This window comes from Streptomyces sp. NPDC127098 (genome assembly GCF_042722465.1).
GTDB lineage: Bacteria > Actinomycetota > Actinomycetes > Streptomycetales > Streptomycetaceae > Streptomyces > Streptomyces millisiae.
Window position 1 is genome coordinate 55683 of the sequence record NZ_JBHXFJ010000022.1, and the last position, 54265, is coordinate 109947.

58 protein-coding genes and 1 tRNA gene (1 of these 59 running past the window's edge) are annotated in these 54265 nt (G+C 74.1%); 35 read left to right on the plus strand and 24 right to left on the minus strand.

Going from position 1 to position 54265, the window contains the following annotated elements:
• Positions 1 to 634: the beginning of a catalase gene (locus ACFWI8_RS16465; RefSeq protein WP_387091455.1), read on the minus strand. 821 nt of this gene lie to the left of the window's left edge; 634 of the gene's 1455 nt are visible here — the first part of the coding sequence; its start codon is at positions 632 to 634; its stop codon lies off the left edge, out of view.
• Positions 635 to 818: 184 nt separating this feature from the next.
• Between ACFWI8_RS16465 and ACFWI8_RS16470 the strand changes: the two genes are divergently transcribed.
• From ACFWI8_RS16470 to ACFWI8_RS16510, 9 genes are all read left to right on the plus strand, one after another.
• Complete coding sequence (locus ACFWI8_RS16470; RefSeq protein WP_311596930.1) at positions 819 to 1262, plus strand: Fur family transcriptional regulator; 444 nt, start codon at positions 819 to 821, stop codon at positions 1260 to 1262.
• Between the two features lie 14 nt (positions 1263 to 1276).
• Positions 1277 to 1350 (plus strand) — tRNA-Met (locus tag ACFWI8_RS16475).
• Between the two features lie 76 nt (positions 1351 to 1426).
• Entirely contained in the window at positions 1427 to 2320 is an 894-nt protein-coding gene (locus ACFWI8_RS16480) for an acyl-CoA thioesterase (RefSeq protein WP_387091282.1), read from the plus strand.
• Between the two features lie 205 nt (positions 2321 to 2525).
• Positions 2526 to 3554, plus strand: a complete 1029-nt coding sequence (locus tag ACFWI8_RS16485; protein WP_387091458.1) for a LacI family DNA-binding transcriptional regulator — start codon at positions 2526 to 2528, stop codon at positions 3552 to 3554.
• A gap of 44 nt (positions 3555 to 3598) precedes the next feature.
• Complete coding sequence (locus ACFWI8_RS16490; RefSeq protein WP_387091285.1) at positions 3599 to 5227, plus strand: FAD-dependent oxidoreductase; 1629 nt, start codon at positions 3599 to 3601, stop codon at positions 5225 to 5227.
• Between the two features lie 118 nt (positions 5228 to 5345).
• Positions 5346 to 7487, plus strand: coding sequence for a hydantoinase/oxoprolinase family protein (locus ACFWI8_RS16495; protein ID WP_387091288.1), 2142 nt, complete (start codon positions 5346 to 5348; stop codon positions 7485 to 7487).
• Between the two features lie 47 nt (positions 7488 to 7534).
• Complete coding sequence (locus tag ACFWI8_RS16500; protein WP_387091461.1) at positions 7535 to 8149, plus strand: hypothetical protein; 615 nt, start codon at positions 7535 to 7537, stop codon at positions 8147 to 8149.
• Positions 8150 to 8155: 6 nt separating this feature from the next.
• Positions 8156 to 9445: a transporter gene (locus tag ACFWI8_RS16505; protein WP_387091291.1), complete on the plus strand. Its 1290-nt coding sequence runs from the start codon at positions 8156 to 8158 to the stop codon at positions 9443 to 9445.
• Positions 9446 to 9493: 48 nt separating this feature from the next.
• Positions 9494 to 10480 (plus strand): twin-arginine translocation signal domain-containing protein, encoded by a 987-nt coding sequence (locus tag ACFWI8_RS16510; RefSeq protein WP_387091294.1) that lies wholly within the window; start codon positions 9494 to 9496, stop codon positions 10478 to 10480.
• A gap of 22 nt (positions 10481 to 10502) precedes the next feature.
• Here ACFWI8_RS16510 and ACFWI8_RS16515 read toward each other — a convergent pair whose 3' ends face one another.
• On the minus strand, positions 10503 to 11339 hold the full coding sequence (locus ACFWI8_RS16515) for a helix-turn-helix transcriptional regulator (RefSeq protein ID WP_387091297.1): 837 nt from the start codon (positions 11337 to 11339) through the stop codon (positions 10503 to 10505).
• Positions 11340 to 11503: 164 nt separating this feature from the next.
• Here ACFWI8_RS16515 and ACFWI8_RS16520 point away from each other — a divergent pair, with 164 nt between their 5' ends.
• Positions 11504 to 12253, plus strand: a complete 750-nt coding sequence (locus ACFWI8_RS16520; RefSeq protein ID WP_387091300.1) for an SDR family oxidoreductase — start codon at positions 11504 to 11506, stop codon at positions 12251 to 12253.
• The gene (locus ACFWI8_RS16525) at positions 12250 to 12726 is read left to right on the plus strand and encodes a nuclear transport factor 2 family protein (RefSeq protein ID WP_387091303.1); all 477 of its coding nucleotides are present in this window, start codon (positions 12250 to 12252) and stop codon (positions 12724 to 12726) included. The genes ACFWI8_RS16520 and ACFWI8_RS16525 overlap by 4 nt, the downstream gene beginning before the upstream one ends.
• Before the next feature lies 1 nt (position 12727).
• On the opposite strand, the gene ACFWI8_RS16530 is transcribed toward ACFWI8_RS16525, so the two are convergent.
• Complete coding sequence (locus tag ACFWI8_RS16530) at positions 12728 to 13402, minus strand: histidine phosphatase family protein (RefSeq protein ID WP_387091306.1); 675 nt, start codon at positions 13400 to 13402, stop codon at positions 12728 to 12730.
• Between the two features lie 146 nt (positions 13403 to 13548).
• Here ACFWI8_RS16530 and ACFWI8_RS16535 point away from each other — a divergent pair, with 146 nt between their 5' ends.
• Positions 13549 to 14379 (plus strand): VanZ family protein, encoded by an 831-nt coding sequence (locus ACFWI8_RS16535; RefSeq protein ID WP_387091309.1) that lies wholly within the window; start codon positions 13549 to 13551, stop codon positions 14377 to 14379.
• Positions 14380 to 14529: 150 nt separating this feature from the next.
• Positions 14530 to 14670 (plus strand): hypothetical protein, encoded by a 141-nt coding sequence (locus ACFWI8_RS16540; protein ID WP_387091312.1) that lies wholly within the window; start codon positions 14530 to 14532, stop codon positions 14668 to 14670.
• Positions 14671 to 14853: 183 nt separating this feature from the next.
• Here the strand turns inward: ACFWI8_RS16540 and ACFWI8_RS16545 are convergent, their stop codons facing one another.
• Positions 14854 to 15648: a phosphatase gene (locus ACFWI8_RS16545; RefSeq protein ID WP_387091315.1), complete on the minus strand. Its 795-nt coding sequence runs from the start codon at positions 15646 to 15648 to the stop codon at positions 14854 to 14856.
• Between the two features lie 190 nt (positions 15649 to 15838).
• Here ACFWI8_RS16545 and ACFWI8_RS16550 point away from each other — a divergent pair, with 190 nt between their 5' ends.
• Positions 15839 to 16036: a hypothetical protein gene (locus tag ACFWI8_RS16550; RefSeq protein ID WP_387091318.1), complete on the plus strand. Its 198-nt coding sequence runs from the start codon at positions 15839 to 15841 to the stop codon at positions 16034 to 16036.
• On the opposite strand, the gene ACFWI8_RS16555 is transcribed toward ACFWI8_RS16550, so the two are convergent.
• Entirely contained in the window at positions 16028 to 17179 is a 1152-nt protein-coding gene (locus ACFWI8_RS16555; protein ID WP_387091321.1) for a low temperature requirement protein A, read from the minus strand. The genes ACFWI8_RS16550 and ACFWI8_RS16555 overlap by 9 nt on opposite strands.
• 14 nt (positions 17180 to 17193) lie before the next feature.
• Positions 17194 to 18087, minus strand: a complete 894-nt coding sequence (locus tag ACFWI8_RS16560) for a LysR family transcriptional regulator (protein WP_387091324.1) — start codon at positions 18085 to 18087, stop codon at positions 17194 to 17196.
• 84 nt (positions 18088 to 18171) lie between these two features.
• Here ACFWI8_RS16560 and ACFWI8_RS16565 point away from each other — a divergent pair, with 84 nt between their 5' ends.
• From ACFWI8_RS16565 to ACFWI8_RS16575, 3 genes are all read left to right on the plus strand, one after another.
• A complete protein-coding gene (locus tag ACFWI8_RS16565) occupies positions 18172 to 19467 on the plus strand; it encodes a nuclear transport factor 2 family protein (protein ID WP_387091327.1) in 1296 nt (431 codons plus the stop codon).
• 235 nt (positions 19468 to 19702) lie between these two features.
• Positions 19703 to 22393, plus strand: coding sequence for a LuxR C-terminal-related transcriptional regulator (locus ACFWI8_RS16570; RefSeq protein ID WP_387091330.1), 2691 nt, complete (start codon positions 19703 to 19705; stop codon positions 22391 to 22393).
• A complete protein-coding gene (locus ACFWI8_RS16575) occupies positions 22386 to 23267 on the plus strand; it encodes an alpha/beta fold hydrolase (protein ID WP_387091333.1) in 882 nt (293 codons plus the stop codon). The genes ACFWI8_RS16570 and ACFWI8_RS16575 overlap by 8 nt, the downstream gene beginning before the upstream one ends.
• Before the next feature lie 3 nt (positions 23268 to 23270).
• Here ACFWI8_RS16575 and map read toward each other — a convergent pair whose 3' ends face one another.
• The gene (gene map / locus ACFWI8_RS16580) at positions 23271 to 24038 is read right to left on the minus strand and encodes a type I methionyl aminopeptidase (RefSeq protein WP_387091336.1); all 768 of its coding nucleotides are present in this window, start codon (positions 24036 to 24038) and stop codon (positions 23271 to 23273) included.
• A 51-nt stretch (positions 24039 to 24089) separates the two neighbouring features.
• On the opposite strand from map, the gene ACFWI8_RS16585 reads away from it, so the two are divergent.
• From ACFWI8_RS16585 to ACFWI8_RS16595, 3 genes are all read left to right on the plus strand, one after another.
• Entirely contained in the window at positions 24090 to 24362 is a 273-nt protein-coding gene (locus ACFWI8_RS16585) for a helix-turn-helix domain-containing protein (protein ID WP_387091339.1), read from the plus strand.
• A gap of 56 nt (positions 24363 to 24418) precedes the next feature.
• On the plus strand, positions 24419 to 24646 hold the full coding sequence (locus tag ACFWI8_RS16590) for a type II toxin-antitoxin system VapB family antitoxin (protein WP_387091342.1): 228 nt from the start codon (positions 24419 to 24421) through the stop codon (positions 24644 to 24646).
• A 175-nt stretch (positions 24647 to 24821) separates the two neighbouring features.
• Complete coding sequence (locus tag ACFWI8_RS16595; protein ID WP_387091345.1) at positions 24822 to 24977, plus strand: hypothetical protein; 156 nt, start codon at positions 24822 to 24824, stop codon at positions 24975 to 24977.
• Positions 24978 to 24991: 14 nt separating this feature from the next.
• Here the strand turns inward: ACFWI8_RS16595 and ACFWI8_RS16600 are convergent, their stop codons facing one another.
• The 4 genes from ACFWI8_RS16600 to ACFWI8_RS16615 all read right to left on the minus strand — a co-directional run bounded on the left by ACFWI8_RS16600 (position 24992) and on the right by ACFWI8_RS16615 (position 26956).
• Complete coding sequence (locus tag ACFWI8_RS16600) at positions 24992 to 25636, minus strand: dihydrofolate reductase family protein (RefSeq protein WP_387091347.1); 645 nt, start codon at positions 25634 to 25636, stop codon at positions 24992 to 24994.
• A 71-nt stretch (positions 25637 to 25707) separates the two neighbouring features.
• Positions 25708 to 25905 (minus strand): DUF397 domain-containing protein, encoded by a 198-nt coding sequence (locus ACFWI8_RS16605; RefSeq protein ID WP_387091350.1) that lies wholly within the window; start codon positions 25903 to 25905, stop codon positions 25708 to 25710.
• Positions 25906 to 25922: 17 nt separating this feature from the next.
• Positions 25923 to 26120 carry a DUF397 domain-containing protein gene (locus ACFWI8_RS16610; protein ID WP_387091353.1) on the minus strand — a complete coding sequence of 66 codons (198 nt, stop codon included), beginning with the start codon at positions 26118 to 26120 and terminating at the stop codon, positions 25923 to 25925.
• Positions 26117 to 26956, minus strand: a complete 840-nt coding sequence (locus ACFWI8_RS16615; protein ID WP_387091356.1) for a helix-turn-helix transcriptional regulator — start codon at positions 26954 to 26956, stop codon at positions 26117 to 26119. The genes ACFWI8_RS16610 and ACFWI8_RS16615 overlap by 4 nt, the downstream gene beginning before the upstream one ends.
• A 114-nt stretch (positions 26957 to 27070) precedes the next feature.
• Between ACFWI8_RS16615 and ACFWI8_RS16620 the strand changes: the two genes are divergently transcribed.
• Together ACFWI8_RS16620 and ACFWI8_RS16625 are read left to right on the plus strand one after the other, a co-directional pair.
• Positions 27071 to 27301 (plus strand): hypothetical protein, encoded by a 231-nt coding sequence (locus ACFWI8_RS16620; RefSeq protein ID WP_387091359.1) that lies wholly within the window; start codon positions 27071 to 27073, stop codon positions 27299 to 27301.
• Positions 27294 to 27695 (plus strand): hypothetical protein, encoded by a 402-nt coding sequence (locus ACFWI8_RS16625; protein WP_387091361.1) that lies wholly within the window; start codon positions 27294 to 27296, stop codon positions 27693 to 27695. Before ACFWI8_RS16620 ends, ACFWI8_RS16625 begins: the two co-directional genes overlap by 8 nt.
• Here ACFWI8_RS16625 and erm read toward each other — a convergent pair.
• Positions 27649 to 28419 (minus strand): ErmE/ErmH/ErmO/ErmR family 23S rRNA (adenine(2058)-N(6))-methyltransferase, encoded by a 771-nt coding sequence (erm, locus tag ACFWI8_RS16630; RefSeq protein ID WP_387091364.1) that lies wholly within the window; start codon positions 28417 to 28419, stop codon positions 27649 to 27651. The two genes, ACFWI8_RS16625 and erm, sit on opposite strands and share 47 nt — an antisense overlap.
• 399 nt (positions 28420 to 28818) lie before the next feature.
• Here erm and ACFWI8_RS16635 point away from each other — a divergent pair, with 399 nt between their 5' ends.
• On the plus strand, positions 28819 to 32538 hold the full coding sequence (locus ACFWI8_RS16635) for an ABC transporter ATP-binding protein (RefSeq protein ID WP_387091367.1): 3720 nt from the start codon (positions 28819 to 28821) through the stop codon (positions 32536 to 32538).
• Positions 32539 to 32597: 59 nt separating this feature from the next.
• Here ACFWI8_RS16635 and ACFWI8_RS16640 read toward each other — a convergent pair whose 3' ends face one another.
• Positions 32598 to 33407 (minus strand): alpha/beta hydrolase, encoded by an 810-nt coding sequence (locus ACFWI8_RS16640; protein ID WP_387091370.1) that lies wholly within the window; start codon positions 33405 to 33407, stop codon positions 32598 to 32600.
• Between the two features lie 433 nt (positions 33408 to 33840).
• Between ACFWI8_RS16640 and ACFWI8_RS16645 the strand changes: the two genes are divergently transcribed.
• From ACFWI8_RS16645 to ACFWI8_RS16660, 4 genes are read left to right on the plus strand one after another with little or no spacing between them, the layout of a single operon-like run.
• On the plus strand, positions 33841 to 34698 hold the full coding sequence (locus ACFWI8_RS16645; protein WP_387091373.1) for an SDR family NAD(P)-dependent oxidoreductase: 858 nt from the start codon (positions 33841 to 33843) through the stop codon (positions 34696 to 34698).
• 2 nt (positions 34699 to 34700) lie between these two features.
• Positions 34701 to 35993, plus strand: coding sequence for an aminotransferase class I/II-fold pyridoxal phosphate-dependent enzyme (locus tag ACFWI8_RS16650; RefSeq protein ID WP_387091376.1), 1293 nt, complete (start codon positions 34701 to 34703; stop codon positions 35991 to 35993).
• A 16-nt stretch (positions 35994 to 36009) separates the two neighbouring features.
• Positions 36010 to 36981: a diiron oxygenase gene (locus tag ACFWI8_RS16655; protein ID WP_387091379.1), complete on the plus strand. Its 972-nt coding sequence runs from the start codon at positions 36010 to 36012 to the stop codon at positions 36979 to 36981.
• A gap of 2 nt (positions 36982 to 36983) precedes the next feature.
• Positions 36984 to 37835, plus strand: coding sequence for a tryptophan 2,3-dioxygenase family protein (locus ACFWI8_RS16660; RefSeq protein ID WP_387091464.1), 852 nt, complete (start codon positions 36984 to 36986; stop codon positions 37833 to 37835).
• Positions 37836 to 37847: 12 nt separating this feature from the next.
• Here the strand turns inward: ACFWI8_RS16660 and ACFWI8_RS16665 are convergent, their stop codons facing one another.
• The 4 genes from ACFWI8_RS16665 to ACFWI8_RS16680 all read right to left on the minus strand — a co-directional run bounded on the left by ACFWI8_RS16665 (position 37848) and on the right by ACFWI8_RS16680 (position 42451).
• The gene (locus ACFWI8_RS16665) at positions 37848 to 38072 is read right to left on the minus strand and encodes a hypothetical protein (RefSeq protein WP_387091382.1); all 225 of its coding nucleotides are present in this window, start codon (positions 38070 to 38072) and stop codon (positions 37848 to 37850) included.
• Between the two features lie 9 nt (positions 38073 to 38081).
• On the minus strand, positions 38082 to 38594 hold the full coding sequence (locus ACFWI8_RS16670) for an NUDIX domain-containing protein (RefSeq protein WP_387091385.1): 513 nt from the start codon (positions 38592 to 38594) through the stop codon (positions 38082 to 38084).
• A 60-nt stretch (positions 38595 to 38654) separates the two neighbouring features.
• Positions 38655 to 40712: a SpoIIE family protein phosphatase gene (locus ACFWI8_RS16675; protein ID WP_387091388.1), complete on the minus strand. Its 2058-nt coding sequence runs from the start codon at positions 40710 to 40712 to the stop codon at positions 38655 to 38657.
• A gap of 677 nt (positions 40713 to 41389) precedes the next feature.
• A complete protein-coding gene (locus tag ACFWI8_RS16680; RefSeq protein WP_387091391.1) occupies positions 41390 to 42451 on the minus strand; it encodes a LacI family DNA-binding transcriptional regulator in 1062 nt (353 codons plus the stop codon).
• 122 nt (positions 42452 to 42573) lie between these two features.
• Here ACFWI8_RS16680 and ACFWI8_RS16685 point away from each other — a divergent pair, with 122 nt between their 5' ends.
• From ACFWI8_RS16685 to ACFWI8_RS16705, 5 genes are all read left to right on the plus strand, one after another.
• On the plus strand, positions 42574 to 43734 hold the full coding sequence (locus tag ACFWI8_RS16685; RefSeq protein ID WP_387091394.1) for a Gfo/Idh/MocA family protein: 1161 nt from the start codon (positions 42574 to 42576) through the stop codon (positions 43732 to 43734).
• Between the two features lie 14 nt (positions 43735 to 43748).
• Positions 43749 to 44918: a dihydrodipicolinate synthase family protein gene (locus ACFWI8_RS16690; protein ID WP_387091397.1), complete on the plus strand. Its 1170-nt coding sequence runs from the start codon at positions 43749 to 43751 to the stop codon at positions 44916 to 44918.
• Entirely contained in the window at positions 44918 to 45757 is an 840-nt protein-coding gene (locus ACFWI8_RS16695; RefSeq protein ID WP_387091400.1) for a sugar phosphate isomerase/epimerase family protein, read from the plus strand. The genes ACFWI8_RS16690 and ACFWI8_RS16695 overlap by 1 nt, the downstream gene beginning before the upstream one ends.
• Before the next feature lie 161 nt (positions 45758 to 45918).
• Entirely contained in the window at positions 45919 to 46269 is a 351-nt protein-coding gene (locus tag ACFWI8_RS16700) for a type II toxin-antitoxin system Phd/YefM family antitoxin (RefSeq protein ID WP_311596863.1), read from the plus strand.
• 65 nt (positions 46270 to 46334) lie between these two features.
• The gene (locus ACFWI8_RS16705) at positions 46335 to 46841 is read left to right on the plus strand and encodes a Fic/DOC family protein (RefSeq protein WP_387091404.1); all 507 of its coding nucleotides are present in this window, start codon (positions 46335 to 46337) and stop codon (positions 46839 to 46841) included.
• 24 nt (positions 46842 to 46865) lie between these two features.
• Here ACFWI8_RS16705 and ACFWI8_RS16710 read toward each other — a convergent pair whose 3' ends face one another.
• Positions 46866 to 47564: a Crp/Fnr family transcriptional regulator gene (locus tag ACFWI8_RS16710; RefSeq protein ID WP_387091407.1), complete on the minus strand. Its 699-nt coding sequence runs from the start codon at positions 47562 to 47564 to the stop codon at positions 46866 to 46868.
• 24 nt (positions 47565 to 47588) lie between these two features.
• Here ACFWI8_RS16710 and ACFWI8_RS16715 point away from each other — a divergent pair, with 24 nt between their 5' ends.
• Positions 47589 to 47855, plus strand: coding sequence for a YciI family protein (locus ACFWI8_RS16715; RefSeq protein WP_387091410.1), 267 nt, complete (start codon positions 47589 to 47591; stop codon positions 47853 to 47855).
• A gap of 27 nt (positions 47856 to 47882) precedes the next feature.
• Here ACFWI8_RS16715 and ACFWI8_RS16720 read toward each other — a convergent pair whose 3' ends face one another.
• From ACFWI8_RS16720 to ACFWI8_RS16730, 3 genes are read right to left on the minus strand one after another with little or no spacing between them, the layout of a single operon-like run.
• Positions 47883 to 48818, minus strand: coding sequence for an LD-carboxypeptidase (locus ACFWI8_RS16720; RefSeq protein ID WP_387091413.1), 936 nt, complete (start codon positions 48816 to 48818; stop codon positions 47883 to 47885).
• 38 nt (positions 48819 to 48856) lie between these two features.
• The gene (locus ACFWI8_RS16725) at positions 48857 to 49645 is read right to left on the minus strand and encodes an ABC transporter permease (protein WP_387091416.1); all 789 of its coding nucleotides are present in this window, start codon (positions 49643 to 49645) and stop codon (positions 48857 to 48859) included.
• Entirely contained in the window at positions 49642 to 50553 is a 912-nt protein-coding gene (locus ACFWI8_RS16730; protein WP_387091419.1) for an ABC transporter ATP-binding protein, read from the minus strand. Before ACFWI8_RS16730 ends, ACFWI8_RS16725 begins: the two co-directional genes overlap by 4 nt.
• A 133-nt stretch (positions 50554 to 50686) precedes the next feature.
• Here ACFWI8_RS16730 and ACFWI8_RS16735 point away from each other — a divergent pair, with 133 nt between their 5' ends.
• Positions 50687 to 51856 carry a sensor histidine kinase gene (locus tag ACFWI8_RS16735; RefSeq protein WP_387091422.1) on the plus strand — a complete coding sequence of 390 codons (1170 nt, stop codon included), beginning with the start codon at positions 50687 to 50689 and terminating at the stop codon, positions 51854 to 51856.
• Here the strand turns inward: ACFWI8_RS16735 and ACFWI8_RS16740 are convergent.
• Complete coding sequence (locus ACFWI8_RS16740) at positions 51828 to 52313, minus strand: hypothetical protein (protein ID WP_387091425.1); 486 nt, start codon at positions 52311 to 52313, stop codon at positions 51828 to 51830. The two genes, ACFWI8_RS16735 and ACFWI8_RS16740, sit on opposite strands and share 29 nt — an antisense overlap.
• 98 nt (positions 52314 to 52411) lie before the next feature.
• On the opposite strand from ACFWI8_RS16740, the gene ACFWI8_RS16745 reads away from it, so the two are divergent.
• Positions 52412 to 53065, plus strand: coding sequence for a response regulator (locus tag ACFWI8_RS16745; protein WP_387091428.1), 654 nt, complete (start codon positions 52412 to 52414; stop codon positions 53063 to 53065).
• On the opposite strand, the gene ACFWI8_RS16750 is transcribed toward ACFWI8_RS16745, so the two are convergent.
• Positions 53055 to 53228 carry a DUF397 domain-containing protein gene (locus ACFWI8_RS16750; RefSeq protein WP_387091431.1) on the minus strand — a complete coding sequence of 58 codons (174 nt, stop codon included), beginning with the start codon at positions 53226 to 53228 and terminating at the stop codon, positions 53055 to 53057. The two genes, ACFWI8_RS16745 and ACFWI8_RS16750, sit on opposite strands and share 11 nt — an antisense overlap.
• Positions 53229 to 53233: 5 nt before the next feature.
• Positions 53234 to 54094 (minus strand): helix-turn-helix domain-containing protein, encoded by an 861-nt coding sequence (locus ACFWI8_RS16755; RefSeq protein WP_387091434.1) that lies wholly within the window; start codon positions 54092 to 54094, stop codon positions 53234 to 53236.
• Between the last annotated feature and the right edge of the window lie 171 nt (positions 54095 to 54265).

Sequence of the window (54265 nt, forward strand, 5' to 3'; positions counted from 1 at the left end):
TCACCCAGAAGACCTCGCCCGCCTCGTTGCTCCACTGGAAGGTGTGGGAGCCGAAGCCGTCCATGTGGCGGTAGCTGGCGGGGATGCCGCGGTCGCCGAAGAGCCAGGTCACCTGGTGGGTGGACTCGGGGCTCAGCCCCCAGAAGTCCCAGACGTTGTCCGCCTCCTGGGAGCCGGTGTAGGGGTCCCGCTTCTGGGTGTGGATGAAGTCGGGGAACTTGATGGCGTCCCTGATGAAGAAGACCGGGGTGTTGTTGCCGACGAGGTCGTAGTTGCCCTCCTCGGTGTAGAACTTCAGGGCGAAGCCGCGCGGGTCGCGCACGGCGTCGGCCGAGCCCAGGCTGCCCGCGACGGTGGAGAAGCGCAGGAAGACCTCGGTCCGCTTGCCGATCTCGGAGAGGAACCGGGCCCTGGTGTACGGCGTCACGTCGGCGGTGACCGTGAAGGTGCCGTAGGCGCCGGCGCCGCGGGCGTGCACGACGCGCTCCGGGATCCGCTCGCGGTTGAAGTGCGCGAGCTTCTCGATCAGGAGCTGGTCCTGGATGAGACCAGGGCCGCCGGGACCGGCGGACTGGCTGTTCTGGTTGTCCGCCACCGGGGCACCGGCCTCGGTGGTCAGCGGTCCGGCTGCGATCTGGTCGGTCATCTGCCTGTCACGCCCTTCGGGTGCTTGTCGGGTACTGCCGGGATGTCGTTCTGCCGTGCGGCCCCCCTTGGCCGTTGACAGAACCGATCCTATATTGGACTTTGTCCAAGTCAAGATGACGACCTACATCACATCCCGTCCGAGGTGGCGGGTCGCCAGCTAGGGTGGTGCCATGAGTGATCTCCTGCGGAGACTCCGCGAGCGCGGGTGGCGGCTCACGGCCCAGCGCCGGGTCATCGCCGAGGTGCTGGACGGTGAGCACGTGCACTTCACCGCCGACGAGGTGCACGCCAGGGCCGTCGCGCGCCTGCCGGAGATCTCGCGCGCCTCCGTCTACAACACGCTCGGCGAGCTGGTCGCGCTCGGCGAGGTGATCGAGGTCACCACGGACGGGCGCGCCAAGCGGTACGACCCCAACGCGCACCAGCCGCACCAGCACCTGGTCTGCTCCGGCTGCGGCGCGATGCGGGACGTGCGGCTCGCCGGCGACCCGCTGCGGGCGCTGCCGGAGGACGAGCGGTTCGGCTTCGTCGTCTCGGACGTCACGGTCACCTACTACGGGCGCTGCCCCGAGTGCGGGGCCGGCGATTTGCGGGAAGCCTCCGGCGCCGACTAAGGTGGAGAACACGACGCGGGGTGGAGCAGCTCGGTAGCTCGCTGGGCTCATAACCCAGAGGTCGCAGGTTCAAATCCTGTCCCCGCTACTGAACACGGAGGCCCGGATCCATCGGATCCGGGCCTCCGTGCTGCGCGTTCCGGGCCGCGGGGGAGAATCGGCGCATGGACGCTACTCTCCAGTACCTTCTGGGACTGCTCGATCTGGAGCCGATCGAACAGGACATATTCCGGGGCGCCAGCCACGACTGGGTGATCCCCCGGGTCTTCGGCGGCCAGGTTGCCGCGCAGGCCCTGGTCGCCGCCTGCCGGACCGTGCCGGAGGAGCGGCTGCCGCACTCGCTGCACTCCTACTTCCTGCGCCCGGGCGACCCAGGTGCGCCCATCGTCTACACGGTCGACCGGATCAGGGACGGCCGTTCCTTCACCACCCGCCGGGTGGTCGCCGTCCAGCACGGCCAGCCGATCTTCCACCTCTCGGCCTCCTTCCAGCCCGCCGAGGAGGGCCTGGAACACCAGGAGCCGATGCCGTCGGCCCCCGACCCCGAGACGCTGCCCACCGCCGACGAGCTGCTGCCGCGCCACGCCCACCGGTTCCTCGACCCCGCCGTGGCCGACCTGCTGCTCGAGGCCCGGCGCGCCATCGACCTGCGGTACGTCGACGAGCCGCCGTTCGCCACCGCCGGGCGGCCGCGCGAGCCGCGCTCGCAGGTGTGGTTCCGGGTCAACGGCAAGCTCGACGGCGACCGGGACACGCCCGTCTCGCACCTGTGCCTCGGCACCTACGTCTCCGACATGACGCTGCTCGACTCGGTGCTGCTCGCCCACGGCAGGGGCGGCTGGACGGTGGGCGACATCGTGGGCGCCAGCCTGGACCACGCCATGTGGTTCCACCGGCCGTTCCGCGCCGACGAGTGGCTGCTGTACGACACGGACTCGCCGTCCTCCCAGGGCGGCCGCGGGCTGGCCCACGGCCGGATCTTCACCAGGGAAGGACGCCTGGCGGTCACGGTGATGCAGGAGGGCCTGATGAGGGTCCCCCGGACCGGGCGCGCCTGACGGGCGGCGGTATCCGGACGGGGGGATCCGCCGTGCACGGGTCTTGACGGTGGCCGGGTGGGGGCGGCACAGTTTCCGCTAATCCGCATTAGTCATGGGTGTGGTCGCTCACTCCCGCCAGCTAATGCGCATTAGTCGGAAGGTGGGAGAAGTGACCGAAAGGAAGCCCCGCGTGGCGCGGCGCGGGCGGCCTCGGCAGGCCGAGGTGGCGCGGCTCGCGGGCGTCTCGCAGACGACCGTGTCGCTGGTCCTGGGCGGCAACAAGCAGGGCATCGTCATCCAGGAGGCCACCCGCGAGCGGGTGCTCGAGGCGGCCAGGACCCTCGGCTACGTCCCGGACCCCGCGGCGCGGCGGCTGGCGGCGGCGCGGAACAACCTGCTGGGCGTGTTCAGCTTCACCGCCACCTTCCCCACCGCGGTCGAGCACTCCTACTACCGCTTCCTGGTCGGCATCGAGCAGGAGGCCGCCGCCCGGGGCTACGACCTGGTGCTGTTCACCGGGTCGAGCAGCGGCGGCGCCGGGGCCGGCGCGCCGGGGGCGCTCGACCGGGTGCGGCTCGCCGACGGCTGCCTGCTCCTGGGGCGGCAGGTGCCGGCCGAGCCGCTGCGGCGGCTGGTGGCGGACGGCTTCCCGCTGGTCCACCTCGGCCGCCGGGACGAGCCCGAGGGCCTGGCCTGGGTCGGGGCGGACTACGCGACCGCCAGCGCCGAGGTCGTCGGACGGCTGGCCGGTCTCGGGCACCGGCGGATGCTGCTGGTCCGCGAGGACGACGACGCGCCCGCCTCGGCCGACCGGGAGCGGGGCTTCCTCGCCGGTCTTGCCGCCGCCGGGCTGCCCGCCGCCCGGGGCACGGTGGTGCGCACCGCGCGGCCCGCCGCGGAGCTCGACGCCGCGTGGTTGCGGGCCAGGTACGCCGAGGGGGTCACCGCGTTCGTCGCCGAGGAGACCGACACCGGCGAGGCCTGGCGGGCGCTGACCACGGCCGTGGCCCGGGCCGGGCTGCGGGTGCCGGACGAGGTGTCGCTGGCGCTGCTCGGCTCCCCGCCCGCCGACCTGGCGGGGGAGCCGGAACCCACCGGCTTCGACATCCCCAGGGCGGATCTCGGGGCCGCCGCCGTCCGCCTGCTCACCGACCTGCTCGCCGGCGGGGAACGGACGTCGGCGGCCCTGGTGACCTGCCGCTTCCGCCCCGGCGCGACCGTGGCGCCGCCCGCGTGCCCGGCGTCCCCCTGACCGCCGCACCGCACACACCGAGCACCGAACGAGGAGAAGCTTCCATGCCGGAACCGACCAGCCCACCCGCCGAGACCGACGTCCTCATCGTGGGCGGCGGGCTGGGCGGGGTCGCCGCGGCGCTCGCCGTCTGCCGGGCCGGGCGGCGCGCCGTCCTGACCGAGGAGACCGACTGGGTCGGCGGCCAGCTGACGGCGCAGGCCGTGCCGCCCGACGAGCACCCGTGGATCGAGCAGTTCGGCGCCACCGCGAGCTACCGGGCGCTGCGCGGCCACATCCGGGACTACTACCGCCGCTGGTACCCGCTGCGTTCCGAGGCCCTGGCGGTCACCGAGCTGAACCCGGGCGCCGGGCGGGTCAGCAAGCTCTGCCACGAGCCGCGGGTGGCGCTGGCCGTGCTGGAGGCGATGCTCGCCCCGCACCGCGCGGCCGGGCGGCTGACGGTGCTGACCGAGCACCGGCCGGTCGCCGCCGAGACCGAGGGCGACGCGGTGCGCGCGGTGACGCTGCTCGACACCCGCCGCGGCGTCCGCCGCACCGTGACCGCGCCCTATGTGCTGGACGCCACGGAGACCGGGGAGCTGCTGGAACTGGCCGGGGTCGAGCACGCGCTCGGCGCCGAGGCGCGGGCCGAGTTCGACGAGCCGCACGCGCCCGACGAGGCCCAGCCGCTCAACCAGCAGGGCATCACCGTCTGCTTCGCCGTCTCCCACCACGCGGGCGAGGACCACGTGGGGGACCGCCCAGCCGACTACGCGTTCTGGCGCTCCTACCGCCCGGAGTTCTGGCCCGGGCCGCTGCTGGGCTTCACCGCCCCCGACCCGCGCACGCTGGAGCCGGTGGAGCGCTCGTTCCGGCCCAACCCGGAGTCCGATCCGCTGGTCGTCGCCGCCGACCAGAGCGCGGACGCGGGGGACAAGGAGCTGTGGGGCTTCCGGCGTATCCTGGCGCGCGGGCTGCACCGCCCCGGCGCGTTCGACTCGGACATCACACTGGTCAACTGGCCGCTCAACGACTACTGGTTGAAGCCGCTGGTCGGCGCGGGCGAGGCGGTGGCGGCGGAGGCGCTGGCGGGGGCGCGCGAGCTGTCCCGCTCGGTGCTGTACTGGCTCCAGACCGAGGCGCCAAGGCCCGACGGCGGCACCGGCTTCCCCGGGCTGCGGATCCGCCCCGACGTGACGGGCACCCCGGACGGCCTGGCCAAGTCGGCCTATGTGCGGGAGTCCCGCCGGATCAAGGCGGTCACCACCGTCACCGAGCACGACGTGGCGATCGACCTGGTCGGCCCCTACGGCGGCACCCGGCACCGCGACTCGGTGGGCGTCGGCGGCTACCGCATCGACCTGCACCCCTCGACCGGCGGCGACGACTACATCGACATCGGCTCCGTGCCGTTCGAGATCCCGCTCGGCGCGCTGCTGCCGCGCCGGGTCGGCAACCTGCTGCCGGCCGGCAAGAACATCGGCACCACCCACATCACCAACGGCTGCTACCGGCTCCACCCCGTGGAGTGGAACGTCGGCGAGGTGGCCGGCGCGCTGGCCGCCCACTGCCTGGACGCCAAGGTGACGCCGCACCAGGTGCGAGAGGAGGAACAGCGGTTCGCCGACTTCGCCCGGGTCCTCGACCGCGCCGGCGTCGAACGCCACTGGCCCGACGTGCGCGGCTACTGAACGCCCCGGGCCCCGGCGGCCCGCCCCCGTGGCCGGTGAACCCGGGCGGGACAGCTCCACCTGTCCCGCCCGGCACCGCCCACTTCCGACATGGCACACAAGGAGGTGTCCCTCGAACATGACCGCTCAACGGACCACTCACCGCCTGCGCGTCGGCATCGACGTGGGCGGAACCTTCACGGACGCGGTGGCGGTCGACGCCACCTCGCTGGAGCTGATCGGCCAGGTGAAGGTCCCGACCAGCCACCACCATCGCGACGGCGTCGCGCATGGCATCGTGGAGGCGCTCGACCGGCTGCTCACCGAGATCGGCCGCGCCCCCGAGGACGTGACGTTCCTGGCACACGGCACGACTCAGGCTACCAACGCCCTGCTCGAGGGGGACGTCGCCCCCGTGGGGCTGGTCGGCATCGGCAAGGGGCCCGCCGGGTTCCTGACCCGCCGCCTCGCCGCGCTCGGCAGGCTGGAGTTGGCGCCAGGACGCAGGCTGCCGCTGCGCTACGCCCACCTCGCCGACCCGGGCGACCCGGCCGCCGTGCGGGACGCGGTGGCGCGGGTCACCGAGGCCGGCGCCGAAGTCGTCGTCGCCACCGAGCCGTTCAGCGTGGACGCGCCGGAGGGCGAGGAGGCGGTGGCCGCCGAGGCGCGGGCCGCGGGACTGCCGGTGACCACGGCGCACGAGATCACCTCCCTCTACGGCCTCGGCAAGCGCACCCGCACGGCCGTCGTCAACGCCGCGATCCTGCCCCGGATGCTGGCCACCGCCGACCTGGTGGACACCTCCGTGGTGAAGGCGGGCGTGCGGGCGCCGCTGATGGTGATGCGCTGCGACGGCGGCGTGATGTCGCTGGACGAGATGCGCCGCCGCCCGCTGCTCACCATCCTGTCCGGCCCTGCCGCCGGGGTGGCGGGGGCGCTGATGCGGGAACGGGTCAGCGAGGGCGTCTTCCTGGAGACCGGCGGCACCTCCACCGACATCAGCGTCATCCACCGGGGCAGGGTCGCGGTGCGGCATGCCGAGATCCTCGGCCGCAGCTCCTACCTGCCGGCGCTGGACGTGCGGACGGTCGGCGTCGGCGGCGGCTCGATGGTGCGGGTCGGCGGCGGGGCGGTGGTCGCGGCCGGGCCGCGCAGCGCCCACATCGCCGGGCTGCCCTACGCCTGCTTCGCCGCCCCCGAGGACCTTCGGGACGCCACGCTCACGCTGATCCGGCCCATGCCGGGCGACCCGGACGACCACGCGGTGATCGACGCGGCGGGCGGACGGTTCGCGCTGACCATGACATGCGCGGCCAACGCGCTGGGCCGGGTCCCGGAGGGCGACTTCGCGCGGTCCGACCCGGCCGTCGCGGCGGCGGCGCTCGCCCCGCTGGCCCGGGCCCTTGGCACGGACGTGCCGGGCGCGGCGAAAACCGTGCTGGACGCGGGCGCCGCCCGGGTCAGGGAGGTCGTGGACCGGATGGTTCGCGACTACCGGCTCGACGAGGAGGCCGTGGTGCTGGTCGGCGGCGGGGGCGGCGCCGCCGCCGTCACCCCACACCTGGCCGCGATCACCGGGCTGCCCGGGAAGATCGCCGCCCACAACGAGGTGATCAGCCCGGTGGGCGTGGCGCTGGCGCTGGTCCGCGAGCAGATCGAGCGGATCGTGCCAGGGGCCACCCAGGAGCAGATCCTGGGGGTGCGCAACGAGGCCGAACAGGCCGTGGTCGCGCAGGGCGCGAGCCCCGAAGCGGTCGAGGTGGAGGTCACCGTCGACCCGCAGACCAGCACGGTGCGGGCCGTCGCCACCGGCGCCACCGAACTCCGCACCCAGGACCGCGCCCACCGCGCGGACGACGCCGAACGGCTCCGTGCCGCCGCGGCCAGCCTCAGGGTGCCGCCCGAACGGGTGGAGGTGCTGGCCGGCACCCCCTCCCACACCGTCTACGGGGCGGTGCGAAGGCGGCGGCTGCGGCGGGCGCTGCACCCGGTGCGGGTGCTCGACGCCGACGGCGTGGTGCGGCTGCACGCGGCCGACGCCCGGGTGGCCACCACCACCGTGGCCGAGGCGCCCGGCGTGCTGGCCGACCTGGTGCGCGAGACGACCTCCTACGGCGACGGCGGCGTGCGCGCCCCGGCGGTGCGCCTGCTGCTCGGTACCCGAATAGCCGACCTGTCCGGCGTGCTGGACGCCGAGCCGCTGCTGGCCCTGGCCCGCAGCGAGCTGCGCTCCCGCACCGGGGACGAGCCGGTCGTCGCGGTGCTCGAGGTGCGGTCGTGAGCGCCGTCGTTCCCGCCCCTGCCACGGCTCGCCCGCTCGCCGAACGCCTGGGCCCCGCCCGTCTCGAGCGGCTGCTCGCCGACTGCGCCGCGCTGGCCGACCGGGACGACACCGCGTTCGCCGTCGCCCTGCTGGCCGGCACCCCGACCCACGAGGGCCGCGACGAGGAGACCCTGCGCCGCTGGGCGGTCGCGGCCGCCCGGTTCGGCGCCGCCCTGGCCGCCGAGCCGGCGGACGCCGGGCCGCCCCGGGTGGTGGAGCGCCCCGGCGGCCTCGACGGCGACCCGCCGCTGCTGGCCCGCTACCGCTCCCGGCCCGAGCCGACCGTCGAACTGTTCACCGACACCGTGGCGTTGGCCGAGGAGCTGATCGAACTCCTCGGCTGGCGCGCCCGGTACCCCGAGGGCGCCGTCCGCGCCGCCGCCGTCGCCCACGAGGCGGGCCACCACCGGCTGCACGAGCCCGCCGCGAAGCGGCGCCTGCGGGTCGCGCTCGACCACCAGCTGCCGCTCCTCGGCCGGTGGCGGCGGCTCGGCCATGTCGCCGGCGCCGACGAGATCGCCGCGCACGCCTACGCCGGCGCCACCCTCGGCCTCGGCCGCGGCCCGCTGCTGCTGACCGCCGCGCTGGCCCGCGCGGTCGTCGCCCTGCGAGAGGACTGAGAGACCGTGGGAATCGTCATTCTGCTGATCATGCTGGCCGGGGTCGTGCTGATGCTGACCCGCAAGCTGCCCACGGCGTTCGCCCTGGTCCTGCTCGGCGTCGCCGTCGCCCTGGTGGTGGGGGCGCCGCTGACCGGGGAGGCCAGCGTCTTCGACACCGTCCTCCAGGAGGGCTCGGCCAGGCTGGCGGCCACCATGATCGCCATCCTGCTCGGCTCCTGGCTCGGCAAGCTGCTCGACGAGACCGGCATCGCGGGCACCCTGGTCCGCAAGATCGTGGAGTTCGGCGGGGACCGGCCCACCGTGGTCGCGCTCGGCGTCCTCGGCATCTCCGCGCTGGTCGGCACCGTCACCGGCTCCGCGCCCGCCGCGATGCTCGCCGGCATCATCGGGATCCCCGCGATGATCGCGGTGGGCGTGCCCAAGGTGACCGCCGCCGGGACCATCCTCATGGGGATCGCCGCCGGCATGCCGTTCGAGCTGCCGGTCTGGCAGTTCTTCTCGACCGCCCTCGACCTGCCGGTGGACACGGTGCGGGGCTTCATGATGCGGCTGTTCCCGTTCGCCGCCTTCTTCGCCGTGCTGTTCGTGCTGGTGGAGACCCGGCGGCGGGGCGTGGAACACACCTGGTCGCTGCGGTCGTTCGACGCGCGCCCCGACCGGCGCCCCTCGCGGCGCGAACGGCTCGGCGACGCGCCGTGGTACGCGCTGTTCACCCCGGCGGTCCCGCTGGTGCTCGCCCTGGTCTTCGAGGTGGCGATCATCCCCTCGCTGCTGGCGGGCGTGCTCTTCGCGCTGGTCACCACGACCCGGCCACGCGACATGAACACCCGCCTGCTGCGCACCCTGTACGCGGGCTTCGAGGTGGCGGCCGCGCCCATCGCGCTGTTCGTGGCGATCGGCGTGCTGCTGGCGGCGGTGCAGCTGCCGGACGCCGTCACCGCACTCGAACCGCTGGTCGAGGCCGTCAGCCCGCGGAACCCCGTGCTGTTCGTGCTGGTCTTCACCGCGCTGGTGCCGCTCTGCCTCTACCGGGGCCCGTTGAACGTCTACGGGCTGGGCGCCGGCATCGCCGGCGTGCTGATCGCGGCGGGGATCTACCCGGCCGTGGCGGTGCTCGGCCTGACCGCCTCCTACAACCAGGTGTTCGGCGTCGCCGACCCCACCAGCACCCAGACGGTGTGGAGCGCCCAGTACTCGGGCGTCAGCCCCCAGCAGGTGATGGTCAGGACGCTGCCCTACGTGTGGTGCGTCGCCCTCGGCGGCTTCGCCGTCACCGCCGCGCTGCACCTGTAGAACTCTCCCGATCCCACGACCCGTACCACCGATGCGACGGAGTCCCTGATGCCCCTGAACCGCCGTACCTTCCTGTCCGCCGCCACGGCCACCGGCGGCCTGCTCGCCCTCGGCACGCCCGCCACCCCGGCCGCCGCGGCGCCGGGCGGCTTCCCCGACTACCGCCACCTCGGCACGCTGCTGACCCCGGGGCGGCTCTCCTACAACCCGACCGGCGAGATCATCTTCCCCTGCGTCCGCGGCGTCTACGACCGGCTGTCCGCCCCGCTGGGCCGCTACTACCTCTACTACGCGCCGCACGACGCGCCCGGCGGCATCTGCCTGGCGTACGCGGACTCCATCGCGGGCCCCTACACCGAGTACCCGGGGAACCCGATCGTCTCCAACCGCTGGTCCCCGCACTACTCGGTCAGCCACGTCTCCTCGCCGCACGTCATGTGGCACGAGGGCGAGCGCGAGCTGTGGCTCTACTTCCACGGCGAGAACACCACGACCCGTCTCGCCCGTTCGTCCAACGGCATCGACTTCGTCTACGACCGCACCGTGCTGACCACCTCGATGCTGCCCTCGGGCACCACCGAGGCCTCCTACGCCCGGGTCTTCCCGCACGCGCTGCCGGACCGGGGCGCGCGCTACGTGATGCTCTTCATGATGAACACCACGGCCAACCACCGCTCCATCGGCTGGGGCTGGTCACCGGACGGGCGGAGCTGGAGCTTCGCGAGCCAGCCGCTGATCAGGTACTCCGACATCGGCGTCAACGACCTGAGCGGCCCGCACCTGCTGACCAGGAACGGCTCCGCGTACGTCGTCTACCACACCGACCGGGCGAGCGGCGGGACCATCCGGATCACCGAGGTCGGCGCCGACTTCTCCCGCCGTGACCACCTGGGCGTCTTCTACCGCCCGCTGGCCGGGGCACCCGACAACGGCCGGGCCGCCGCGCCGGCGTTCGGCACGGACCGCGGGGTGCCGTACATGATCTACGAGGCGGGGGAGCGCCTCGCCGGCAGCATCGCCATCGCCCGCGGCTGAGCCGCCTCCGGCCGGCGCGGGATCAGCGTTCGACCGGCTGGGGCGGCGGCGCGTGGAGGCTGCCGAGGAGGGCCAGGGCCTGGGCGCTCGGGCTGTCCGGAGGCGCCTGGTAGACCACGAGCTGCTGCCCCGGCGCGGCGCGCACGTCGAAGGTCTGGTAGGTGAGGGACAGGACGCCGACCTCCGGGTGGTCGAGCTCCTTGGGGCCCTGGCTCTTGACGGACACGACGTGGCCGCGCCACAGCGCCGCGAACTCCGCGCTGGCCGCCAGCAGGGTGTCCACCACCTCCCGGAGCCGCGGGTGGTCCGGGTCGGGGCCGGTGCCGTGGCGGAGGCTCGCGACGGTCGCCTCCGCCACCTCGGGCCAACGCCGGTAGAACGAGCGGGCAGCCGGGTCGAGGAAGGTTGTCAACGCCAGGTTGTCCAGCCGCCGGAAGGGCGAGAACAGGGCGCGGGCCAGCGCGTTGGCGGCGAGGACGTCGAGCGTCGCGTCGAGCACCAGCGCCGGCGTGTGCGCGTAGCCGTCGAGCAGGGTCCGCAGCTCGGGCGAGACCAGCCGGTCGGTGGCCGGCCCACGGCCGTCGGGCGCGGCGCCGGCCAGCCGAAAGAGGTGGTCCCTGGCTTCGGCGTCCAGCCGGAGGGCGTCGCTCAGGGCGCCGAGCACCTGGGGCGACGGGTTCCGCTCCCGCCCCTGTTCGAGCCGGGCGTAGTAGTCGCCGTTGACGCCGGCCAGCACCGCCACCTCCTCGCGCCGCAGCCCCGGCACGCGCCGCCGCCCGTACGAGGTCAGGCCGAGTTCCTCGGGACCGAGGCGGGCGCGCCGGGCGCGCAGGAACTCGCCGAGTGCGTTGTCGCTCACCCTGTTCCTCACCCTGTCACTCCCTCTCGCTCGCCCCGTCCAGCGTAGGCGCGGGCCGGCCCGTCGTGCCTGGGTGTGCCACACCCGGGCAACGGCCGTCCTGGTTGCCGGGACGCCGCGCCCGGAGAGTGGACGCCACCCGCTGAGAGAAGGGAGCAGCCGTGGTGACATCCACGAGCGACACCAGGAACATCAGGAACGTGCTGGTCACGGGAGCCAGCAGTGGGATCGGCGAGGCGACCGCGCGGCGCCTCGCGGCCGAAGGACACCGGGTCTTCCTCGGCGCCCGTCGTGTCGAGCGCCTGGAACGGCTGGCCGACGAGCTCCGCGCGGCGGGCGGTCAGGTCGGGTACCGCCGCCTCGACGTCACGGACGCCGCCGACACCCGCGCCTTCGTGGCCGCGGCGCTGGAGACGTTCGGACGCGTCGACGTGCTGGTGAACAACGCCGGCGTGATGCCGCTGTCGCCGCTGGAGGCGCTGCGGACCGAGGAGTGGGACCGCATGATCGACGTGAACGTGCGCGGCGTGCTGCACGGGATCGCCGCCGTGCTGCCGCACCTGCGGGAACAGGGCGGCGGGCACGTCGTCAACGTCGCCTCGGTCGGCGCCCACGAGGTGGTGCCGACCGCCGCCGTCTACTGCGCCACCAAGTTCGCGGTGCGCGCCATCTCCGAGGGCCTGCGCCAGGAGTCGTCCGGCGACATCCGCGTCACGCTGGTGTCCCCCGGGGTGACCGAGTCCGAGCTGGCGGACAGCATCGGCGACCCGGTGGCGCGGGAGGCCATGCGCGCCTACCGCGCGGTGGCGATACCGGCCTCCGCGATTGCCGACGCCATCGCCTACGCCGTCGCCCAGCCCGCCGAGGTCGACGTCAACGAGATCATCGTCCGCCCGGCCGCGAGCGCCCAGTGAACGCAGCCGGGAACGCGGCGCTGCTCGACCGGGTGCGCGCGCTGGAGGACGACCGCGACCTGCGGGCCCTGATGATCCGCGGCTGGCGGGCCCTGGACGCCAGGGACTGGGACACCTGGAGCGAGTGCTGGACGGAGGAAGCGGTCTTCGAGTTCGGGCCGTGGCAGGAGGTGCGCGGCCGGGACGCGATCCGCCGCACCGTGGTCGAGGCGGAGTCCGGCTACGCCGCGATGCAGCACCACATCCTCAACACGGCCTTCGAGGTACGCGGCGACCGGGCGACGGGCATCGGCTACCTGTGGTTCGTCGCCGTGCCCCGGCCCGACATGCGCGCCACGCCGTACGCGATGGGCGGCCCCTACGACTGGGAGTTCGTCAGGACCGCCGCCGGCTGGCGCCTGGCCCGCCAACGCCTGGGCGTCTGGTGGGAGACGGGCCAGGACCCGACGGCGGCCTTCGGCGACCGCGGCTAGCTCACTGGTCGGGGAGTCCGTCCTCGACGCTGGCGCCGGCGGGACCGCTGTCGGCCGGGCCGCTGTCCTCGGCGCCCACGGAGCGGCCCTCCCAGCTGAGGAGCCGCCAGCCCTCGTCGGGGGCGCCGGAGAGGATCACCACCCCCGTGTTCCGCAACTCGTGGGCGGCGGCGAACGCCACGTCGACGTTGGCCGCCCGGGCGGCCACCCAGGTCCTGATGGCGGCCCCGTGGCTCACCAGGGCCACCGTCCCCGCGCCGGTGCCGGCGGCCTCCGCGACGACGGCGTCGAAGCGGCCAAGGGCCTCCACGCCGTTCTCGCCGCCCGGCATCCGGCGCGTGGCGTCCCCGGCCGACCAGGCGAAGGCGGTGGTCAGGTACGTCTCGATGGCCTGGTCGTCGCCCCGCATCTCCAGGTCGCCGGCGGACAGTTCCCGGATGCCGTCCCGCACTCGGACCTCAAGGCCGGTCCGCTCGGCCAGCGGCGCCGCGGTGAGCTGGGTGCGGATCAGGGTGGAGGCGTACAGCGCGCCGATCTCCTCCCCGGCGAGCGCCTCGGGCAGGGCCGCCGCCTGCTGCTGCCCGAGCGGCGTCAGCGCCGGCCCCGGCACGGCCGTGTCGAGGAGGTGCTTGAGGTTGGAGGGGGTCTGGCCGTGGCGTATCAGCAGCAACCGCATGGGAATGGTGTGTCTCCAGGGATAGGGGGCGGACCTCCCACTGTGCCACCACCCCGGCCGGCGACGCCGCGTGGGCCGCGTGGGCGCCGGCCGCCGCGGGTAGACGCCGGGGCAGCGGATCCCGGTCGCCGACCGAAGGAGTGCCGATGCCGACGCCGATGCCGACGCCGATGCCGACGCCGTCGCCAAGGGAGCGGACGCCGTTCCTCCAGCGCGACTCCTGGGGTGCCTCGCTGGCCAGGACGGTCGTGCTGTTCGTCGCCCTGGTGTGCATGGTCGCCTTCGCGGTGGCCCTGGCGCGGGTGACGCTGGTGCCCTCGCCGGCCTCCACCGAGATGATCCACACCAACCTGGAGCCCGGCTCCTCGATCCGCGCCTACCTCGACCAGCCCGACCGGTTCTCGATCCTCCAGCAGGTCGGCGGCAACGTCCTGCTCGGGGTGCCGTTCGGCGTGCTGCTGCCGATGCTCTTCCCACGCATCCGTGGCCTGCTGCGGGTGCCGGCCTTCACGGCCCTGGTGATGGTGTTGGTGGAGATCGCCCAGGGGCTGATCGTCGAGGGCCGCGCCTTCGACGTCGACGACGTCATCCTCAACACCACCGGTGCCCTCGTCGGCTACGTGCTGGCTGGCCGCTGGCTCGGCCACGCCCTCCACCCACGCCGCCACCACTGGTGGCACCGCTGGACCCGCCGCGACACGCCGCCGCCGGCCATGACGGTGACCGACGACGACCGGCCGTCGCCCGCGAGTTCCGTCGCCGCGGGGCCCGCGGCGACGGCTGGCGCCGGGCCCGCAACCGAGACGAAGCCCGCGGCGAAGAAACCCGCACGCAAGGCCGCGACCGAGAAGACGGCGGCGAAGAAGACCGTGGCGAAGAAGGCGGTGGCCAAGAAGACCGCGACGAAGAAGACGACCGCCAAGAAGGCCGCTCCGCGCAGGCACGGCACCACAGACCCCGGAACGACCGCCGGTTAGCGGCGGGCCCGATCGGGCCAACGACCGGCACGGGCCGGCCAGAGTCCGCACCGCGCCGCCGCAGACGAAGTCACCGTGTCGGTCCGCGCGGGGGGTGCCGCCGCAGGCTGGGCATCGGCGTCGCTGTCGGGCAGGTGTCGGCGAAGCCATGTGAGCGGCAGGGCCGCGCAGCGGCTGACAGGGCGCCCGCGCCGCCAGGCCGGCGTGGCCGCCGGCCTGGCGGCGGCGAAGTCCCTGGTGAGCAAGGCGACCTGCCGCCGGCCGGGCATCGGCGCCGCCAAGGCGGCGTAGCCGCCGGCCAGGCACCCGCACGGCGCCCCTGCAGGCGCGTTCCGCGCAGGGGTGTCGCCGGCGCCGGGGAAGTGCCTGCTGAGCAAGGCGCCGTGCCGCCAGCCAAGCATTGGCCGCCGCCAACTCCGGTTGGCCGCGCCCGCGCATCGGCGCCGCCAACCCCGCTGTCGCCGCCGGCCAGGCCTACGCGGTCGTGAGGCCGGACGCGTCCAGCAGGTAGGCGGTGAGGGGTTCGTAGAAGTGCGGGCTGGTGACGTAGTCGTCGAGTGGGACGCACACCGTGAGCGTGCCCTCCGCTTCGCCGAGGAAGAGGGCCGGGTCGTTGCTGTCGGCGTAGCCGACGGTGTTGATGCCGCGTTCCGCCGCGCAGCCGGCCCAGCCGTGGTCGGCGATCACCAGGTCGGGCGGGGGCTCGCCCTCCTGGGGGAGGGCGTCCAGGATCTCGGCCATCGGCCGTGGCGAGTGGGTGTGCCAGAGCGAGGCGCCGCGCTCGTAGACGGCGACGTCGGCGAACTGGGCGATCCTGCCCTCGTCGGCGGTGAGGCCGAGCGGCACCCGCACCAGCTCGCAGCCGGCCGCCCGGAGGGCGGCGGCGGTGCGGACGTGCACGCCGAGCAGCCCGCCGGGGTGGCCGGTGGCCACCAGCACCCGCTGGCGGTCGGCGACGGCCTTCCGCAGCAGCGTCGCGGCCCGGTCCAGGGCCTCGACGGTCAGTTCGGGGTCGATGGTGTCCTGGCCCTGCCGGTGCTCCGGGTCCTCGTCGACGCCGCACCGCTCGGCCATCACGGCCAGCACGTCCTGTTCGTCGGTCCAGCGGTCGCCGAGCTCGAGGCCGAGCCAGTAGTAGCGGTTGCCGTTGGCCAGCTCCCGGTAGTGCGCCAGGTTGTTCTCCCGGGGAGTGGCGACCTCGCCCGCGATCCTGGTCTGTATGAGGTGTTCGATCAGTTCCGAACGGGAGGGGACGGCGGAGGTCGGCATAGGGCAAGTATCGCCTGGCCGGTGAACTTACGGTGGCGGTGTCGCCGAGCTGTGATCTCCCCGTGGAGTGGTCCGTCGTTCGATGTACCGCGGGCGCCGACGATCGTCCCGCGGGCCGAGGTGGGGGCCGGGCGTCCGGGCCTAGCGTCGAGCGTGTTCGTGGTGGACGTGCGAGAGGGGACGCGGGGCGATGGCTCCTGGCAAGGCACGGTTGGTGGAGGGCGGCGCGCTGGTCGTGGGCGGCGGCCTGCTGCGGCTGTTCGGCGGCGACCTGGAGCTCGGCTGGTTCGAGGCGCACCCGCTCGGCGTCGTCCTGATGCTGGCGGGCGGCGTACAACTCCTGGACGGAGCATGGCGGTTGACCCGAGGGCGGCGGGAGTCAGCGTGAGGGGTGGTGCGCGATCGTGCCGGCGGCGACGAGGGCGGTCGTCAGCAGGCCGGTGAGCAGCACGGCGGCGGGCAGGAGGGTGGCGGCGAGCACCAGTGCCGCCGTCAGCGGGAAGAGCAGGCCCTGCCGGCCGTCGACCTGGTGCGGCCTGATGTGCAGCAGCCACAGGACGACCAGGAAGAGCGCGACGGGGAGGGTGACGGCCGCGGCGGCCGCGACGCGGCCGACGGCGGCGTGGTGCACGGAGTGGTCGACGTTGACCGCGAGTCCCGCGCCGACGGCAGCGGCCGCGCCGAACACCAGGTAGTGGCCGTAGCCCCAGACGAAGGCCGTCCGCTGGGAGACCAGCAACTCGGCGGCGGGCTTGGCGAAGTACAGCCACCACATCGAGAAGACGATCAGCAGCCCGCCGGCCGCCACCGTGAACAGCCGGGCCGTGGCCTCCTGCGTGTCCACGGCCGAGCGCACGGCCGTGGTGGCGGACAGCACGGACTCGCCGAGCACGATCAGCGTGAACAGGCCGTACCGCTCGGCGATGTGGTGCGGGTGGAACGGCGTGCGGCGGGCCAGCTCCGCCCACACCGGCACCGCCAGGTCGAAGGCGGCGAACGCCGCGAACAGCGGCAGTTGGAGGCCGGGCGGCAGAAGCAGCCAGCCCAGCCACGCCGCCTGTACGACGGCGAGGCCGAGCGCATAGCGGCGGGCGGTGGCCCGGCCCTCCGGGTGGGCGCGGGCGGCCCGCAGCCACAGGCTGACCAGGGCGGCGCGCATCACCGTGTAGCCGATGGCGATGATGAGGAAGTCGCCCTGCTCGAAGGCGCTGGTGACGCCGGCGGCGAGGATCAGGGCGCCGGTGATGGTCACCAGCAGCGCGATCCGGTACGGCACGTCGTCGGTGTCGTAGGCGGAGGCGAACCAGGTCACGTTCATCCAGGCCCACCAGATGGCGAACCAGCCGGCCAGGAAGCTGAGCACGGCGTGGCCGGCGTGGTCGTCCGCGACGTAGTGGTGCAGCTCGCCGGCGATCTGCGCCACGGCGACCACGAAGCACAGGTCGAAGAACAGCTCCAGCGGGGTGGCCACCCGGTGCTCCTCCTCGGGATCGCGGGCGGCCATGGGCCGATGCAGGGGCGCGCTGCTCATGGGGACATACTGGGTCATTCCTCCGTTCCGTGGCGCGTGTCGAAGGCCGCGGCGAGCTGGTCGAGCAGGGGTGTCGCCGACGGGTGCCGGTCCTGGCGCGGGGTGATGGCGTAGACGCCGCGGGTCGGGGGATCGATGAGGGCCACCGTGGTGACGTCGGCGCGCAGCGCGCCCCGCAGCGCGCCGGGGATCAGGGCGATGGCGTGGCCGGTCGCGACCAGGGCCGTCTTGCCCGGCAGGTCGGCCGCGGCGAGGTCGACGCGGGCGGTGACGCCGGCGCGGGCGGCGTGCTGGCGCAGCAGCGCCGCCGAGCCGTCGTTGTCCTCGACCCAGGTCTCGTCGGCCAGTGTCTCGACGCGCACCGGGCCGTGCCCGGCCAGCGGGTGGTCGGCGGGCAGCACGACGACCATCTCGTCCATGCCGAGGAAGCGTCGTTCGACCCGCGGGTCGTCGGGCAGCCCCGGGGGCGCGTCGGTGACGACGGCGACGTCGAGCTCGCCGGCGACCACGCGTTCGTGCAGCCGTGCGCTCAGCCCGGGGGACAGGCTCCAGCGGAGCGGCGCGGCCCCGTCCAGCAGGCGGCGGATCGCGGCGGGCACGATCCCGGCGGCCAGCGACGGGGTGGCGCCGACGGCCAGCGGCCGACTCGGCGCACCGTCGCGAACCGCCCGCACGGCGCGGTCGGCCTCGTTGAGCGTGCGCAGGGCGTGGTGCCGGAACACCTCGCCGGCGGGTGTCGGGCGCACGCCGCGCACGTGCCGCCGCACCAGCTCGGCCCCGAGCTGGCGCTCCAGGCCGGCGATCTGCCGGGAGACCGCCGACTGCGTGTAGCCGAGATCGGCGGCGGCCGCCGACAGCGACCCGAGCCGGCACACCGTCACGAACGTCCGCCAGGCGGTCAGATCCATGGGGCCAGGATATGCGTTTCGCGCATGGTGGCCCTGCGAGATCTGCGCTTGTCGCAGGGGAGTGCGGCCCACAGGCTGGGACGCATGACCGCACCGCACCACACGATCGCCGTCCTCGGCCTGGGCCGCATGGGCGCCGCCATCACCGACCGACTCGCCGAGCACGACCTGGACGTCGTCGGCTGGACGCGCTCCGGACGCGCGGCGGACGTCCGCCGCACCGTCGGGGACCCGGACGAGGCCGTGGCGAAGGCCGACGTCGTCCTGCTGGCGCTGTTCGACGGCCGGGCCTGCGCGGAGGTCGTCGACCGGGTCCACGGCGCGCTGCGCCCGGAGGCGATCGTGGTGAACACCAGCACCGTCGGCCCCGACGAGGCGGCGGGGCTGGCCCGGCGGCTCGGCGCGGCTTACGTCCACGCGCCCGTGCTCGGCTCCGTGCCGGCCGTCTCGGCCGGCGCCCTGCGGATCCTCGCCGCCGGCGAACAGGCCGCGTTCGACCGGGCCCGGCCGGTCCTGGACGCGCTCGGCACCGTGCGGCGGGTGGCCGACGCCGCCACCGCCGCCGCGCTCAAGCTGGTCGCCAACTGCGGCCTGGCGGGGGCCGTGCTGGCGCTGCGCGACGCGCTGCGGCAGGCCGAGGCGTTGGGGCTGTCCCGGGACCAGGTCCTGGACGTCCTCGAACTCGGCCCGCTCGGCGGTCTTGTCGCCCGCAAGCGGCCGTTCCTCCTCGGCGAGCCGACCACGGCGGAGTTCACCATCGGCGCGCTGGCCAAGGACCTGGCGCTGCTGGCCGCCGCGTCCGGCCGCCCGCCGGGCGGCGCGGCGGAGCTGGCGGCCATCGCCGCTGCCGATCCGGAGGCGGATATCGCGGTCGCCGCCACGGTCCCCGCCGTGGACGACGCCGTGCGCGACGCGCTGCGGCAGTTCGAGGCGCTCGGCCTGCCGCGCGACCAGGCGCTCGACGCGCACGCACTCGGCCCGCACGGCGCGCTGGCCGCCGCCGGCCCGGAGGTGGATATCGCGGTCGCCGTGGACGACGCCGTGCTCGCGCCGCTGCGCGCCTACGTGCGCGGCCACGCCACCGGCGACCCGGCCCACTTCCGCGACGCGTTCCTGCCCACCGCGCACATCGAGGGGATGCGGGACGGGGCGTTCGTCTCGTGGCGCCTGGACGCGTACTGCTCGCTCTTCCCCGGCCGGCCCGCCCAGGACGAGGCGACCCGCACTCGCCGCGTCGACGCCGTCGACGTCCACGGCACCGTCGCCACCGCGACCATGACCCTCCACCACGGCGCCGACACCTTCACCGACGTCTTCCTGCTGGTCCGCGCCGAGGCCGGCTGGCGCATCGCCAACAAGGCGTACCACCGGCACACCTGAGCCGCCGGGCGGCTGGCCGCCGGGCTCACCGAGTACGGCCCGCGTCTCCTGGGGCGAGTGCGCCGCCACCGACCGCGCCCGCCTCTGTCTCGGCACCGGCCCGGCGCCGCCCGCTGTTTCTGCTTCACGAGGCGCGTCAACCGCACTCGCGTCGCCGAGCCTCGCCGCCGCCGACGGGCGTGACGGTTCGGCGCCGTGGCGTCCGCACGTGGCCGGTCTCCTACAGTGGGGCCTCGTGCTCTACGGGAGATCGGCGGAGATCGACGCGCTCGACGAGGTGATCGCGCGGGCCCGCGACGGCTTCGGCGGGGCCGTGGTGTTGCGCGGTGAGGCCGGCGCGGGGAAGACGGCGCTGCTCGACGCGGCGGTCGCGCGCGGCGGCGCGATGCGGGTGCTGCGGGCCACCGGCGTGGAGGCCGAGTCCGACCTCGCGTTCGCGGCGCTGCACCAGGTGCTGTGGCCGGTGACCGGCTCGCTCGACGCGCTGCCGGAACCGCAGGGCGACGCCGTGCGCGCCGCCCTCGGGCTCGCCGCGGGCGGTGGCGGCGACCGGTACCTGCTGGGCGCCGGGGTGCTGTCGCTGCTCGCCGAGGCCGCCGCGCCGGACGGTCTGCTCTGCGTGGTCGACGACTTCCAGTGGGTCGACCGGGCCTCGGCCGACGCCCTGCTGTTCGCCGCCAGACGGCTGGCGACGGAACGGATCGCGCTGCTGTTCGCCGTCCGCGGGGACGCGCCGGTCAGGGGCGTGCCGCTGACGGTGGACGTGCCGGGCCTGCCCGGCGCCGCGGCGGCCGAGCTGCTGGCGACCCGCCACGGGGTGGCGCCCGCGGTGGCCAGGGAACTCGTCGCGGGCACCCGGGCGAACCCGCTCGCCCTCGGCGAGATCGCCGCCCGCCTGACGCCCGCGCAGCTCGCCGGACGCGAACCGCTGCCCGACCCGCTGCCCGGCGGCGCCCGGCTCTTCGGCGAGCGGGTGGCGGCCCTGTCCGCCCCCGCCCGGCTGCTCGCCCTGGTCGCCGCCGTGGCGGCCGACCTCGACCTGGTGCTGCGCGCCACCGACCGTCTTTCGGGGACGCGGGAGGCGCTGGCGGAGCTTGAGGAGTCGGGGCTCGCCGCGCTCTCCGGCAGCCGGGTGCGGTTCCGCCATCCGCTCGTCAGGTCGGCGGTGCACGAGGCGGCCGCACCGGCCGACGTCCGCCGGGTACACGCCGTGCTGGCGGAGCTGACCGAGGGCGACAGCCGCGCCTGGCACCTGGCAGGCGCCGCCCTGGGCCAGGACGAGCGGGTCGCCGCCGAGCTGACGGCCGCCGCGGCGCGGGCGCGCGACCGCGGCGGGTACGGCACCGCCGCCACCGCGCTGGCCAGGGCCGCCGAGCTGACCCCGGAGCCGTCCGCCCGGGCTGTGCGCCTGAAGGACGCCGCCGTCGCCGCCTGGCTGGGCGGCCGACCAGGGCAGGCCGAGTCGCTGCTGGCCGAGGCCCGCGAGCTGGCCGGCGCGGACGCCGGGCTCGCCCTGGAGATCGCCCGGCTCCGCGGCCGGTTCGAGCTGAACTCGGGCGACGCCGCCGAGGCCGTACGGATCCTGGCGGCGGGCGAAGGGCTCGACATGCTCGCCGACGCCATGGAGGCCGCCTCGTACGTCGGCGACCCGGCGGCCGTCGTCGAACTCGGGCGGCGGGCGGCCGCGCACCCCGAGGGGTTCCTGCGGGACACGCTGGCCGGGATCGGCCTGACGTCGGCCGGGGACGCCACAGGGCCCGGCCTGCTGCGGCGCGCGCTGGCCAGGACCGGCGAGCTCGGCGAGGCGGCCGAGTACCTGTGGGCGGCGGCCGCGGCCAGCCAGCTCGGCGAGTCGGACCTGGCGACGGAGCTGGTCGACCGGGCCGGACGGGTGGCCAGGGTGTCGGGGATGGCCGGGCAGCTCCCCGTGGTGCTGGAGTTCGTGGCGACGGGCGAGCGCCTCGTCGGGCGGCTGGCGAGCAGCCAGGCCGTCTCCGAGGAGGGCCTGGAGCTGGCCAGGGACGCCGGCTACGCGAACACGGTCGCCGCGCACCTCGCCAACCTGGCGGTGCTCGCGGCGCTGCGCGGCGAGGCGGAGAGCTGCGAACGGCGGGCCCGCGAGGCGCTGGCCATCGCCGTGCCGCACCGGGTGGGGCTGCGGGCCGGGGTCGCCACGTACGCGCTGGCGCTGCTCGACCTGGGCCTGGGCCGGCACGCGGCGGCGCACGTCCGGTTCACCGCCCTCGCCGACGCCGGGCCCGGCGTCGGGCACCCCACCGTGGCGTGGCGGACGGCACCGGACCGCGTCGAGGCCGCCATGGGCGCCGGCGACGGCGCGGCGGCGCGGGCGGCGTCGGAGGCGTACCGGCGGGGGGCGGCGCACGCCGCGACGCCCGAGTCGCGCGCCCTGCTGGCCCGCTGCCGTGGCCTGGTCGAACCGTCGGACGAGGCGCTCGACGCCTTCGACGAGGCGCTGCGGCTGCACACCAACCCGTTCGAGGCGGCCAGGACGGCCCTGCTGCTTGGCGAACGCCTGCGCCGCGCGCAGCGGCCAGGCGAGGCGCGGCCGCACCTGCGGACGGCGTGGGAGACGTTCGACCGGGCGGGCGCGCGGCCGTGGGCGAGGCGCGCGCGGGCCGAGCTGCGGGCGGCCGGCGAGAGCGGGCAGGCCCCGCCCGCCGCCGCGCTCGACGCGCTGACCCCGCAGGAACTGCGCATCGCGGAGCTGGTCGCCGACGGGCTGTCGAGCAGGCAGATCGCCGCCCGGCTCTTCCTGAGCCCGCGCACGGTCGAGTACCACCTGTACAAGATCTATCCGAAGCTGGGCATCGGCTCCCGTACGGAACTGGCGCGACTGGTGGTTCTGACCGGTAGTTCTACGGAAGGCACCGGCGGCGGAACCCGACATGCTCTGAGACATGAGTAGCGAAGTGAAGATCTGGAGCGAGGAGTTCGGCGCCGAGACGGACGCGCCGATCCTGTTGGTCATGGGTTCGATGTCGCAGGGCGTCCTGTGGCCGGACGAGTTCGTCGGGCGGCTGGTCGCCGGGGGCCGCCGGGTGATCAGGTACGACCACCGGGACACCGGCCGGTCGGACACCGTCGACTTCGCGGCGGACCCGTACACGTGGGACGACATCAAGGACGACCTGTACCGGGTGCTGGACGCCCACGGCCTGGAGAGCGCGCACCTGGTCTGCCACTCGGCGGGCGGGCTGCTCGGCCAGTTCGTCGCGGTGGAGCGGCCGGAGCGGGTGCGCACGCTGACCATCATCGGCTCCTCGCCGCTCGGCGGCGGCGAGGGCCAGGTGATCATGCGGGCCCTGATGGGGGAGCCGCAGCCCGAGGGGAGCCTGCCCGAGCCGACCCCGGAGTTCGTGGCCTTCTACCGCGCGCTGCTGGCCGCCGCACCGCCGGCTGACCGGCGTGCCAGGATCGACGGCATGATCGCCGAGCAGCGGCTGCTGCACGGCACCGGGCTGCCGTTCGACGAGGACGCGGCGCGTCGGCTCCAGGAACGGATCCACGACCGGGCCCGCGACCTGTCGGCGGTGGCCAACCACCGGCTGGCCGCGGCGGCCAAGCCGGACTTCGAGCCGGTGGGCGTGCTGCACCGGGTGCAGGCGCCGACGCTGGTCATCGAGGGCAGCCACGAGCCGGCCAAGCCGGGCCATGGCGCGCTGATCGCCGAACAAATCCCGGGGGCGCGGCTGCTGATCGTGCCGGGCATGGGGCACACGCTACCGCCGGAGACGCACGAGGAGCTGGCCACCGCGATCCTCACGCACACGGCCGGGTGACGCTCACGGCAGCGTCAGCACCCGCGGTCCCTCGTCCGTGATGGCCACCGTGTGCTCGAAGTGGGCCGCCCGGCTGCCGTCGTTGGTGCGGAGGGTCCAGCCGTCGGCGGCCGTGTGCCAGTCGTCCCGGCCGCCGGCGAGCAGCATCGGCTCGATGGCCAGCACCAGCCCGTGCTTCAGCGGGTAACCCCGTCCCGGGCGGCCCTCGTTGGGCACATCGGGGGCCTCGTGCATCCGGCGGCCGATGCCGTGGCCGCCGAAGCCGTGGACGATGCCGTAGCCGGCGGTCCGCGCGACGCGGCCGACGGCGTGGGCGATGTCGCCGATCCTGGCGCCGACGACGGCGGCCGCGATGCCGGCCTCCAGCGCCCTTTGGGTGGTGTCGAGCAGTCGCCGGTCCTCCGGGCTGGCCTCGCCGATGGTGAAGCTGATCGCCGAGTCGCTGGCCCAGCCGTCCAGGTAGGCGCCGCAGTCCACGCTCACCAGGTCGCCGTCGCGCAGCCGCTGGTCGGTCGGGATGCCGTGCACGATCGCGTCGTTGACGGAGGCGCAGATCACGCCCGGGTACGGGGTCGGCGCGAAACTGGGGCGGTAGTCGAGGAAGGCAGGCTTGGCACCGGCCTCGCGGATCACCGCGTGCGCGACCTCGTCAAGATCGCGCAGCGACACGCCGGGCCGGGCCGCGTCGCGAACGGCGGCCAGCGCCCGCGCCGTGATCCGGCCCGACTCGCGCATCGTCGCCAGTGCCGCGTCCGTCTTGATCTCCACCATGCCGCGCACTCCTCCCGTGCCAATTCTTATACCGGTATTAGTATCACGGGCATGGTACGCACTCCACTGACCCCCGAGGAGCGCGAGCGGGGCCGGTTCCTCGGCGTCCTGCTCCGCGAGGCACGCGGCGAGCGCAGCATGGCCGAGATCGCGGCGGCGGCCGGGATCTCCGCCGAGACCCTGCGCAAGATCGAGACCGGACGCGCCCCCACGCCGGCCTTCTTCACGATCGCGGCCCTGGCCGGCGCGCTCGGCCTCTCGTTGGACACGGTGGCCGGAGCGTGCGCCGCCGCCGGCCCGACGGCGGAGGCGGCCGTGGCCTGACGGGCCGCGACGCGGAACGCCGCAGACGGTGGAGAAATGTATAGAGGGAGGTGGCGATGTCTCGTACGGTGATCGACCTGGACGACGAGGCGCTGGCGGAAGCGGCCAGGCACCTGGGCACGGAGACCGAGGAGGACACGGTCAACGCCGCCCTGCGGGAAATCGTCGATCGACGGCGGCGAGCGGCGGCGATCGCACGGATGAGGCAACTGGTAGCTGAGGGGGAGATCGACTTCTCGCTCATCGAGGGTGACTCGGCTACGGGGGATTACTCGGCCGCGTGACGGAGCAGTTCCAGATCGAGACCAGTGCCCTGGTGCGTCTCTACCGCGGCCAGGCAAGTCCGGCCTGGTGGGGCTGTGTGAGACCGTGCGCCAGGAGTTCCTTCGGGCGGTTGGGGGCCGGCCTGCGTACTCCGAGGCGGACGGACTGCTGCGCGAGACCTTCCCCACATACGTCATGCGGGAATCCGTTTGGGACGACGCCGCCGAACTCCAACGAGGGCTGGCTGACCGGGGCTGGCACCCATGTGCCAGCCCGGTCGATCTGCTCGTCGCCGTCACGGCGGCGCATCACAAGCTGACGCTGCGGGAACGCGGCACGGCCGTGGCCTGACACCGTTCGCCGCGTCACCTGCGCCAGAACAGGTGGTGCGTCACGCCGCTCGGGCTGGGCACCACCTCCAGGTGGAACCGGTCGCGCAGCTCGTCCGGCGAGTCCCAGAGCCGCAGTCCCGACCCGAGCTCCACCGGCGAGACCGCCACGTGCAGGGTGTCGACGAGGTCGGCGTCCAGGAACTCCCGGATGGTGGTGACCCCACCACCGAGCCGGACATCCTTGCCCTCCGCCGCCTCCCGCGCCTGCGCGAGGACCGTGGCCGGGTCGCCGTCCACGAAGTGGAACGTCGTGTCGGAGAGGGTGAACGACGGACGCGGGTGGTGCGTCATGACGAACACCGGCGTGTGGAACGGCGGCTCGTCGCCCCACCAGCCCAGCCACTCGTGGTCCTGCCAGGGGCCGCGCTGCGGCCCGAACTTGTTGCGGCCCATGATCTCGGCGCCGATGTTGTTGGAGAAGTCCCGGGTGAAGTAGTCGTCCAGGCCGCGACTGCCGCCCGGGTCTGTGCGGTTGGGCCAGCTGGCCGTGGCCCCGGCCCACGAGAACAGCCGCTCCGGACCGTCGAGCCCAAACGGCCGTTCGAGAGTCTGGTCCTCACCGGCCGCGACGCCGTCACTCGAGACGTTGAAGTTCTGCACCCTCAGCAGCTGGCCCATCTGCATCCTCCTCCATGGTCGGTACGGAGGATGGACCGCCGGGACCGGCGAAACTCATCGCGGCGGGAGGGCTACGCGACGGTGCGGACGAACGCGGCCCAGGCGGCGGTGGGGAAGACGAGGACCGGCCCGTCGTGGTGGCACTTGGTGTCGCGGACGGGGTGGATGCCGGGGAGGTTGTCGGCGACCTCGACGCAGTGCCCGCCGTCGCCGTTGGTGTAGGAGGAGGTGCGCCAAGCGGCGGTGCTCAGGTCGGGTGCGGTGGCCATGGTTCCTCCAGGTTCGATCACTTGACGGTGTTGATGAACGCGGTCCAGGCCGGGGTGGGGAAGAGGAGGACGGGTCCGTCGTCGCGGCGTTTGGTGTCGCGGACGGGGTGGATGCCGGGGAGGTTGTCGGCGACCTCGACGCAGTTTCCACCGTCGCCGTTGCTGTAGGAGGAGGTGCGCCAGGCGGCGGTGCTCAGGTCGGGTGTGGTGGTCACGGAGTCCAAAGGTCCTTTGCCACGGATTCGATCAGCTTCAGGGATGGCCCGGGCGGCAGTGCGATGGCCCTGAGGTGATCGTAGGCCCTGAAGTACTGTGCCACTAGCGTTGGTTCCTCGATGAGCTGGCCCGAGAACGAGCCCTCCGTGTATGCCACGGGTGGTGCGTCGGGAAAGGTCAGCAGGACCACCGTGCCATGGATCAGCGGGTTCGGTCCTGCAGAGAAGGGCATCACCTGCAGCAGCACTCGGTGGTGGTCTCGCCCCAGCGCGACGATCCGGTCGAGTTGGCGACGCATCAGTTCAGGGCCGCCCATAGGAAGTCGCAGAGCTGCCTCATGGACCGTGAACCACAACTCAGGCGCGGTTGCGTCGCTGAGAATCATTTTCTGCTGGTCGACCCTGCCGCTCACGCGCTTCTCGATCTCCTCAGCCGTGGCGAACGGATGTGCCGAGCGTGTCAGTGCGCGGATGTATTCCTCGGTCTGGACCAGCCCAGGTAGATGCAACTGCGTGAAGATGCTGTACGTCTCCGCGTGCTTTTCCAACTCGGCCACAGTGGCGTAGTAGTCCGGATGCTTCTCCGCCTCGTGCGCCAACCGGCAGAGCCGCTGGAGGTGTTCCCCGGTCCCGAAGATCTCGTCGAAGAGCTTGGACATGTCCATCTGGGGACGCCGCTCGGCCGTCTCGAACTGGCCGATGTAGGTGCCGGAGCAGAAGGCCCGCTCGCCCAGGGCGTCCTGGGACAGTTCGGCTTCCTCGCGCAGCCGACGCAGTTCCGCGCCGTAGAAGGCTCGCGGGGACAGATAGGGGTTCAGGTCCTTTGGGCGAACCATTGGCCAACGCTCCTTTGCCGCAGGCGACTTGTGGGGTTGAAACCCCTTCCGGAGTCTAGTGGCGGATGGTCACGCTGTGGGTGCGGAACGTAATTCCCATGCGAAAGGCCCCCCATGAACCGACCGCCACTTCCCGCCGAGGCCATCGAGGTCTCCGCCGAGGCCGTCCAAGAATTGAGCGAGGCGCTCGCCGGTGCCGGCATCGTCCTGCCGTCGCTCGGCGTCGATCTGGTCTCGTGCACCTCCGTCTTCCACACCCGGCCGCTCGTGGAGCTGGGCCGCTGCGACGTCGACACCGCGCGGCGGCTCGCCGCCGTGGTGCGGGCCGGGCAGGCCCGTGCTTGAGCCCGGGCTGTGGTGTGAGCGCGTCGTCCGGCGGGACGCCGAGGTCGGCGTCCAGGCGCGTCGCGCCGCGCGGCCGATCCAGGCGTTGATCTGGATGCGGGTCGAGGTGCGCACGGTGCTGTCGCTGCTGGACGCCGACGAGGCGGAGCGGGTGTACCGGTGGCTGTCGTACGGGCAGTGGGAGGCGATCTACCGGCTGCGGGCCGGTGGGTCCTGCCGACTGCCCGTACGGACCCGTACGGGGGTGCGGGTCTCCTGGGAGATCAGGCCGGTGCTGTTCCTGCCCACGGCGGGGCGATGCACCGAGGCCGAGTCCACGGCGGAGTTGGCCGCTGCCGTCCGGGAGGTTACGGCGCGAGCCGCTGGAACAGCATCAGCCACTGCGGCGGGCTGACCACCCCCACGGCCGCGTCGTCCGGGATCCCGGCCGCGCGGAGCGCGTCACGGACCCGGGACGACCGACGCTGCCGGGCGAGCGTGGCCCGCAGCGAGCCGCCGACACCTGTGAAGCCCTCGGCGACCAGCGCCCGGAACGCCGGCAGCCGGTCGATCGGCAGCAGCGGCTCGGGCCGTCGGGTGATCCGCAGCACCGCCGAGTCGGTGCGCGGCACCGGCGTGAAGTGCTGGCGGCGGATCCGTGGCCCGAGCTCCCAGCCGTGCTCGGGCCAGCTCCGCACCGTCAGCAGCGGCCAGGTGCCGAAGTCGCCGGTGCGGCGCCTGGCGAACTCCAGCTGGGTGACGAGCGTCGCCGAGGTCAGCGCCCGCGCGTCCAGGCACCAGCGGACGATGTCCGTGGTGCGCGAGTAGGGGACGTTGCCGACCACCGCGAACGGGGTGCGCGGCGGCGTGGCCCGCAGGAAGTCGCCGGCCACCACGCGCACGTTCCGTGCGGGGGAGAGGCGGTCCGGGAGCCGGCGGGAGAGCGCCGGGTCGATCTCGTAGGCGACGACCCGGCCGGCCGAGCCGGCCAGCAGCCGGGTCAGGGTGCCCTCGCCGGCGCCCGGCTCCAGCACCGTTTCGTCCGGCCGCAGCCGGGCGGTGCGCACGATCATGCCCAGCACGCCCGGCTCGTGGAGAAAGTTCTGCGAGAGGTTCTTGCGCCTGTTTTCGCGTGCCATGAAGGCTCACGTCCTCGTGTGTGCGAGGACAGGCCGAGGCGGCGGTATGGGAACGCAAGGAGGTGCCGACGGCCTGTCCGGTGGTCAGAGACACACGGACGGCCCTGATCGGGCACGGGAGAGCTGGCTACAACGGGACGCTCAGGCGCCGGACAGGTCCCCCAGGACCAGGGCCGGACGCCGCACGCGAGGACGGGTGTACATGAACACGGCCCGCGCGGCGGCGCACAGACCGTGGATGTTCAACGCTCCCATGGCGGTGACCGTACGCACGCGCGTCGGCGCCCCGCAACCGAATTACCACTCCGCTGATCGTCGGTTCATAGTGTTGCTGTGGGATGAAATCCGCAGGTCCCGGCGTTGGGTTTCCCTGGGATACGACAGCGAGGGAGAGACGGCGTGCCCAGTGGTGGTCGTGGTGGTGGTCCTGGTGAGGGATGGATACGGCGGCTGACCGCCTACTGCTGGCGTTACCGGCGCAACCTGCTGCTCTCCGTCGGCGCCTCGCTGGTCGGCATGGCCGTGATGGCGCTGATGCCGCTGATCGTCAAGAACGTCATCGACGACGTCGTGGTCGGCGGCGAGGGCGGGCTCGGCGGGCAGATCGCGCTGCTGATCGCCGCCGCCCTCGTCGTCTACGCGCTCACCTTCATCCGCCGCTACTACGGTGGCCGGCTCGGCATCGACGTCCAGCACGACCTGCGCACCGAGATCTTCCGCACCATCACCCGGCTCGACGGCCGCCGCCAGGACCAGCTGTCCACCGGGCAGGTCGTGGGCCGCGCCACCAGCGACCTCCAGCTGATCCAGGGCCTGCTCTTCATGCTGCCGATGACCGTCGGCAACCTGATGCTCTTCGCGGTCTCGCTGGTCGTGATGGTCACCCTCTCGCCGCCGCTCACCCTCGTCGCCCTCGCCGTCGGCCCCGCCCTCTGGTTCATCACGGTCCGGAGCCGGGACCGGCTCTTCCCCGCCACCTGGTACGCCCAGCAGCGGGCCGCCGAGGTGGCCGGCGTGGTGGACGGCGCCGTCACCGGCGTCCGCGTCGTCAAGGGCTTCGGGCAGGAGGAGCAGGAGACCGGCAAGCTGCGCGACGTCAGCCGGCGGCTCTTCGGCGCCCGGATGCGCACCGTCCGGCTCAACGCCCGCTACACCCCGGCGCTCCAGGCCGTGCCGGCGCTCGGCCAGGTCGCGATGCTGGCGTTCGGTGGCTGGATGGCGACCCGGGGCCAGATCTCGCTCGGCACCTTCGTGGCCTTCTCCACCTACCTGGCGCAGCTCGTCGGCCCGGTGCGGATGTTCACGCTCATCCTCACCATGGGCCAGCAGGCGCGGGCCGGCGTCGAGCGGGTCGTGGAGCTGATCGACACCAGGCCCGAGATCAGCGAGGCCCCGGACGCCCACGAACTGCCGGCCGACGCCCCGGCCACCGTCGAGTTCGACCGGGTCTCCTTCGGCTACGGCCCGGAGCGGCCCGTGCTGCGCGACCTCAGCCTGCGTATCGAGCCGGGCGAGACGCTGGCCGTCGTCGGCCCCTCGGGCAGCGGCAAGTCCACCGTCTCCCTGCTGCTGCCCCGCTTCTACGACCCCGACGAGGGCGCCGTCAGGATCGGCGGCGAGGACGTCAGGCACCTCACCCACGACTCGCTGCGCACCGCCATCGGCCTGGTGCCCGAGGACAGCTTCCTGTTCTCCGACACCATCCGCGCCAACCTCGCCTACGGCCACCCCGAGGCCGACGAGCGGCGGATCAGGGCCGCCGCCCGCGCCGCCCAGGCCGAGGAGTTCATCCTGGCGCTCCCCGACGGCTACGACACCCGCATCGGCGAGCAGGGCCTCACCCTCTCCGGCGGCCAGCGGCAGCGGATCGCGCTGGCCCGCGCCATCCTCACCGACCCCAGGCTGCTGATCCTGGACGACGCCACCTCGGCCGTGGACGCCCGCGTCGAGCACGAGATCCACGGCGCGCTGCGGTCGGTGATGGCGAACCGCACCACGCTGCTGATCGCCCACCGGCAGTCCACGCTCCAGCTCGCCGACCGGATCGCCGTGCTGGACGGCGGCCGGCTCGTCGACACCGGGACCCACGAGGAGCTCGTCGAGCGCTGCGAGCTCTACCGCGCCCTGCTCGCCGACCCCGGCGAGCTCGGCGGCGTCGAGCGTGACCCGGCCGGCGTCACCGCCGAGCCGGCCGGCAATCCTCCCCCAGCTTCGCTGGGAGGTGCCCCCAGGCCCGAGGTCGGCGAGCCGGCGGAGGACGAGGCCGGCAGCCCCGAGCTGCGGGCCCGGGTCGCCGCCCTGCCGCCCGCCACCGACACCCCCGACATCGACGAGGCGCGGGCCGCGCGCCCCGAGACCGAGTACGGGCTGCGCCGGCTGCTCGCCGGGCTCGGCCGGCCGCTGCTGCTCGCCCTGCTGCTGGTGGTCGCCGACGCCGCCGCGTCCCTGCTGGTGCCGGTGCTGATCAGGCACGGCATCGACCAGGGCGTCGAACGGGCCGCGCTCGGCGCCGTGTGGGCCGCCTCCGGGATCGCGCTCGCCGTGGTGCTCGGCCAGTGGGCCGCCCAGTACGGGGCGATCCGCGCCGTCGGCCGCACCGGCGAGCGGGCCCTCTACTCGCTGCGCGTCAAGATCTTCGCCCAGCTCCAGCGGCTCGGCCTCGACTACTACGAGCGCGAGCAGGCCGGCCGGGTGATGACCCGGATGACGACGGACGTCGACGCCCTCACCACCTTCCTGCAAACCGGCCTCACCCAGGCGCTGGTCTCCGTGCTCACCTTCTTCGGCATCATGGGCGTGCTGCTCGCCATCGACCTCCAGCTGGCGCTGATCGTGCTGGCCACCCTGGTGCCGCTGGTCGCCTGCACGGTGGTGTTCCGCCGGCGCAGCTCCCGCGCCTACGAGCTGGCGCGGGAGCGGGTCAGCGGCGTCAACGCCGACCTCCAGGAGTCCGTGGCCGGGCTGCGGATCGTCCAGGCCTTCCGGCGCGAGCGGGACGGCTACGAGCGGTTCGCCGACCGCTCGGACGGCTACCGGCAGGCCCGGGTGCAGGGACAGTGGCTGATCTCCGTCTACTTCCCCTTCGTGCAGCTGCTCGCCACCCTGGCCACCGCCGGGGTGCTGGTGGTCGGCGCCGGCCGGGTCGGGGACGGCACCCTGACCGCCGGCGCGCTGGTCGCCTACCTCCTCTACATCGAGCTGTTCTTCGCCCCGGTGCAGCAGCTCTCCCAGGTCTTCGACGGCTACCAGCAGGCCGTCGTCTCGCTCGGCCGCATCCAGGAGCTGCTGCGCGAGCGCACCTCGACCCCGGCGCCCGAGCGGCCCATCGGCGTCGAGTCGCTCAGTGGCGACCTGGAGTTCGACGACGTGCGGTTCGCCTACCGGGGCGCCGACGACGAGGCGCTGGCCGGGGTGAACCTGCGGGTCCCGGCCGGGCAGACCGTCGCCTTCGTCGGCGAGACCGGCGCCGGCAAGTCCACCCTGGTCAAGCTGGTGGCGCGCTACCACGACCCGACGGCGGGCGCGGTCCGGGTGGACGGCGCCGACCTGCGCGACCTCGACCTCGCCGGCTACCGGCACCGGCTCGGCGTGGTGCCACAGGAGCCCTACCTCTTCCCCGGCACCGTGCGGGACGCCATCGCCTACGGCCGACCGGAGGCCACCGACGCCGAGGTGGAGGCGGCGGCCAGGGCGGTCGGCGCGCACGCCATGATCGCCGCGCTGCCGGACGGCTACCGGCACCGGGTCGCCGAACGCGGCCGCAACCTCTCGGCGGGACAGCGCCAGCTGATCGCCCTGGCCCGCGCCGAACTGGTGCGGCCCGACATCCTGCTGCTCGACGAGGCCACCGCGGCGCTCGACCTCGCCACCGAGGCGCTGGTCAACCAGGCCACCGACCGCCTCGCCGGCAGCCGCACCACGCTGGTGGTGGCGCACCGCCTCTCCACCGCGGCCCGCGCCGACCGGGTCGTCGTCCTCGACCACGGCCGGGTGGTGGAGGACGGACCACACGCCGAACTCCTCGCCGCCGGCGGCCGCTACGCCCGCCTGTGGGCCAGCTACACGGGTGCCGAGCCGGCGCCGGCGGACGCCGAGGCGTTGGAGTCGGTGAAAAGGTGACCCTCGCGGGCGTTCGCCCTTGACCCGCACCGGTCGCGGACGGCGCGCGGGCCGGGGCGTCAGTCCGGTGCCGTCGCCCCGGGACGGCCGTCCGGGCCGGACGGGCCAGCGAGTTCGGCCAGTGCCGCCGGCACCGCCGGCCAGGCGGCGCTGAGCGGGTCGATCACCGCGAAGTGGCCGGCGCCTGGCAGGCGGACCAGCCGGGTGCCGGGGTGGGCCGCCGCGTACGACGCGGCGACGGCCGGGGGCACGATCCCGTCCGCCGCCCCGTGCAGGATCGTCACCGGCGAGCCGGGCCCCGGAGCCCGGACGGGGTCCAGGTCCGGGCGCCCGTTCGGACCGGCGCCGAGGAACGCGTGGACGGCGTCCTCGTCCAGCGCCAGGTCGTGGGCCAGCCGCAGATCGGCGACCGGGGCCAGGGCCAGCGTGCCCCGTGGCGGCGGCACGCCGGGCGCGGCCGCCGCCCACAGCGCCAGGTGACCGCCGGCGGAGTGGCCCGCCAGGACGTATCCGCCGCGGGTGCCGCCGGGGGCGTCGCCGGGCAGCGCGGCGAGGGCCGTGAGCACGGCCCGGACGTCCGCGGTCGTCAGGTCGGGCCGGCCCGGCACCCGGCGGTACTCGGCGGAGACGACCGGCCAGCCGGCGTCGCGCAGCGCCGCCGCCAGCGGGCGGGTGTGGCCGCGGTCGTAGTCGGGCCGCCAGAACCCGCCGTGCAGGAACACCACGGGCGGGCGGCCCGGCACGGCGCCCGGCGCGGGCCGCCAGACGTCGGCCACGTGGTGGGCGGTGTCCGGGCCGTAGCGCAGGACCTCGTCGGGCGCGGGAGCGGTCCGGGTCAGGACGGAGCGGTCCTCGGTCGCCTCGGTCACGCGGAACCTCCTCTCGGCGCCGCGACCCTAGGGCCTGTCTGACAATCCCCGGCGGGCTCGCGACGGCTAGCATCCCTCCCCCAGACTCCGTCCGGGAGGTGCCCCCAGGCTGCGTTGCCGAATCGCGCGAGTACGGCCAAGTACGAGCTGCGCTGCGGCCGACGTGCGGCTCCGCCGCGTGGGGCGCCTTGCCAGCGAATGGGGGCACCTCCCTGGGGGCACCTCCCAGCGTTAGCTGGGGGCCGTTAGCTGGGGGAGCCATTCGCCGCTCGCTGATCCACCGGGAATCATCAGACAGACCCTAGCAGCGGGACGGCCTGCGGCGGCCCGCCGACATGGACAAGTCGCGCTGCTCACCGGTGACTTGAACAAGTCGTCGCGGCTGCCGACGACTTCGGGGACTTCACCCGCCGACCGTCGGTAGGAAGGACCCGTGCGGGAGACGAATGCGGACACGGACGCGCGGACGCGTCGCGGCGTACTGGTCACCGGGGGGTCGCGCGGCATCGGCGCGGCCGCGGTGCGCCGGTTCGCCCGCGCCGGGGATCGGGTGTTCTTCACCTACCACAGCGGTGCCGGACCGGCGGAGGAGCTGGTGACGGAGCTGGCGGCCGAGGGCCACGAGGTCACGGCGCTCGCCTTCCGGCAGGGGGAACGGGACAGCCACGAGGAACTGGGCCGGGCGCTCACCGGCAGCCGGGTGGACGTCCTGGTCAACAACGCGGCCGTGGGCTCGGCCACCGTGGCCCGCCACGCGCCGGAGCCCGGCCCCGACCGGGACGCCGCGTTCCTGCGCGTCAACTGCCTCGGGCCGCTCTGGCTGGTGCGGCAGTTCGCCCCCGCGATGATCGCCCGCGGCTACGGCAAGGTCCTCAACGTCTCCAGCGTCGGCGGCGGCGTCGCCGTGTTCCCCCAGTTCGACGTGGCGGACGGCATGAGCAAGGCCGCCGTCGCCTACCTGACGCGGCACCTGGCGGCCCAGTGGTCGGCCCTGCCGGTCGACGTGTTCGCGGTGTGCCCGGGGGCCGTCGACACCGGGATGTTCCGCGCCAGCACCCTCGACGGCCTGGGCCCTGACCGGCTGCGGGCTTTCACCTCGGGGCTGCCCGGCGGAAGGCTCATCGAGCCCGCTGAGGTCGCCGACGTCCTGTGGTGGCTGTGCGAGGAGCCGGCCCGGATCCTGCGGGGGGCCGTCGTCGACGCCTCGCTCGGTCTTGGCAGCGACCCGGCCGCCCTGGACCGCACCCCGGGCCACGACGACTGGACCGGGCAGTCCTGGCGGGGGTGGTGACGATGGTGTCCCGACAGGCGGGCCGGCTGGTCAAGGCGTCACCGCCCATCGCCGCCGCGCACTTCCGCGCCGAGGCCGACCCGTACCACCCGGAACGCAACCCCGGCGGCTACGTCAACCTCGGCACCGCCGAGAACCGGCTCGTGGCGGACCTGCTGGCGCCCCGCCTCGCCGAGGCTCCGCCGCCCGACGCCGCCACCACCCGGTACGCGCCGCTCCACGGCTCGGCCCGGCTGCGCGAGGCGATCGCCGCCTTCCTGTCGGCCACCTCACGTGCCACCCCGGTGGACCCCGGCCACCTCGTGGTCGTCGCGGGCGCCACCACCGCGCTGGACGTCGTCGCCACCGCGCTGTGCGACCCCGGCGACGGGATCGTCGTCCCGGCCCCCTACTACGGGGCGTTCGACGTCGACCTCGCGGGCCGGTCCGGCGCCCGGCTGCTGCCCGCCCCGCTGTCGCCCGCCGACGGGTTCGCCCTCGCGCCGGACGCCGTTCGCCACGCCGTGGACCGCGCCCGGCGCGACGGCGTCCCCGTGCGGGCCCTGGCGCTGTCGTCGCCGTCGAACCCGCTGGGACAGGTCTACCCGGCGGAGGACCTGGGCCGGCTGCTGGCCGTGGCCGCCGACCTTGACCTCGACGTCATCAGCGACGAGCTGTACGCCCACAGCGTCTTCGGGCCCCGGCGGTTCGTCAGCGCGGCCGACGCCGCCACCGGCTCGCCGCTGCCCCCGGAACGGGTCCATGTGGTGTGGGGCTTCGCCAAGGACTTCGCCCTCCCCGGCTTCAAGGCGGGCGTCCTGCACACCACGGCGCCGGACGTCCTGGCCGCGGCCCGTGAACTGGCCTACTTCGCGCCGTTGTCCACCCAGACCCAGGAACTGCTGGCGTGGCTGCTGACCGACGACCCCGGCTGGGTCGCGCGGTACCTGGCCGCCGGGCGACGGCGGCTGGGCGCCTCCTACGCCGCCGCGACCGGCGCGCTGGAGCACCACGGCGTGCCGCACCTGCCGGCCGAGGCGGGCTTCTCCGTGTGGCTCGACCTGCGGGCGGCCCTGCCCGCCGGCGCGTCCGGCCCCGACACCGGGCACGCGGCCGAGGAGGCCCTGTGGCGCGAGCTGTTCGAGAACCGTCGGGTCAGCATGCTGCCCGGCGGGATGTTCGCGGCCCCCGAACCCGGCTGGTTCCGGATGTGCCACACCACCGAACCCACCACCGTCCGCGTGGCCGTCGAGCGCCTGGGCGGACTGCTCGCCGCGCGCACGCGGCGAAGACCACCGACCCGACGGACACGATGACGGAGTACAGCAGGAGATGACGACCGCCACACCGGCCCCGGACGGCGCAGACGCCGGAGCGACGGGCCCCTTCGCCGAGTGGTACACCGCCGCGGGGGTGCGCTCGGGCGTACGCCGGACCTTCCACGACGAGAGCGACCAGGGCAAGGTCTTCTTCCCCGAACGCCTGGTGCCCTTCCTCGACCACCCGCTCCTGGCCGGCCTTGACCGGCATCAGCGCTCCGCGCTCGCGCTGCGGCACCTGTACCAGTTCCTGATATCGACCACCCACATGGAGACGCGGGTCGTCAACACCGCGGCCGAGCGGATCGCCAACGGCCGCAGCGGCGTCGAACTGACCCCGGACGACCGGCTGGACGCGTTCAAGGTCTACTGCGACGAGGGCTACCACGCCCTCTACAGCCTCGACCTGGCCCACCAGATCGCCGACACCACCGGCGTGCCGGTACCCGACTGGGACTACGGCCGGTTCGTCGACCGGCTCGCCACGACGGCCAACCGGCTGCTGCCCGGCGAACCGGTCCTCGCCGGGCTCTTACAGGTCGTCGTCTTCGAGACGCTGATCACCGCCGTCCTCAACGAGCTGCCCGGCGACACCACGGTCATCACGACGGTCCGCGACCTCATGCGGGACCACGCCCGGGACGAGGGCCGCCACCACCGCTTCTTCTCCGGCTACTTCCACCGGCTGTGGCACGCGCTCGACGCCCGGCACCGCGCCCTGGCCGCCCACGCCCTGCCCGCCCTGATCCACGACTGCCTCGCCGCCGACCTCGGGCCGGCCCGCGCGTCCCTCGCCCTGGCCGGGGTCGACGCCGACGTCATCGCCGCGGTCGTCGACGACCACCTGGCGACCGACCGGGAGCGCATCCGCTCCATCACCCGGTCCACCGTGCGGATGTGCCGCTCCGCCGGGGTCTTCGACGTGCCCGGTGCCTACGAGGAGTTCGTCCGCCACGGGCTGGTGGCGGGGGACGGGGGCGAGTGACCATGGCGACCGCCTCCTCCGCACCGGCGTCCCCGTCCGGGTTACCGCCGTCCGGCCCCCTGACCTACCGCGGCTACCTGCGCCTGGCCGACCTGCTCGCCGCCCAGGTGCCCGTGGTGCGGCCGCCCGCCCGGGACGAGCTGGCGTTCATCGTCACGCACCAGACCTACGAGCTGTGGTTCAAGCTGCTGCTGGCCGACCTGGAACTGGTGCGCGACGAGATGCTCGCCGGCCGGCCCGCCGCGGCGTCCCGCGTCTTCGAACGGATCCACGTCGTCGGCCGGGTGCTGCTGGAGCAACTGGCCGTCCTGGAGTTCATGACCCCGGCCGACTTCGCCGGGTTCCGCGACGCGCTGGCGCCGGCCAGCGGGCTCCAGTCGGCCCAGTTCCGGGAGCTGGAGTTCCTCTCCGGGCGGGAGGCGCCCGACCCGCCTGAGCGGGCCTGCGCCGGCCTGGGACCCGAGGAACGGGACGCGGTGCTGCGACGCCTGGCCGAGCCCAGCGTGTGGGACGGTTTCCGGCACCTCCTGCGCGAACCGGACGTCGGCGGGCGGGATGTGGGGGAAGCCGTGGGAGAAGACAGTCTGCCCGCGGCCCTGGCCCGGGTCGCCGCCGGGCGGGAGCCCGGTACCGGCGAGCTGCGGCGGCTGGCGGCCCACCTGTACGCGTACGACGAGGAGGTCGTCGCCTGGCGGACCCGCCACGCCGACCTCGCCGCCCGCCTCATCGGCGACGCGCCCGGCACCGGCGGGACCAGCGGCGTGGACTACCTCCGCCGGGCCGCGCGCCGCCGTTTCTACCCGCTGCTGCACGACCTGTTCGGGGCCTGCCCAGCCCATCGGGGTCGCTGCTGAGCCGTCGGACGACTAATGGTTGCGTGGGTGGTCGCGGGCCGTGCGCTCGTTGCCCCGCCGGTAGTTCCCCGTCCAGCGGGCCATCACCAGCTGCGGATCCCCGCCCGGCGCGGCGACCGCCGCCAGGAACTCCCGCGCGCGCTCGCCCCGCAGCACCGCCGCCACCCGCCCCCGGTGGGTGATCCGCACGCTGCCGTCCGCCCGCACGTCGTACGCGAAGCCGTCCGCTCTCGCCATGCGGCCACGCTACGCGCCCTCCGGGCCCCCGCGCACCAGCTCGGCCAGAACCGCGTCCACCGTCTGCAGGGTCCCGCCGGGCAGCGGCGCCTCGCCGTCCCACCAGCTGATCGCGGATATCTCCTCGTTGGGCGTGAACCCGGCCGGCTCGCCGGCCCCGGCGGTCTCGGGGAGCTCGGCCCGGAAGACGGCGCCGCGCAGCTCCGGCTTGTCGGCGAAGGCGGTGAGCGCGAAGCCGGCGAAGCGCAACTCCTCGGGGGCCAGGGAGAGCCCCGCCTCCTCCCGCAGCTCACGGGCCGCGGCCTGGCGCGGCGTCTCCCCCGGCTCGATGCCGCCACCCGGCAGCTCCCAGCACCCCCGGCCGCGGTCGAGGACCAGCAGCACCCGGTCGCCGCGCTCCACCGCGACCAGGCAGTACCCGACGCGCGCGTCGGCGAACTCGCTGCCCTCCGGGAGGCGGTCGAACGCCAGCAGCCGGATGCCCAGCGGCCCGCTGGCCAGGGGGCGCGTCGTGTCGGTCATGCCGTCGAGCCTGCCACACGCCACCGACAACGGCACCGGGTCAGGGACCCGCGCACGGCCTCACACCGGCAGCGGGGCGTCCGGCGAGAACTCCGCCCAGATCGTCTTGCCGCTGCTCGTCTGCCTGGTGCCCCAACGCTCGGTCAGCTGCGCCACGATGAACAGACCGCGCCCGCTCTCGTCGTACACCCGCGCCCGGCGCAGGTGCGGCGAGGTGCTGCTGCCGTCCGACACCTCGCAGATCAGGCCGTGCTCGCGGATCACCCGCAGCTGGATGGGCCCGCCGGCGTGCCGGATGGCGTTGGTCACCAGCTCGCTCACCACCAGCTCCGTGGTGAACGCCGCCTCCGCGAGCCCCCATTCGGCCAGCTGACCGGTGGCCAGCTCGCGCGCCGTGGCCACCGCCTCCGGGCTCGGCGTCACGTCCCATGTCGCCACGTGCGCCGTGTCGAGCGCGTGCGTGCGGGCAAGCAGCAGCGCCACGTCGTCCCGCGGCCCCTCCTGGAGCATCGTCTTCAGCAGCGCGTCGCACGCCGACTCCAGCGACGTCACCGGCTGGGACAGCGCCTCCCGCAGCTCCGCGATGCCGCCGGTCGTCCCGTCGGACCTGGACTCCAGCAGGCCGTTGGTGAACATCACCAGCACGCTGTCCTCGGGCAGCAGCAACTCGGCCGACTCGAACGGCAGCCCGCCGATGCCGAGCGGCGGTCCGGCCGGCAGCTCGATCTGGTCGACCCGGCCCTCGGGCAGTACCAGCGCGGGCAGCGGGTGCCCGGCCCTGGCGACCGTGCAGGCGCGGGAGACCGGGTCGTAGACGGCGTACAGACAGGTGGCGCTGAACCCGCCGCCCGGGCTGTCCTGTTCGGTCTCCGCGCGGAGCCGGATCATCACGTCGTCCAGGTGGGTCAGCAGCTCGTCGGGCGGCAGGTCGATGTCCGCGAGCGTCCGCACCGCGGAGCGCAGCCGGCCCATGGTGGCCGTGGCGTACAGGCCGTGCCCGACCACGTCGCCCACCACCAGCGCCACCCGGGCGCCGGAGAGCTGGATGACGTCGTACCAGTCGCCGCCCACCCCGGCCTGGCCGCCGGCCGGCAGGTAGCGCGTCGCCACGTCGACCGCCGCAAGACGGGGCAGCCGCCGGGGCAGCATGCTGCGTTGCAGCGTCAGTGCGGTGCGGTGCTCGTGCGTGTAGCGGCGGGCGTTGTCCACGCAGACGGCGGCCCGGGCGCAGACCTCCTCGGCCAGCAGCAGGTCGTCGTCGTCGAACGGCTCCTGCCGCTGGTGCCGGATGAACACCGCGACCCCCATGGTGGTGCCGCGGGCCCGCAGCGGGACGGCGATGCCGGAGTTGAAGCCGAACTTCCTGGCGTGCTCCGCGCGTTTGGGATCCAGCTCCAGCCACTCCGGGAGACGGTCGCCCGCCAGCCGCATCGGCTCGCGCACCGCCCGGCCCTCGGCCAGGCAGCGGGACAGGATGTACTCCTCCGGGTAGTGGGCGACGTCCCCCGGGGCGACGACGGCCTCCGGGACACCCTCGAGCACCGACTGCTGTGCCACCCGCCGCAGCCGCAGCGGGCCGTGGACCGGCCCGGGCTCGGGCTCCTCGCCGCGCAGCACCGGGTCGAAGAGGTCCACGCACACGAAGTCCGCCAATCGGGGGACGGCCACGTCGGCCAGCTCCTGGGCGGTGCGGGACACGTCGAGGGTCGAGCCGACCTGCTGGCTGGCCACGGTCAACAGGCTGAGCCGCTCCCTGGCGATCGTCAGCCCCCGCACCCGCTGCTCGCGGTCGAGGCGCACCCGGCAGACGGTGATCCCGAGCGTGACGCCGATGGCCACGATGCCGACGGCGAAGAGGCGGGAGACGAAGGTGACGTCGCTGGGGAGGAGCCCGTAGATGATCAGATTGGTGCCGAGCGCGACGGCGCCGACCACCAGGGTCGGCCAGAACGGCAGCAGCGCCCCGGCCACGACCGGCGCCAGGGCGGTGAAGCCGGCCCACCTGACCCGGCCGCTCAGCTGGGCGTCGTAGACCGAGACCGCCGCGACCAGCGCGAGGCAGACGAGCAGCAGCGTCAGCACGCCACCGCGACGAACGCGATCCGGTAGCCAAGCCACCCGTCAACCGTAACCGCGCGGGCCTCCCCTCGCCGGTCGGATACCGCCGGCGCGGAGCGCCGCCGGCGGTTGCGCCGGCCGCCGCCGGCCTGGCGGCCGGCGGGCTTCGTCGAACGGCGGGGTGGTCGTGTGCACGGCCTTGCGGCCGGGCCAGCAGTGCGGGGACGCCTGCTGCTGGCTGCCGGTTTGCGGCTGTACGGCGGCCCGCCGTGGCCGGCGGGCTTCGAGGTACGGCGGGGTGTTCCTTCGCGCACCGCTTTGCGGCCGGCGGAGGCCGGGGCGGTGGCCTGCGGTGCGCACGGCTTGGCGGCCGGGCCGGGGACGCGCGTGCCGTACTGGCGGGTCGGCGACGGGGTGGCGGCACGGTCCGTGCGCCGCCGCCGCCGGCGCTTCGCGCCGGGGCGGTTGTGCCGGGCGGGCGTTCCTTGCGGCGGCCAGGTGGGTGGCGTGCGGTGCGCGTGCCGCACCAGTGGCGGCCGGCCGGACGACCTGGCGCGGACGCCGCGACGCCCGGGATCACCGAGGCCGGCTATGAGCCCTCGGCCGGACGCCGCCGGCCGCCGTGCCATGTGCGCACCGCACTGGCGGTGGCCCGACCGGGCGAAGCCGGGCCGGCGCGTGCCGCGGCCGGCAGGGCCGGCGCGGGTTCCGGACGGTCCGCGCGGCTCGTTCCGGGCCTATGGCCCGGTCCGGCTCGGCGGGGCCGTGGAGGCGCGGGCCATGAGGTCGGCGTGGTAGGTGGCGACCCCGCCCACCGGGGGCGTCTCGCGGTCGAGGGCCAGGCGGCCGGCGCGGGCGCCGGCGTCGGCGAGCGGCAGGCGGACGGTGGTCAGCGCCGGGGTCGCGTCGACCGCGAACGGCAGGTCGTCGAAGCCGGTGACCGAGACGTCCTGCGGGATCCGCAGGCCACGGTCGCGCAGCGCCGCGCAGACGCCGAGGGCGACCGTGTCGTTGGCCGCCAGGATCGCCGTCAGGCGCGGCTCGCGGCGCAGCAGCTCAAGCGCCCCGTCGTAGCCGGAGGCCCGGTCGTAGGCGCCGTGCACGGTCAGCGTCGCCTCGCCGGCCAGGCCGGCCTCGCTCAGCGCCGCGTGGTGGCCCTCGAGACGGTGCCGGGTGGTGGTGCGGGCGGTGGGCCCCGCGAGGTAGCCGAGCCGCCGGTGGCCGAGGGAGAGCAGGTGTTCGGTGAGCCGCCGGGCGCCGCCGCGGTTGTCGAAGGTGACGGTGAGCGCGTCGTGGCCCGGCAGCGGCGGCCTGCCGCACAGCACCACCCGGGTGCCGGCGTCGGAGAGCCGCCGCAGCCGGGTGGCCAGCGCCTCGGTGTGCGCCGGGTCCTCGACCGTGCCGCCGGTGAGCACCACGGCGGCGGCGCGTTGGCGCTGGAGCAGCGTGAGGTAGGTGAGCTCGCGCTCAGGGGAGCCGCCGGTGTTGCAGATGATCGCCATCTTCTGGCCGCTGAGCCCGGTGCCGTCCGCGGCCGGGCTCATCTCCGACTGGACGGCGCTCGCCATCACCGCGAAGAACGGGTCGGCGATGTCGTTGACCAGCACCCCGACCAGGTCGGACGTGGCGGCGGCGAGCGCGGAGGCCGGGCCGTTGACCACGTACTCGAGCTCCTCGACCGCGCGCAGCACCCGGCTCCTGGTCTCACCCGCGACCGGGTAGTTGCCGTTGAGTACGCGTGACACGGTCGCCGCGGACACCCCAGCGCGGGCCGCGACATCCGCCAGCGTTACGGACATGCTCTGCTCCCACACTTGTCCAAGCCGGTGGGGAGAGGTTAGCGTCTCTCTCGATAGAAAGCGCTTACTGAATCGGGGGCGACTCGGTGGCGCGGAAAGCAGGCCGTGTGGGAGGCAGGGGCATGACGACGCGAAAGACCGTCCGGATCGCCATGAACGGCGTCACCGGGCGGATGGGATACCGCCAGCATCTGGTCCGTTCGATCCTCGCGATCCGCGAGCAGGGCGGCCTCGACCTGGGCGACGGCACGGTGATCTGGCCGGAGCCGATACTGGTCGGCCGCCGGGAGCACGCGCTGCGCGAGCTCGCCGAGCGGCACGGCCTCGACCCGGAGGCCGTGAGCACGGACCTCGACGCCGTGCTGGCCGACGACAGCGTCGACGTCTACTTCGACTCGCAGGTCACCCTGGCCCGCGAGGAGGCCCTGACCAAGGCCATCGCCGCCGGCAAGCACATCTACACCGAGAAGCCCACCGCCACCGGGCTCGACGGCGCGCTGCGCCTCGCCCGCGCGGCCCGCGACGCCGGCATCAAGCACGGCGTGGTGCAGGACAAGCTGTTCCTGCCCGGGCTCCGCAAGCTCAAGCGCCTGGTGGAGGGCGGCTTCTTCGGCCGGATCCTGTCCGTGCGCGGCGAGTTCGGCTACTGGGTGTTCGAGGGCGACTGGCAGGCCGCCCAGCGCCCGTCGTGGAACTACCGCAGCGAGGACGGCGGCGGCATCGTCGTCGACATGTTCCCGCACTGGGAGTACGTGCTGCACGACATCTTCGGCCGGGTGGAGAGCGTGCAGGCGCTTGCCGCCACCCACATCCCGCAGCGCTGGGACGAGAACGGCAAGCCGTACGAGGCCACCGCCGACGACGCGGCCTACGGCGTCTTCGAGCTGGCCGGCGGCGCCATCGCGCAGATCAACTCCTCCTGGGCGGTGCGGGTCAACCGCGACGAGCTGGTGGAGTTCCAGGTCGACGGCACCGAGGGCTCGGCCGTCGCCGGGCTGCGCGACTGCCGGGTGCAGCACCGTTCCGCCACCCCCAAGCCGGTGTGGAACCCGGACCTGCCGGCCACCGAGGTCTTCCGCGACCAGTGGCAACAGGTCCCGGACAACGAGGAGTTCGACAACGGCTTCAAGGCGCAGTGGGAGCTGTTCCTGCGCCACGTGGTGCTCGACGAGCCGTACAGCTGGGACCTGTTGGCGGGGGCGCGGGGCGTGCAGCTGGCCGAGCTCGGCCTGCGGTCGTCCGCCGAGGGCCGCCGGCTGCCCGTTCCCGAGCTGAGCCTGTAGGGGGTGCCCGCATCATGACCCGGACCATCCGACTGCCCGACGACACGGGCGCGTTGGTCGAGTACGAGCCGCGCGCCGAGCCCGCCGTCTTCGACCCCTCGGGCGCCCCGCCGCTGGCGTCCCGCATCGTCTACTCGGCGGCGCACGTGGTGGCCGACCCGTTCGCCGACGTGACGCCCGACGACCCGGCGGCCGTGGACTGGGACGCCACGCTGGCGTTCCGCCGGCACCTGTGGTCACACGGCCTCGGCGTGGCCGAGGCGATGGACACCGCGCAGCGCGGCATGGGCCTCGACTGGGCCGGCGCGGCCGAGCTGATCCGCCGCTCGGGCGCCGAGGCGAAGGCGGTCGGCGGCCGGATCGCCTGCGGCGTCGGCACCGACCAACTCGCGCCCGGAACAACCTCGTTGGCCGCCGTGCGGGCGGCCTACGAGGAGCAGCTCGCGCTCGTCGAGTCCACCGGCGCGCAGGCCATCCTGATGGCCTCCCGGGCGCTGGCCGCCACCGCCGCGGGACCCGAAGACTACGCCGAGGTCTACGGCGGGCTGCTGCGGCAGGCCGCCGAGCCGGTGGTCCTGCACTGGCTCGGGCCGATGTTCGACCCGGCGCTGACCGGCTACTGGGGCAGCGAGGACCTGGACGCGGCCACCGACACGTTCGTCGAGATCATCGCCGCCCACCCGGACAAGGTGGACGGCGTGAAGGTCTCGCTGCTCGACGCCCAGCGCGAGATCAAGCTGCGGCGCCGGCTGCCGGACGGGGTGCGCTGCTACACGGGCGACGACTTCAACTACCCCGAGCTGATCGCCGGCGACGAACAGGGCTTCAGCCACGCCCTGTTGGGCATCTTCGACCCGCTCGGGCCGCTGGCGGCCCAGGCGGTGCGGACGCTGGACACCGGCGACGTGGCGGGCTTCCGGGCCGCGCTCGACCCGACCGTGCCGCTGTCCAGGCACCTCTTCCGGGCGCCGACCCGCTTCTACAAGACGGGCGTCGTGTTCCTGGCCTGGCTGGCCGGGCACCAGGAGCACTTCACCATGGTGGGCGGCCTCCAGTCGGCGCGCTCGCTGCCGCACTTCGCGCGGGCCTACCGGCTGGCCGACGGGCTCGGTCTCTTCCCCGACCCGGAGACGGCGCGGGACCGGATGGGCCGACTGCTGGCCGTGTACGGGGTGGGTGCCTGATGACCGACGCCGTGGACCTCACCGGCTTCTCCATCAACCAGATGACGGTGAAGCAGCTGTCCCTGCCCGAACTGGTCAAGGGACTCGTCGAGTTGGGCGTGCCCGGCGTCGGCCTCTGGCGGGAGCCGGTGGCCGAGCACGGTCTGGCCGCCAGCGCGCGGCTGGTCCGCGAGGCCGGCCTCACGGTGACCTCGCTGTGCCGGGGCGGCTTCTTCACGGCCATCGACCCGGCCGAGCGGGCCGCCGCCCTGGCCGACAACCGGGCGGCGATCGACGAGGCGGCCGAACTGGAGACGGACACCCTGGTCCTGGTCTCCGGCGGCCTGCCGGCCGGCAGCCGCGACCTGCCGGGCGCGCGGGAGCGGATCGCCGACGCGCTGGCCGAACTGGCGCCGTACGCGGCCGAGCGCGGCGTCCGGCTGGCGATCGAGCCGCTGCACCCGATGTACGCGGCGGACCGCTGCGTGGTCTCCACGCTGGCCCAGGCGCTCGACCTGGCGGAGCGCTTCCCGGCCGAGCAGGTGGGGATCGTCGTCGACACCTACCACCTGTGGTGGGACGACACGATCGCCGCCGGCATCGCCCGCGCGGGCGCGGGCGGGCGCATCCACTGCTTCCAGTACGCCGACTGGACCACCCCGCTGCCGGCGGGCGTCCTCACGGGCCGCGGGCAACTGGGCGACGGCTCGGTGGACTTCCGCTGGTTCCGCGAGCGGGTCACCGCGGCCGGCTACCGGGGCCCGGTGGAGGTGGAGATCTTCAACGACGGACTCTGGGCGCGGGACGGCCACGAGGTCCTGGCCGAGACCGTGGCCCGCTACCGCGAGCACACCCTGTGAGCCGCCCTCGGTAGGGCGCGACCGAGACTCCGCCCCGCCCGGGGTGACGGGACGAACACCCCCGGGCGGGGCGGACTGACGACGGCGGCGACGTGGCGGCGGGCTCTGGAGGCCGCGAAATCTGTACGTAAACATGTACAGATTTCGGGTAGGGTGGAGCCATGGACATTCCTGAGGTCGTCACCGTCGGTGACGCGCGCAAGGGGCTCTCGCAGATACTGGCCGAGCTGAGTGCCGCGGGCCCCGAGGCCGAGCCCGTGCTGATCGGGGCGCACCGAAAGCCGCAGGGTGTGCTGTTGTCCGTCGAGGCTTTCGAGGCGCTGGTCGAGAAGCGCGAGAGGCGGCTCGCGGTCGAGTCGGCCACTGCATCGGTGGCGGCGGAGGGGCTCAGGACATCGGGCGCCGCCGACCGGGACGCCGACGCCTGGGTGCGGGGAGAGATCTCGGGTGAGGAAATGGTCGCCCGAGCCATCGCGCGCCATCGAGGCCAGGAGAACCGGCGGGCTGGATGAGCGACCCCTACCTTCTGCCGAGCGGCGCCTTACGGAACAAGCTGGGGATCACGGACCCCCGGGCGTTGAGCGAGGCGGAGGCGGACATCTCGCGCGCCCGCCTGGCACTCTTGACGAGTCGACCGCTGCCCGGCGACTACGACCTGGCTCATCTGCAGCGTTTCCACAGCGTGATCTTCGGCGACGTCTACCCCTGGGCCGGCGAACTGCGCACGGTCGACCTCACGAAGTGGACCTCCTTCTGTCCCGTCCGCACCATACGTGCGTACGCCGACGAGGTCTTCGGGCGACTCCGGTCCGCGAACTGGTTGCGCGGCTTGCCGAGAGCGGACTTCGTCAGAGAGATCGCGGCGCTGTACGGCGACGTCAACGCTCTCCACCCCTTCCGGGAGGGGAACGGCCGGGCTCAGCGGGCTTTTCTCGGCCAGCTGAGCAGCGAGGCCGGGTGGTCGCTTCGGTGGTCCGACCTCTCGGCGATCGAGAACACCGAAGCATCGGTCAAGAGCTTCCTCGGGGACAACGGTCCGCTGGAGCGCATGATGGACAAGCTCGTCGGCGGTCGCCCGGAGTGAGGGCCGGCCTTCAAGCACCCGCCTTCAAGCACCCTTGGCCGCCCTGAGCCGCAGCAGCTCAGGCGCCAGCACCCGCACCGCCCGGCCGGCCGGGGCGATCAGGCCGTCCCGGCGCAGCCGGGCCAGGGCCCGGTTGACGGTGACGCGGCTGACCCCGAGCAGGTCGGCGAGGTCCTGCTGGGTGCCCACCGGGATCACCGTGTCGCGCCGCGTCGCGGCCTCCGTGAGCAGCCAGGCCGCGAGGCGGGCCTCGGCCGGGAGGGTGGCGGTGGCGGTGAAGCGGGCCTGCTGGTGGCGGGCCTCGGCGGCCAGCACCCACAGCACGTGTCTCCTGACGGACGCGGCGTCGTCCGTCAGCGCCAGGAAGCGGTCGCGCGGCAGCGCCGCCACCGCGCAGGGGGTGACGGCGGTGAGTGTGGCGGTGTGGCCGAGGCCGTCGATCACCGCGACCTTGTCGAGGGCGCGCGGTCCTGTCCACTCGCCGTGCCGGACGGTCCGGCCGGCGGCGGTGTGGCCGGTGGCGGCGACCGTGCCGCGCAGCAGGAGCAGCAGGTGGGTCGCCGGCGCGCCGGCGTGCCGCAGCGTCTGCCCTGCCGGGTGGCGGCGCCGCAGGCTGGCGGCCCACAGTTCGCGCAGCCGGTCGTCCGGGACGCCGGCCAGCAGCGGGACGGCGCCGAGCGCCGCGTGCGGCGGCGGTGTATCGGCTGATACAGACGGGCTCACCCGGCCGACCGTACCGTCACCCGCATGCTGATCGTCGAACTCGCCTTCGGCCCCGAGCCGGAACGCCTCGCCGCCCGCCCCGCCCACCGGGCGCTGCTGACCCGACTGCACGCGGAGGGCCGCCTGCTGGCCGCCGGACCCTTCGCGGACGACAGCGGGGCCCTGCTGGTCTTCCCGGGAGACCGGGAGGAGGTGGACCGGATCATGGCCGCCGACCCGTACTACCGCTCCCCGGGCGTGCGGGTGGTCGGCGTGCGCGAGTGGCGGCCCGTGGTGGGTCCTGATCGGTGACGGCGGACGGGCACGCTCCGCGCCGGCTCACACCCGGACGAGGTCTTCGAGGTAGCGCAGCACCGGTGGTCGGCCGTGCAGGTCGAACTCGACGCGGCAGCCGATCGGGAACTGGATCTTCCTCGGCTGGTGGCCGTACTCGACGTTGGTGACGACGGGAAAGCCGTCGCCGACGCAGCGCAGGACCAGTTCGTCGACGTCGGCGTCCGGCGCGTTCTCGCGGGGCCAGTCGGCGGGGGCGGCGATGACGAGGGCCGCGATGTCGCGGAAGACGCCGGCGAGTCTGAGGTGGGTGAGGGCGGTGTCGATGCTCTCGAAGGTGGCCGTCATCGCCTCGATGAGCAGGATCGACCCGGCGGTCGGCGGCATCCACCTGGTGCCCACCAGGGTCCTGAAAGCCGTGAGATTGCCGCCCACGACGTGCCCCGAGACGCGCGGGCGCTCGGCGCGGTGGACGCGCCAGTGCGGGCCGGCGACCTCGTGGCCGGTGACGGGACCGGTGGCCATGGCCCAGAACGCGTTCTCCGTCCAGGGCTCGGCGGTGGACGGGAAGAACTGGAACCCGCTGATGCCGTGCACGGTCGGTACCCGGGCGGCGGCCCAGATCGCGTTGTTGAGGCTCGTGGGGTTGCTGAAGCCGGTGAAGAGCTTCGGGTTGGCCCGGATCGTCGCGTAGTCGAGACGGTCCACCAGATGTTCCGCGCCGGCCCCGCCGTTCGCCGGAACGACCAGGCCGACGTCGGGATCGGCGAACATCGCCATCACGCCGGCCGCCCGGCGTTCCGCCGTGCCGGCGAGGAAACCGAGCCGGTCGAGCACGCCGGGGGCGACCTTGACGGGGTGGCCGCGCGCCTCGAAATGGCCGGTGACGCGGCGCAGTTGTTCTGCGGTGAGCGGCGAGGAGGTGGCGACGACGCCGACATGGGCGCCCGGCGCGAGTGCGGGTGGCTTGACGGTCTCCATGGCTCGCAGTCAACCAGCCGCCCCGGCGGCCGGACACGTCACACGTCGCGGCGCCGGACCACGACCACGGCCACCACCGCGGCGGCCAGTGGCCACAGGGCGTAGGCCAGCCACGAGTCGGCGATCGACGGCAGGGCGGGGGAGTCGCGCGGGGCGAGCAGGGAGAGCGTGCCGCGCCAGGCGTAGTAGGGGAACAGGCCGTACAGCTCGTTGGCCCACTGGTGGACGCTCGGCTTGAAGAAGCCAGGCACGATGACGAGCGCGGCGCAGGTGCTGACGACCGCGGCCGCAGTGTGCCGGAGCAGCGCCCCGAGGCCCAGGCCGACCAGCGCCGACACGGGCGCGAGCAGGGCGTGGGCCGCCAGCACGCGCGGCACGCCCGGGTCGGTGAGGGACAGGCCGACGCCGCGCCCCGAGACGACGGCCTGGCTGACGGCGAAGGCGCCGAGCGAGACGACCGCCCCGGCGGCGAGCGAGACGCCGGCCAGCACGGTCACCTTGGCCGCCACCACCCGGTGGCGGGCCGGCACGGCGGTGAGGGTGGTGCGGATCAGCCCGGTGGCGTACTCGCCGACGATCGCCAGCGCGCCCACACTGCCCGCGCCGATCATCAGCAGCGCCACCGAGAAGCCGCTGAACGCCTCCGACATCGGGTCGTAGTGGGCGCGCTGGGTGGGCCCGAACCCGGGCCACTGCTGGTAGGTGGTGGCGGCGCTCTGCGCGGCGATCGCGATCAGGGCGAGCGCGCCGAGGCCCAGCAGCCAGCGGGTCGAACGCAGCGACCACAGCTTGATCCACTCGGCGGCGAGCAGGTCGCGGGCGGTCATCGGCGCTCACCCGCCAGGTACTCGGCGCGGTCGGCGGTGAGCGCCATGAACGCCTCCTCCAGGGACGCGGGACGCGGGGCGAGTTCGTGCAGCGAGACGCGGTGGGCGAGGGCGAGTTCGCCGATCCTGGCGGCCGGCAGGCCGGTGACGGTGAGCGCCCCGGTGGCGTCGGCGCGGACGGTGCCGCCGCCGGCGGTCAGCGCGGCGGCGAGCGCGGCCGGCTCCGGGGTGCGCACCGTGACCCGGTCGTCGTTGCCGCGCGCGGCGAACTCGGCGACGGTCTCGTCCGCGATCAACTCGCCCCTGCCGATGACCACCAGCCGGTCGGCGGTGTGCTCCATCTCGCTCATCAGGTGACTGGAGACCAGCACCGTGCGGCCCTCGGCGGCCAGCCGCCGGAAGAAGCCGCGCGCCCACCGCACGCCCTCCGGGTCCAGGCCGTTGACCGGCTCGTCGAACAGCAGCACGGGAGGATCGCCGAGCAGCGCGGTCGCGATGCCGAGCCGCTGCCGCATGCCAAGCGAGAACCCGCCGGCGCGCCGGCCCGCCACCTCGGCCAGGCCCACCTCGTCGAGCACCTCCGCCACCCGCCGCCGCGGCAGGCCGTTGGAGCGGGCCAGCGCGGCCAGGTGCGCGGCGGCCGTGCGGCCCGGGTGCACGTCGCCCGCGTCCAGCAGTGCGCCGACATACCGCAGCCCGGCACGCCGGCCACCGAACGGGCGCCCCTCGATCGTCGCGGTGCCGGCGGACGGCCGGTTCAGGCCGAGGATCATCCGTAGCGTGGTGCTCTTGCCGGCGCCGTTGGGGCCGAGGAACCCGGTGACGAGTCCGGGGCGCACCGTGAAGGTGAGGTCGTCGACGGCGAGCACGTCGCCGTAGCGCTTGGTCAGTCCGTTCACTTCGATCACGGGGACGACGTTTCCGCAGGTCCGCGCCGGGCCGCATCGGCCGCCGGGCCGGAAACCGGGGGCCCGCGTCGGCCCGGAGGCATACGTCTGTGGGCCGATGCCACGGCCGGGGACAGCTGTCTACGATCGGCGCGTGTCGTCCCAGCTCCGGGCCCCCGAGCCCGTGGTTCCGCTGCCGCAGCGCCTGCCGCCGGCCGCGCGGGCGGCGCTGCCGTGGGGCGCGGCGGCCGGCCTCGGCCTGCTGCTCGCGGCGACGACGGGCGCGCCGCTCGTGGCAGTGCCGCTGGCGGCGCCGCTCGTCCTGGCCTGGCGGCGTCCGCTGCCGGTCCTCGCGGTGGTGCTGGTGGAGGTGGCCGTGGCGGCCGCGCTCGGGGTGCGGGCCGAGGGGATCTGGCCGCTGTTCGTGGTCGCCGGCCTGCTCGTCGGCCGCGTCGCCGCCTCGCGGCCCCGGCCGGGCGCGGCGGCCGTCACGCTCGCCGTCCTGGAGACCGTGCTCCAACTCGACCTGGTCAGGGACGGCGGCACGGACCGCGCCCTCGCGGTCGGCTTCCTCGGCCTGAGCGGCTGCCTGGCCCTCGCCGTTCTCCTCTCCTGGCTGGCCGGCACGACCGTCCGCCAGCGCCGGGAGTACGCCGCCGCGCTCCAGGCGCAGGCCGCCGTCGCGGCGGTGACGGCCGAGCGGCTGCGGATCGCCCGTGAGCTGCACGACATGGTGGCGCACAACGTCGGCGCCATCGCCATCCAGGCCGGGGCGGGCAGCCGGGTGCTGGACCGCAGCCCCGGGCAGGCGCGCGGCGCGCTCGACTCGATCGAGGCCACCAGCCGCGAGACGCTGCGCGAACTGCGGTGCATGCTCGACCTGTTGAGACAGCCGGAGGATGACCCGCTCACGGGCCTCGGTGACGTGGACCGGCTGGTGGCGACGACGGCGGGCGCCGGCGTCCACGCGGAGGTGCGCCGGCTGGGGGAACGGCGCCCGCTGCCGCCGACCGTCGACCACGCGGCCTTCCGCATTGTCCAGGAGTCGCTGACCAACGTGGTGCGGCACGCGGGCACCGACCGCTGCCGGGTGACGATTCACTGGCTGGCCGACGAGTTGAGCGTCGAGGTCGACGACGACGGCGTGGGCGGAACCGGCGGGACCGGCGGAACCGGCTACGGCATCGCCGGCATGCGGGAACGCGCCGAACTCCTGGGCGGCCGGCTCACCGCCGGGCCACGGCCCGACGGTGGCTTCCGGGTCGCCGCCCGGATCCCCCTGGAGCGGAGGTCGGTCATAGATGCCCCTGGGACTCTTCCGTGATCTCCGTAATCAAGTGATCGAGTGCTTGGAAATCGCTTTCGACCGTCTCTCGCATGTTTGTGAACTCGTTCTGCTCGAAGGCGAACTGTATTCGCTCCACCAGCGACGAGACATCGTCGGTCGCCCTTTTCGCGAGAGAGGAGACGTGGCGGGGACCCTCCAGACCGACGCCCAGCGCCAGGAGCTTCACGCGGGACGGGGCAGTTGCCAGCTTCGCCAGGCCCGTCCTGATGGCATCCGGATCCCTGCTGTTGAGGGGCGCGTAGAACATGAGGTCACGCAGCTCGGTGATCTGCTCGACGAACACGCTCAGCTCGGCGAGAAAGGCCGTGTAGGCCTGACGGCGCGCTCGCTTCTTCTCGATCCTGCCGGCGTACACGCCGGATATGTACGCACCTATCCCCGTGGCGAACGCGCCCAGCGACGCGCCCAAGAAAGCAGCCAGCCCCTGATCCATCGGCCCTCGCTCTGGAGACGCATTCAGCCGGAGTTCAAGTCTAGAAGGACGGCGCTCCGGAGCGGCCGCCCTTCTCACCCGCGACCTAGGCTTTCCGCATGACCGTGAGAGTCCTCCTCGCCGACGACCAGCCGCTGGTGCGCGCCGGCCTGCGCATGGTGATCGAGGGGGCCGCCGGCATCGAGGCGGTGGGCGAGGCCGGCACCGGGGCCGAGGCCGTCGGACTGGCCGCGGAACTCCGCCCCGACGTGGTGGTGATGGACATCCGCATGCCGGGGATGGACGGCATCGAGGCGACGCGGGCGATCACGGCCGACGTACCTTCGAGCCGCGTCCTCGTCCTCACCACCTTCGACGAGGACGCCAACGTCTACGCCTCGCTGCGCGCCGGCGCGAGCGGCTTCCTGGTCAAGGACATGGCCCTGGACGACATCCTCGCCGCCGTGCGGGTGGTTGCCGCCGGCGACGCGCTGATCGCACCGAGCGTCACCCGCCGCCTCATCGCCGACTTCGCCGCCCGCCGTCCCGAACCGGCGCCGACAACAAGGGAGTTGCCCAGGGTGACGGCCCGCGAACGCGAGGTGCTGACGCTGGTCGCCCACGGCCTGACCAACGCCGAACTCGCGGCGCGCCTTCACATCAGCCACGGCACGGCCAAGGCGCACGTGGCCAGCCTGCTCACCAAACTCGACGCGCGGGACCGGGTACAGCTCGTCATCGCCGCCTACGAGGCGGGGCTCGTCAGTCCTTGAGCCGCTGCAGCAGCGCGCGCAGTCGGGCCGGGTTGGTGGCGAGGACGGTGTCGGGAGCGTCGCTCTCACGTATGAGGAGTCGCGCGGGCGCGCTGACCGCCAACTCGACGCAGTTGTCCTGTTCGTTGGAGAACGAGGACTTGCGCCATTCGAGAACGGGCACGGCTGCTATGCCTTCCGAAGGTGGTCGCGTACGGACGAGATGAAGTCGCGTGACTCGTCGGGAGACATCGCGACCTCCTGCATTCGTGCCAGCGTATCCCGGTAGTTCCTCAACTGGTCTTCGCCGTCCAGGAAGACGGAACCGTGCGGGCTGTCGAGTTGCACCGTGTCGAGTTGGGGTGCGGGGCCGGACGCGTAGGCGAACGCTCCACCCGCACCGGCGTATCCGGGGGCGGTGAACGGGATCACCTGGATGGTGACATGCTCGTGCTCGCTCTCCTCCAGCAACCGGTCGAGCTGTCGTCGTTGGATGTCGGGACCGGTCAGGCATGCGCGCAGCGCCGCTTCATGCACGATGAAGTGGCAGGGGGTCGGGGTGTCCCTTTCGAAGATCGCCTTGCGTTTGATGCGGTGGGTCAGCCGGCGTAGGAGATCGACCTCGGACCGCTGGGGAACCGCGAGCCGTAGTACGCCACGCGCGTGCTCCTCGGTCTGGAGAAGCCCGGGAATGTGGAAGTGGTCCACCATGGTCAGGCGCTTCGCGTGGTACTCCAGCTCGGCCAGGTCAACGGGCCCGGCCGGAAGTACGCCTCGGTACTCCTCCCACCAGCCCCTGACCCGGGTCTCGGCCATGCTGGCAAGCCCCTCCACGTAAGCCTGGTCCGGACACGCGTAGTTGGCGGCCAGTTGGCGCACGCGTTCGCCGCTCACGCCGAACCGTGCGGCCTCCATGTTGGAGATGCTGGTTCGGTCGCTGCCGAGGAGCGAGGCGGCCTCGCTGATCGACATGCCTGCCCGGTCACGCATCCGACGCAACTCCACGCCGATGCGGCGCTGGCGCGCGGTGACGTTCTTCTTGGATGCCATGCGGCCCTCCTCGTTCCTGGCGATCGGCATCATGATGGCCGCTGGAAGCACTTCTGAGCTAAGTGCTGACACGATGGGGTGAATGCGGCCTCAGAAGTGAGGCGAACCTCGTAAGGTGGCACGGTGAGTTAGGCGGCGATCGCCGAGTGCTGTCGCTGTGATCGAGTCTGC

Coding starts and splice junctions, on each gene's coding strand:
- ACFWI8_RS16470 (WP_311596930.1), top strand. CDS start 819: ATGAGTGATCTCCTGCGGAGACTCCGCGAGCGCGGGTGGCGGCTCACG.
- ACFWI8_RS16480 (WP_387091282.1), top strand. CDS start 1,427: ATGGACGCTACTCTCCAGTACCTTCTGGGACTGCTCGATCTGGAGCCG.
- ACFWI8_RS16490 (WP_387091285.1), top strand. CDS start 3,599: ATGCCGGAACCGACCAGCCCACCCGCCGAGACCGACGTCCTCATCGTG.
- ACFWI8_RS16495 (WP_387091288.1), top strand. CDS start 5,346: ATGACCGCTCAACGGACCACTCACCGCCTGCGCGTCGGCATCGACGTG.
- ACFWI8_RS16510 (WP_387091294.1), top strand. CDS start 9,494: ATGCCCCTGAACCGCCGTACCTTCCTGTCCGCCGCCACGGCCACCGGC.
- ACFWI8_RS16530 (WP_387091306.1), bottom strand. CDS start 13,402: ATGCGGTTGCTGCTGATACGCCACGGCCAGACCCCCTCCAACCTCAAG.
- ACFWI8_RS16535 (WP_387091309.1), top strand. CDS start 13,549: ATGCCGACGCCGATGCCGACGCCGATGCCGACGCCGTCGCCAAGGGAG.
- ACFWI8_RS16545 (WP_387091315.1), bottom strand. CDS start 15,648: ATGCCGACCTCCGCCGTCCCCTCCCGTTCGGAACTGATCGAACACCTC.
- ACFWI8_RS16550 (WP_387091318.1), top strand. CDS start 15,839: ATGGCTCCTGGCAAGGCACGGTTGGTGGAGGGCGGCGCGCTGGTCGTG.
- ACFWI8_RS16555 (WP_387091321.1), bottom strand. CDS start 17,179: ATGAGCAGCGCGCCCCTGCATCGGCCCATGGCCGCCCGCGATCCCGAG.
- ACFWI8_RS16560 (WP_387091324.1), bottom strand. CDS start 18,087: ATGGATCTGACCGCCTGGCGGACGTTCGTGACGGTGTGCCGGCTCGGG.
- ACFWI8_RS16565 (WP_387091327.1), top strand. CDS start 18,172: ATGACCGCACCGCACCACACGATCGCCGTCCTCGGCCTGGGCCGCATG.
- ACFWI8_RS16575 (WP_387091333.1), top strand. CDS start 22,386: ATGAGTAGCGAAGTGAAGATCTGGAGCGAGGAGTTCGGCGCCGAGACG.
- map (WP_387091336.1), bottom strand. CDS start 24,038: ATGGTGGAGATCAAGACGGACGCGGCACTGGCGACGATGCGCGAGTCG.
- ACFWI8_RS16585 (WP_387091339.1), top strand. CDS start 24,090: ATGGTACGCACTCCACTGACCCCCGAGGAGCGCGAGCGGGGCCGGTTC.
- ACFWI8_RS16590 (WP_387091342.1), top strand. CDS start 24,419: ATGTCTCGTACGGTGATCGACCTGGACGACGAGGCGCTGGCGGAAGCG.
- ACFWI8_RS16595 (WP_387091345.1), top strand. CDS start 24,822: ATGCGGGAATCCGTTTGGGACGACGCCGCCGAACTCCAACGAGGGCTG.
- ACFWI8_RS16600 (WP_387091347.1), bottom strand. CDS start 25,636: ATGGGCCAGCTGCTGAGGGTGCAGAACTTCAACGTCTCGAGTGACGGC.
- ACFWI8_RS16605 (WP_387091350.1), bottom strand. CDS start 25,905: ATGGCCACCGCACCCGACCTGAGCACCGCCGCTTGGCGCACCTCCTCC.
- ACFWI8_RS16615 (WP_387091356.1), bottom strand. CDS start 26,956: ATGGTTCGCCCAAAGGACCTGAACCCCTATCTGTCCCCGCGAGCCTTC.
- ACFWI8_RS16620 (WP_387091359.1), top strand. CDS start 27,071: ATGAACCGACCGCCACTTCCCGCCGAGGCCATCGAGGTCTCCGCCGAG.
- erm (WP_387091364.1), bottom strand. CDS start 28,419: ATGGCACGCGAAAACAGGCGCAAGAACCTCTCGCAGAACTTTCTCCAC.
- ACFWI8_RS16650 (WP_387091376.1), top strand. CDS start 34,701: ATGGTGTCCCGACAGGCGGGCCGGCTGGTCAAGGCGTCACCGCCCATC.
- ACFWI8_RS16655 (WP_387091379.1), top strand. CDS start 36,010: ATGACGACCGCCACACCGGCCCCGGACGGCGCAGACGCCGGAGCGACG.
- ACFWI8_RS16660 (WP_387091464.1), top strand. CDS start 36,984: ATGGCGACCGCCTCCTCCGCACCGGCGTCCCCGTCCGGGTTACCGCCG.
- ACFWI8_RS16665 (WP_387091382.1), bottom strand. CDS start 38,072: ATGGCGAGAGCGGACGGCTTCGCGTACGACGTGCGGGCGGACGGCAGC.
- ACFWI8_RS16670 (WP_387091385.1), bottom strand. CDS start 38,594: ATGACCGACACGACGCGCCCCCTGGCCAGCGGGCCGCTGGGCATCCGG.
- ACFWI8_RS16680 (WP_387091391.1), bottom strand. CDS start 42,451: ATGTCCGTAACGCTGGCGGATGTCGCGGCCCGCGCTGGGGTGTCCGCG.
- ACFWI8_RS16685 (WP_387091394.1), top strand. CDS start 42,574: ATGACGACGCGAAAGACCGTCCGGATCGCCATGAACGGCGTCACCGGG.
- ACFWI8_RS16690 (WP_387091397.1), top strand. CDS start 43,749: ATGACCCGGACCATCCGACTGCCCGACGACACGGGCGCGTTGGTCGAG.
- ACFWI8_RS16695 (WP_387091400.1), top strand. CDS start 44,918: ATGACCGACGCCGTGGACCTCACCGGCTTCTCCATCAACCAGATGACG.
- ACFWI8_RS16700 (WP_311596863.1), top strand. CDS start 45,919: ATGGACATTCCTGAGGTCGTCACCGTCGGTGACGCGCGCAAGGGGCTC.
- ACFWI8_RS16715 (WP_387091410.1), top strand. CDS start 47,589: ATGCTGATCGTCGAACTCGCCTTCGGCCCCGAGCCGGAACGCCTCGCC.
- ACFWI8_RS16720 (WP_387091413.1), bottom strand. CDS start 48,818: ATGGAGACCGTCAAGCCACCCGCACTCGCGCCGGGCGCCCATGTCGGC.
- ACFWI8_RS16725 (WP_387091416.1), bottom strand. CDS start 49,645: ATGACCGCCCGCGACCTGCTCGCCGCCGAGTGGATCAAGCTGTGGTCG.
- ACFWI8_RS16740 (WP_387091425.1), bottom strand. CDS start 52,313: ATGGATCAGGGGCTGGCTGCTTTCTTGGGCGCGTCGCTGGGCGCGTTC.
- ACFWI8_RS16745 (WP_387091428.1), top strand. CDS start 52,412: ATGACCGTGAGAGTCCTCCTCGCCGACGACCAGCCGCTGGTGCGCGCC.
- ACFWI8_RS16755 (WP_387091434.1), bottom strand. CDS start 54,094: ATGGCATCCAAGAAGAACGTCACCGCGCGCCAGCGCCGCATCGGCGTG.